This is a genomic window from Pseudomonas sp. Soil_N_39 (genome assembly GCF_057655955.1).
The window spans coordinates 1-53,639 of the sequence record NZ_JBDGLI010000006.1 but is presented as its reverse complement, the minus strand read 5'-3'; the positions used below and the strand labels follow the sequence as shown (position 1 = coordinate 53,639).

58 protein-coding genes, 1 tRNA gene, 2 pseudogenes and 1 riboswitch (1 of these 62 running past the window's edge) are annotated in these 53,639 nt (G+C 60.5%); of the genes and pseudogenes, 35 read left to right on the top strand and 26 right to left on the bottom strand.

Features of this window, described 5'->3' with window-relative positions; translation table 11 throughout:
• A protein-coding gene (locus tag AC3A5O_RS11005) for a putative urea ABC transporter substrate-binding protein (protein ID WP_305470115.1) crosses the window boundary here: on the bottom strand, nt 1-162 show its 5' portion. Its footprint begins 906 nt before the window's first position; the window shows 162 of its 1,068 coding nt (coding positions 1-162); it begins with the start codon at nt 160-162; its stop codon lies off the left edge, out of view.
• Nucleotides 163-222: 60 nt separating this feature from the next.
• A riboswitch (guanidine-I (ykkC/yxkD leader) is annotated at nt 223-324 on the bottom strand.
• Nucleotides 325-628: 304 nt separating this feature from the next.
• Between AC3A5O_RS11005 and AC3A5O_RS11000 the strand changes: the two genes are divergently transcribed.
• Nucleotides 629-1,039: a hypothetical protein gene (locus AC3A5O_RS11000; RefSeq protein ID WP_122566061.1), complete on the top strand. Its 411-nt coding sequence runs from the start codon at nt 629-631 to the stop codon at nt 1,037-1,039.
• A 196-nt stretch (nt 1,040-1,235) separates the two neighbouring features.
• Here the strand turns inward: AC3A5O_RS11000 and AC3A5O_RS10995 are convergent, their stop codons facing one another.
• A complete protein-coding gene (locus AC3A5O_RS10995; protein WP_305470117.1) occupies nt 1,236-2,348 on the bottom strand; it encodes an enoyl-CoA hydratase/isomerase family protein in 1,113 nt (370 codons plus the stop codon).
• A gap of 131 nt (nt 2,349-2,479) precedes the next feature.
• On the opposite strand from AC3A5O_RS10995, the gene ung reads away from it, so the two are divergent.
• A complete protein-coding gene (gene ung, locus AC3A5O_RS10990) occupies nt 2,480-3,172 on the top strand; it encodes a uracil-DNA glycosylase (RefSeq protein ID WP_305482946.1) in 693 nt (230 codons plus the stop codon).
• 260 nt (nt 3,173-3,432) lie between these two features.
• Here ung and AC3A5O_RS10985 read toward each other — a convergent pair whose 3' ends face one another.
• The 4 genes from AC3A5O_RS10985 to AC3A5O_RS10970 are packed head-to-tail and all read right to left on the bottom strand — an operon-like array spanning nt 3,433 to nt 7,491.
• On the bottom strand, nt 3,433-4,473 hold the full coding sequence (locus AC3A5O_RS10985; RefSeq protein ID WP_122566063.1) for an AbrB family transcriptional regulator: 1,041 nt from the start codon (nt 4,471-4,473) through the stop codon (nt 3,433-3,435).
• Nucleotides 4,466-5,980 carry a tripartite tricarboxylate transporter permease gene (locus AC3A5O_RS10980; protein ID WP_305470119.1) on the bottom strand — a complete coding sequence of 505 codons (1,515 nt, stop codon included), beginning with the start codon at nt 5,978-5,980 and terminating at the stop codon, nt 4,466-4,468. Before AC3A5O_RS10980 ends, AC3A5O_RS10985 begins: the two co-directional genes overlap by 8 nt.
• 1 nt (nt 5,981) lies before the next feature.
• Nucleotides 5,982-6,443: a tripartite tricarboxylate transporter TctB family protein gene (locus AC3A5O_RS10975; RefSeq protein ID WP_122566065.1), complete on the bottom strand. Its 462-nt coding sequence runs from the start codon at nt 6,441-6,443 to the stop codon at nt 5,982-5,984.
• 55 nt (nt 6,444-6,498) lie between these two features.
• Nucleotides 6,499-7,491: a Bug family tripartite tricarboxylate transporter substrate binding protein gene (locus AC3A5O_RS10970; protein ID WP_122566066.1), complete on the bottom strand. Its 993-nt coding sequence runs from the start codon at nt 7,489-7,491 to the stop codon at nt 6,499-6,501.
• Between the two features lie 426 nt (nt 7,492-7,917).
• Between AC3A5O_RS10970 and AC3A5O_RS10965 the strand changes: the two genes are divergently transcribed.
• The gene (locus AC3A5O_RS10965; protein ID WP_003198779.1) at nt 7,918-8,589 is read left to right on the top strand and encodes a response regulator; all 672 of its coding nucleotides are present in this window, start codon (nt 7,918-7,920) and stop codon (nt 8,587-8,589) included.
• A complete protein-coding gene (locus AC3A5O_RS10960; protein WP_122566067.1) occupies nt 8,582-9,973 on the top strand; it encodes a sensor histidine kinase in 1,392 nt (463 codons plus the stop codon). Before AC3A5O_RS10965 ends, AC3A5O_RS10960 begins: the two co-directional genes overlap by 8 nt.
• A gap of 148 nt (nt 9,974-10,121) precedes the next feature.
• On the opposite strand, the gene AC3A5O_RS10955 is transcribed toward AC3A5O_RS10960, so the two are convergent.
• Both AC3A5O_RS10955 and ygfZ read right to left on the bottom strand, forming a co-directional pair.
• Complete coding sequence (locus tag AC3A5O_RS10955) at nt 10,122-10,943, bottom strand: HDOD domain-containing protein (RefSeq protein WP_487753179.1); 822 nt, start codon at nt 10,941-10,943, stop codon at nt 10,122-10,124.
• Between the two features lie 35 nt (nt 10,944-10,978).
• Nucleotides 10,979-11,920: a CAF17-like 4Fe-4S cluster assembly/insertion protein YgfZ gene (gene ygfZ / locus AC3A5O_RS10950; RefSeq protein ID WP_487753178.1), complete on the bottom strand. Its 942-nt coding sequence runs from the start codon at nt 11,918-11,920 to the stop codon at nt 10,979-10,981.
• Nucleotides 11,921-12,069: 149 nt separating this feature from the next.
• On the opposite strand from ygfZ, the gene AC3A5O_RS10945 reads away from it, so the two are divergent.
• Both AC3A5O_RS10945 and AC3A5O_RS10940 read left to right on the top strand, forming a co-directional pair.
• Complete coding sequence (locus AC3A5O_RS10945; RefSeq protein ID WP_003184348.1) at nt 12,070-12,324, top strand: FAD assembly factor SdhE; 255 nt, start codon at nt 12,070-12,072, stop codon at nt 12,322-12,324.
• Nucleotides 12,308-12,760 (top strand): protein YgfX, encoded by a 453-nt coding sequence (locus AC3A5O_RS10940; protein ID WP_487753177.1) that lies wholly within the window; start codon nt 12,308-12,310, stop codon nt 12,758-12,760. The genes AC3A5O_RS10945 and AC3A5O_RS10940 overlap by 17 nt, the downstream gene beginning before the upstream one ends.
• Here the strand turns inward: AC3A5O_RS10940 and nadB are convergent.
• On the bottom strand, nt 12,729-14,345 hold the full coding sequence (gene nadB / locus AC3A5O_RS10935) for an L-aspartate oxidase (protein ID WP_487753176.1): 1,617 nt from the start codon (nt 14,343-14,345) through the stop codon (nt 12,729-12,731). The genes AC3A5O_RS10940 and nadB overlap by 32 nt on opposite strands.
• 559 nt (nt 14,346-14,904) lie before the next feature.
• Between nadB and rpoE the strand changes: the two genes are divergently transcribed.
• From rpoE to AC3A5O_RS10915, 4 genes are all read left to right on the top strand, one after another.
• Complete coding sequence (gene rpoE / locus AC3A5O_RS10930) at nt 14,905-15,486, top strand: RNA polymerase sigma factor RpoE/AlgU (protein ID WP_003172477.1); 582 nt, start codon at nt 14,905-14,907, stop codon at nt 15,484-15,486.
• A gap of 31 nt (nt 15,487-15,517) precedes the next feature.
• Entirely contained in the window at nt 15,518-16,105 is a 588-nt protein-coding gene (locus AC3A5O_RS10925) for a sigma-E factor negative regulatory protein (protein WP_122566072.1), read from the top strand.
• 12 nt (nt 16,106-16,117) lie between these two features.
• On the top strand, nt 16,118-17,065 hold the full coding sequence (locus tag AC3A5O_RS10920; RefSeq protein ID WP_122566073.1) for a MucB/RseB C-terminal domain-containing protein: 948 nt from the start codon (nt 16,118-16,120) through the stop codon (nt 17,063-17,065).
• 235 nt (nt 17,066-17,300) lie between these two features.
• Nucleotides 17,301-18,731, top strand: a complete 1,431-nt coding sequence (locus tag AC3A5O_RS10915; RefSeq protein WP_305470127.1) for a DegQ family serine endoprotease — start codon at nt 17,301-17,303, stop codon at nt 18,729-18,731.
• 62 nt (nt 18,732-18,793) lie between these two features.
• Here AC3A5O_RS10915 and AC3A5O_RS10910 read toward each other — a convergent pair whose 3' ends face one another.
• On the bottom strand, nt 18,794-20,227 hold the full coding sequence (locus tag AC3A5O_RS10910; protein ID WP_122566076.1) for a M48 family metalloprotease: 1,434 nt from the start codon (nt 20,225-20,227) through the stop codon (nt 18,794-18,796).
• Nucleotides 20,228-20,325: 98 nt separating this feature from the next.
• Between AC3A5O_RS10910 and AC3A5O_RS10905 the strand changes: the two genes are divergently transcribed.
• Entirely contained in the window at nt 20,326-20,565 is a 240-nt protein-coding gene (locus AC3A5O_RS10905; protein WP_053120054.1) for a sulfurtransferase TusA family protein, read from the top strand.
• A gap of 31 nt (nt 20,566-20,596) precedes the next feature.
• Nucleotides 20,597-21,667 carry an AI-2E family transporter gene (locus AC3A5O_RS10900; RefSeq protein ID WP_122566077.1) on the top strand — a complete coding sequence of 357 codons (1,071 nt, stop codon included), beginning with the start codon at nt 20,597-20,599 and terminating at the stop codon, nt 21,665-21,667.
• Nucleotides 21,668-21,799: 132 nt separating this feature from the next.
• Here AC3A5O_RS10900 and AC3A5O_RS10895 read toward each other — a convergent pair whose 3' ends face one another.
• Nucleotides 21,800-22,273 (bottom strand): peroxiredoxin, encoded by a 474-nt coding sequence (locus tag AC3A5O_RS10895; protein ID WP_122566078.1) that lies wholly within the window; start codon nt 22,271-22,273, stop codon nt 21,800-21,802.
• Nucleotides 22,274-22,283: 10 nt separating this feature from the next.
• Nucleotides 22,284-22,844 carry a glycine cleavage system transcriptional repressor gene (locus AC3A5O_RS10890; protein WP_003184325.1) on the bottom strand — a complete coding sequence of 187 codons (561 nt, stop codon included), beginning with the start codon at nt 22,842-22,844 and terminating at the stop codon, nt 22,284-22,286.
• A gap of 316 nt (nt 22,845-23,160) precedes the next feature.
• Here AC3A5O_RS10890 and dapA point away from each other — a divergent pair, with 316 nt between their 5' ends.
• The 5 genes from dapA to AC3A5O_RS10865 all read left to right on the top strand — a co-directional run bounded on the left by dapA (nt 23,161) and on the right by AC3A5O_RS10865 (nt 26,849).
• A complete protein-coding gene (gene dapA / locus AC3A5O_RS10885) occupies nt 23,161-24,039 on the top strand; it encodes a 4-hydroxy-tetrahydrodipicolinate synthase (protein WP_122566079.1) in 879 nt (292 codons plus the stop codon).
• Nucleotides 24,040-24,056: 17 nt separating this feature from the next.
• A complete protein-coding gene (bamC, locus tag AC3A5O_RS10880) occupies nt 24,057-25,172 on the top strand; it encodes an NlpB/DapX family lipoprotein (protein WP_122566080.1) in 1,116 nt (371 codons plus the stop codon).
• A gap of 4 nt (nt 25,173-25,176) precedes the next feature.
• Nucleotides 25,177-25,935: an MBL fold metallo-hydrolase gene (locus AC3A5O_RS10875; protein WP_122566081.1), complete on the top strand. Its 759-nt coding sequence runs from the start codon at nt 25,177-25,179 to the stop codon at nt 25,933-25,935.
• 27 nt (nt 25,936-25,962) lie between these two features.
• A complete protein-coding gene (gene purC / locus AC3A5O_RS10870) occupies nt 25,963-26,676 on the top strand; it encodes a phosphoribosylaminoimidazolesuccinocarboxamide synthase (protein WP_025212375.1) in 714 nt (237 codons plus the stop codon).
• An 83-nt stretch (nt 26,677-26,759) separates the two neighbouring features.
• Nucleotides 26,760-26,849 (top strand) — tRNA-Ser (locus AC3A5O_RS10865).
• A 74-nt stretch (nt 26,850-26,923) separates the two neighbouring features.
• Here AC3A5O_RS10865 and AC3A5O_RS10860 read toward each other — a convergent pair.
• A complete protein-coding gene (locus tag AC3A5O_RS10860) occupies nt 26,924-27,616 on the bottom strand; it encodes a hypothetical protein (RefSeq protein ID WP_305470136.1) in 693 nt (230 codons plus the stop codon).
• Nucleotides 27,617-27,803: 187 nt separating this feature from the next.
• On the opposite strand from AC3A5O_RS10860, the gene AC3A5O_RS10855 reads away from it, so the two are divergent.
• Nucleotides 27,804-28,358 (top strand): hypothetical protein, encoded by a 555-nt coding sequence (locus AC3A5O_RS10855; protein WP_487753175.1) that lies wholly within the window; start codon nt 27,804-27,806, stop codon nt 28,356-28,358.
• A gap of 244 nt (nt 28,359-28,602) precedes the next feature.
• Here the strand turns inward: AC3A5O_RS10855 and AC3A5O_RS10850 are convergent, their stop codons facing one another.
• Entirely contained in the window at nt 28,603-29,019 is a 417-nt protein-coding gene (locus AC3A5O_RS10850) for a type II toxin-antitoxin system YafO family toxin (RefSeq protein ID WP_305470140.1), read from the bottom strand.
• A gap of 287 nt (nt 29,020-29,306) precedes the next feature.
• Nucleotides 29,307-29,573 carry a hypothetical protein gene (locus AC3A5O_RS10845; protein WP_041475780.1) on the bottom strand — a complete coding sequence of 89 codons (267 nt, stop codon included), beginning with the start codon at nt 29,571-29,573 and terminating at the stop codon, nt 29,307-29,309.
• A 494-nt stretch (nt 29,574-30,067) separates the two neighbouring features.
• Between AC3A5O_RS10845 and AC3A5O_RS10840 the strand changes: the two are divergent.
• From AC3A5O_RS10840 to AC3A5O_RS10830, 3 genes and pseudogenes are all read left to right on the top strand, one after another.
• Nucleotides 30,068-30,844: pseudogene (locus AC3A5O_RS10840) on the top strand (MCP four helix bundle domain-containing protein); the annotation flags it as partial.
• 69 nt (nt 30,845-30,913) lie between these two features.
• Nucleotides 30,914-31,702: a methyl-accepting chemotaxis protein gene (locus AC3A5O_RS10835; protein ID WP_436278737.1), complete on the top strand. Its 789-nt coding sequence runs from the start codon at nt 30,914-30,916 to the stop codon at nt 31,700-31,702.
• A gap of 96 nt (nt 31,703-31,798) precedes the next feature.
• Nucleotides 31,799-31,960 (top strand): annotated as a pseudogene (locus tag AC3A5O_RS10830) (phytanoyl-CoA dioxygenase family protein); the annotation flags it as partial.
• Nucleotides 31,961-31,971: 11 nt separating this feature from the next.
• Here AC3A5O_RS10830 and AC3A5O_RS10825 read toward each other — a convergent pair.
• From AC3A5O_RS10825 to AC3A5O_RS10815, 3 genes are all read right to left on the bottom strand, one after another.
• Entirely contained in the window at nt 31,972-32,340 is a 369-nt protein-coding gene (locus AC3A5O_RS10825) for a cupin domain-containing protein (protein WP_305470144.1), read from the bottom strand.
• A gap of 101 nt (nt 32,341-32,441) precedes the next feature.
• Entirely contained in the window at nt 32,442-33,248 is an 807-nt protein-coding gene (locus tag AC3A5O_RS10820) for an AraC family transcriptional regulator (protein ID WP_122566094.1), read from the bottom strand.
• Between the two features lie 200 nt (nt 33,249-33,448).
• Nucleotides 33,449-33,640, bottom strand: coding sequence for a YegP family protein (locus AC3A5O_RS10815; RefSeq protein ID WP_063322516.1), 192 nt, complete (start codon nt 33,638-33,640; stop codon nt 33,449-33,451).
• A gap of 344 nt (nt 33,641-33,984) precedes the next feature.
• Between AC3A5O_RS10815 and AC3A5O_RS10810 the strand changes: the two genes are divergently transcribed.
• Nucleotides 33,985-34,908 carry a LysR family transcriptional regulator gene (locus AC3A5O_RS10810; protein ID WP_122566095.1) on the top strand — a complete coding sequence of 308 codons (924 nt, stop codon included), beginning with the start codon at nt 33,985-33,987 and terminating at the stop codon, nt 34,906-34,908.
• A 103-nt stretch (nt 34,909-35,011) separates the two neighbouring features.
• A complete protein-coding gene (locus AC3A5O_RS10805) occupies nt 35,012-35,377 on the top strand; it encodes a 5-carboxymethyl-2-hydroxymuconate Delta-isomerase (protein WP_122566096.1) in 366 nt (121 codons plus the stop codon).
• On the opposite strand, the gene AC3A5O_RS10800 is transcribed toward AC3A5O_RS10805, so the two are convergent.
• Nucleotides 35,371-36,312 (bottom strand): LysR family transcriptional regulator, encoded by a 942-nt coding sequence (locus AC3A5O_RS10800; RefSeq protein WP_122566097.1) that lies wholly within the window; start codon nt 36,310-36,312, stop codon nt 35,371-35,373. The two genes, AC3A5O_RS10805 and AC3A5O_RS10800, sit on opposite strands and share 7 nt — an antisense overlap.
• 521 nt (nt 36,313-36,833) lie before the next feature.
• Between AC3A5O_RS10800 and AC3A5O_RS10795 the strand changes: the two genes are divergently transcribed.
• The 6 genes from AC3A5O_RS10795 to AC3A5O_RS10770 all read left to right on the top strand — a co-directional run bounded on the left by AC3A5O_RS10795 (nt 36,834) and on the right by AC3A5O_RS10770 (nt 43,373).
• Nucleotides 36,834-38,216: a glutamine synthetase family protein gene (locus AC3A5O_RS10795; protein WP_487753174.1), complete on the top strand. Its 1,383-nt coding sequence runs from the start codon at nt 36,834-36,836 to the stop codon at nt 38,214-38,216.
• A gap of 195 nt (nt 38,217-38,411) precedes the next feature.
• The gene (locus AC3A5O_RS10790) at nt 38,412-40,061 is read left to right on the top strand and encodes a phosphoethanolamine transferase (protein ID WP_305470148.1); all 1,650 of its coding nucleotides are present in this window, start codon (nt 38,412-38,414) and stop codon (nt 40,059-40,061) included.
• Nucleotides 40,062-40,129: 68 nt separating this feature from the next.
• A complete protein-coding gene (locus AC3A5O_RS10785) occupies nt 40,130-40,771 on the top strand; it encodes a class I SAM-dependent methyltransferase (RefSeq protein WP_122566100.1) in 642 nt (213 codons plus the stop codon).
• Nucleotides 40,772-40,892: 121 nt separating this feature from the next.
• The gene (gene rnd / locus AC3A5O_RS10780; protein WP_122566101.1) at nt 40,893-42,026 is read left to right on the top strand and encodes a ribonuclease D; all 1,134 of its coding nucleotides are present in this window, start codon (nt 40,893-40,895) and stop codon (nt 42,024-42,026) included.
• Nucleotides 42,023-42,316, top strand: a complete 294-nt coding sequence (locus tag AC3A5O_RS10775) for a YcgL domain-containing protein (protein WP_122566102.1) — start codon at nt 42,023-42,025, stop codon at nt 42,314-42,316. The genes rnd and AC3A5O_RS10775 overlap by 4 nt, the downstream gene beginning before the upstream one ends.
• A 124-nt stretch (nt 42,317-42,440) precedes the next feature.
• Complete coding sequence (locus AC3A5O_RS10770) at nt 42,441-43,373, top strand: D-2-hydroxyacid dehydrogenase (RefSeq protein WP_305470152.1); 933 nt, start codon at nt 42,441-42,443, stop codon at nt 43,371-43,373.
• A gap of 141 nt (nt 43,374-43,514) precedes the next feature.
• Here AC3A5O_RS10770 and AC3A5O_RS10765 read toward each other — a convergent pair whose 3' ends face one another.
• Nucleotides 43,515-44,108, bottom strand: coding sequence for a nitroreductase family protein (locus AC3A5O_RS10765; RefSeq protein WP_305482976.1), 594 nt, complete (start codon nt 44,106-44,108; stop codon nt 43,515-43,517).
• Between the two features lie 159 nt (nt 44,109-44,267).
• On the opposite strand from AC3A5O_RS10765, the gene AC3A5O_RS10760 reads away from it, so the two are divergent.
• On the top strand, nt 44,268-44,717 hold the full coding sequence (locus tag AC3A5O_RS10760) for a YcgN family cysteine cluster protein (RefSeq protein WP_122566105.1): 450 nt from the start codon (nt 44,268-44,270) through the stop codon (nt 44,715-44,717).
• 31 nt (nt 44,718-44,748) lie between these two features.
• Nucleotides 44,749-45,978: a hypothetical protein gene (locus AC3A5O_RS10755; protein WP_487753173.1), complete on the top strand. Its 1,230-nt coding sequence runs from the start codon at nt 44,749-44,751 to the stop codon at nt 45,976-45,978.
• Between the two features lie 124 nt (nt 45,979-46,102).
• Here the strand turns inward: AC3A5O_RS10755 and AC3A5O_RS10750 are convergent, their stop codons facing one another.
• From AC3A5O_RS10750 to AC3A5O_RS10735, 4 genes are all read right to left on the bottom strand, one after another.
• Nucleotides 46,103-46,480 (bottom strand): YgaP family membrane protein, encoded by a 378-nt coding sequence (locus AC3A5O_RS10750; protein WP_305491865.1) that lies wholly within the window; start codon nt 46,478-46,480, stop codon nt 46,103-46,105.
• Between the two features lie 77 nt (nt 46,481-46,557).
• The gene (locus tag AC3A5O_RS10745; RefSeq protein WP_003198862.1) at nt 46,558-47,028 is read right to left on the bottom strand and encodes an RNA methyltransferase; all 471 of its coding nucleotides are present in this window, start codon (nt 47,026-47,028) and stop codon (nt 46,558-46,560) included.
• Between the two features lie 201 nt (nt 47,029-47,229).
• On the bottom strand, nt 47,230-47,604 hold the full coding sequence (locus AC3A5O_RS10740; RefSeq protein ID WP_003184246.1) for a YajD family HNH nuclease: 375 nt from the start codon (nt 47,602-47,604) through the stop codon (nt 47,230-47,232).
• 48 nt (nt 47,605-47,652) lie between these two features.
• Nucleotides 47,653-48,339: a spermidine synthase gene (locus AC3A5O_RS10735; RefSeq protein ID WP_072409852.1), complete on the bottom strand. Its 687-nt coding sequence runs from the start codon at nt 48,337-48,339 to the stop codon at nt 47,653-47,655.
• A 72-nt stretch (nt 48,340-48,411) separates the two neighbouring features.
• Between AC3A5O_RS10735 and AC3A5O_RS10730 the strand changes: the two genes are divergently transcribed.
• The gene (locus AC3A5O_RS10730) at nt 48,412-48,699 is read left to right on the top strand and encodes a hypothetical protein (RefSeq protein ID WP_072341345.1); all 288 of its coding nucleotides are present in this window, start codon (nt 48,412-48,414) and stop codon (nt 48,697-48,699) included.
• A gap of 59 nt (nt 48,700-48,758) precedes the next feature.
• On the opposite strand, the gene AC3A5O_RS10725 is transcribed toward AC3A5O_RS10730, so the two are convergent.
• Together AC3A5O_RS10725 and AC3A5O_RS10720 are read right to left on the bottom strand one after the other, a co-directional pair.
• Nucleotides 48,759-49,232 carry a cyclic nucleotide-binding domain-containing protein gene (locus AC3A5O_RS10725; RefSeq protein WP_014337065.1) on the bottom strand — a complete coding sequence of 158 codons (474 nt, stop codon included), beginning with the start codon at nt 49,230-49,232 and terminating at the stop codon, nt 48,759-48,761.
• 247 nt (nt 49,233-49,479) lie between these two features.
• Nucleotides 49,480-51,534: a S9 family peptidase gene (locus AC3A5O_RS10720; protein WP_487753172.1), complete on the bottom strand. Its 2,055-nt coding sequence runs from the start codon at nt 51,532-51,534 to the stop codon at nt 49,480-49,482.
• A 135-nt stretch (nt 51,535-51,669) separates the two neighbouring features.
• On the opposite strand from AC3A5O_RS10720, the gene AC3A5O_RS10715 reads away from it, so the two are divergent.
• Genes AC3A5O_RS10715 through AC3A5O_RS10705 form a run of 3 tightly spaced genes read left to right on the top strand, consistent with a single transcriptional unit; the run spans nt 51,670 to nt 53,531 of the window.
• Nucleotides 51,670-52,167 carry an MFS transporter gene (locus AC3A5O_RS10715; protein ID WP_460083176.1) on the top strand — a complete coding sequence of 166 codons (498 nt, stop codon included), beginning with the start codon at nt 51,670-51,672 and terminating at the stop codon, nt 52,165-52,167.
• A 32-nt stretch (nt 52,168-52,199) separates the two neighbouring features.
• The gene (locus AC3A5O_RS10710) at nt 52,200-52,976 is read left to right on the top strand and encodes a class II glutamine amidotransferase (protein WP_053120116.1); all 777 of its coding nucleotides are present in this window, start codon (nt 52,200-52,202) and stop codon (nt 52,974-52,976) included.
• 12 nt (nt 52,977-52,988) lie between these two features.
• The gene (locus AC3A5O_RS10705; RefSeq protein WP_305470159.1) at nt 52,989-53,531 is read left to right on the top strand and encodes a DUF2937 family protein; all 543 of its coding nucleotides are present in this window, start codon (nt 52,989-52,991) and stop codon (nt 53,529-53,531) included.
• The last annotated feature ends 108 nt before the right edge of the window (nt 53,532-53,639 follow it).

The window sequence follows — 53,639 nt, the reverse complement described above, 5'->3', positions numbered from 1 at the left end:
TTTGTCGACGATGCCTTGGCTACCGGCGTATTCCCAGGGCATCCAGCCGGCGTAAATGGTCCAGCAGACGCTGAAGTGGTCTTTTTGTGCGGCGGCGGATGAGAAGCTCGCGAGGGCCGAGAGTGCGGCGAGGAGCAGGGCAGACAGACGAAGCTTGAACATGGTGGTTCTCCAGTTGATCAAGGGCGGACAGGAGCAACGCGGCACCGCGAACGGTGGCTTGTCTCCCGGGCTTTTGTCCCGCCGTGTAACCTCAACTGGAGGTCGCCAACTCTCGGACCAGCCACTCGCCAGAAGCGAGCCGGAACCCTAGTCAGCCATTGCAAATTGTGGTGCCGCGAACCTGTGATGACTCCTGCACGGAGTTTGTTAAAGCGAGAGCCGTGCCAATTCCGGCAAAGGCCCGGGCCAGAGGGGGCAAGTGTTGGAAAGGGAGGACTAAGGGCGGATTTGTGCTTATTTGTGGTGCCCTCGCGCACCGGAAGAGGGCGACGAGGGACATGTTTCTAGTTGTTGCCAGGTCGCACCAGATTCCGATTTGGCTGTCTGAGTAGTTGTCAGTCACACAACGTTGACTGCCGCCCATCAGCGTCGCTGATGTGGCCCATCCGCGGTCCAGGAGGCCGCCATGTATCGACGACTGCTGCTCATTGCGTTTCTCGGTTTGACTCTTTCGGCCTGCGTGCCTTATTACGACGGAGATTCGAGCTACTACCGTTCCGAGGTCTACACCTCACCGGCACCGGTCTATTACGGTGGTGGGAGTTATTATTCGGCACCGCGTGGTTATTACGCCCCGCGGTACTACCAATCGGCGCCCCGCTATTACTCGGCACCGCGTTACTACCAGCAAGGCCCACGCTATTACTCGCCACCGCGAGCGGCGTATCGACCTTACCCACACCGGGGCGGCTGGGACGGCCATAACCGGGGCGGCTGGAACGACGACCGACGTGGTCGAGGCGGGCGTGATCATCGGGGACGCGGCGATCATGACCGTGGACGCGGCAATCACGATGGACGGGGCCACCACCGCTGATCTCTGGGCAGAAAAAAAGCGGCGCATTGAGCGCCGTTTTTTTATGCCTGTAATAAACCCGATAGGACAACGCTTGTGGGAGCAAAGCTTGCTCGCGATAGCGGTATGCCAGTCACCGGGAGGCTGACTGATACCCTGTCATCGCGAGCAAGCTTTGCTCCCACAGATGGCACTCTCCAGAATGTCACCCAGATCTTTACTCGTTGGACAGATCCGCCAATGGATGCCGGCCTTCCCAGGCCTTGTGAAAGTGCGCCTCGACCGCCGCTTCAGGCACATGGTTGATGTCCGGCCAATGCCAGTGCGGCTTGTGGTCCTTGTCGATCAATCGCGCCCGCACACCTTCGCTGAACTCCGGATGACGGCAGCAGTTGAGGCTCAGGGTGTATTCCATCCGGAACACACCGGCCAAAGACAAATGTCGGGCCCGGGCGATCTGTTCCCAGACCAGATGAGCGGTCAACGGTGAGCCTTCGGTCATGGTCTTGGCGGCGCGGGCGATCAGTGGATCAGGGTGATCCACCAGCAGGCTGAGGGCTTTCCAGGCGCAGCGCACATCGCTGACATCCAACCACTCATCGATTTTCGGCCGCCGCGGCAGCCATTGGGCTTCGGGCAGTTGGGCGATGGCTTCCTGCTGCAGAGCCTTGAGCAAGCTGTTGAGCTGCATCTCGGTCTGCTCCTGCCAGTTGAGCTGCAGCAGGCCTTCGATCAGGTCGTCTTGTTGTTCATCCAGCAAAAAACGGTCGGCCAGGCCCAGGTCGATGGCGTCCCGGGCATTCATATGGGCACCGGTCAGGCCGAGAAACAGCCCGAGCTTGCCGGGCAGGCGTGACAAGAACCAACTGGCGCCGACATCCGGGTACAGGCCGATGCTGATTTCCGGCATGGCCAGGCGGCTGCTGGGCGTGACGATGCGGGTACTGGCGCCTTGCAGCAGCCCCATGCCACCGCCCAGTACATAACCGTGGCCCCAGCACAGCAAGGGCTTGGGGTAGGTGTGCAGGTTAAAGTCCAAGCGGTATTCGGCCGCGAAGAATTGTGCCGCCAACGGCGGTACCTCGCCGGGATGAGCGCGGCAGGCCTCCACCAGGCTGCGCACTTCACCGCCGGCGCAGAAGGCCTTGGCGCCATTGCCGCGCAACAGCACACAAACGACCTGCGGCTCCCTGGCCCAGGCATCGAGGCGATCACGCAAGGCGTTGATCATGGGCAGGGAAAGAGCGTTCAGGGATTTTTCGGCGTCCAGGGTGGCGATGCCGATACGGGCACCGTCGATGCCGGTGAGTTCTTCGAAGTGCAGATTCATCGTGACCTCGATCAGAAATTTGAATGTTCAGTATGACCGCTGCGTAGGAAAGTGCCGGTTCTGCGTCAGATCAATTGACAAGCCCTGTAGGCTTTCCTAGGGTGCGCCCATTGTTTTTACCGGATGCAACCATGACTGCTGACGACCGTATCAAACTCGAACCGAGCTGGAAGCAGGCACTGCGTGCCGAGTTCGACCAGCCCTACATGGCGGAGTTGCGTGAGTTCCTGCGCAGTGAATACGCCGCCGGCAAGGAGATCTATCCGCCGGCTCCACTGATTTTCAACGCCCTCAATTCCACGCCGCTGGATAAGGTCAAGGTGGTGATTCTCGGCCAAGACCCGTACCACGGTCCAGGCCAGGCCCATGGCTTGTGCTTCTCGGTACAGCCGGGCGTGCCGACACCGCCGTCCCTGGTCAACATCTACAAGGAATTGAAGCGCGATTTGAACATCGATATCCCGAATCACGGCTACCTGCAGAGCTGGGCCGACCAGGGCGTATTGCTGCTCAACACGACCCTGACCGTGGAGCGCGCCAATGCCAACGCCCATGCCAAAAAAGGTTGGCAGCATTTTACTGACAGGATCATTGAAGTCGTCAGCGAACACCAGCCGCACTTGGTGTTCCTGTTGTGGGGCGCCCATGCCCAGAGCAAGCAGAAGCTGATCGATGCGACCAAGCATTTGGTGCTGACTTCGGTCCACCCGTCACCGCTGTCGGCCCACCGAGGTTTCATCGGCTGCGGGCATTTCAGCCGGACCAACAAGTTTCTCCAGCAGCAGGGCGAGACGCCGATCGAGTGGCGGTTGCCGCCGGTTTGATGCGCTAGTCGGGCTGGCCCCATCGCGAGCAAGCTCGCTCCCACATTGATCTTCAGTGGTTACCCGATTTTTGTACGCCGCAAATCCCCTGTGGGAGCGGGCTTGCTCGCGAAAGCGGTGGACCAGCGGCGGTGATGTTGAATGTGCCGGTGCCTTCGCGAGCAAGCTCGCTCCCACATTGATCTTCAGTGGCCACCCGATTTTTGTACGCCGCAAATCCCCTGTGGGAGCGAGCTTGCTCGCGATGAAGGCAACTCGGTTTAAGCGTTTGAACCCGGCCTGCGCGTCCAATACCTGAACAACGGCTCCGCCAGAAACAGCACGAACAGCAACCGCATCACCTGCAACGCCGTCACCAACGGCACCGACAGTTGCAGCGTCTCCGCCGTCAGGCTCATTTCCGCGATGCCGCCGGGCATCATGCCCAGCGTCAACGAACGCAGATCCAGATGGGTCAAGGTGCTCAAGCCTAGGGCTGCAAGCGTGGCAATCAGCATCGTCAACACCGTGCCAACCAACGTGCGGCCCATGAACGACGGTGCCCGACGAAAGAACTGCCGGTTGAAATGACAACCCAACCCGCTGCCGATCAGCCATTGGCCGATCTGGCTGGCGCCGTTCGGCAGGCCAATGTGCAGGTCCCAACCGATGCTGACCGCCGCACTCACCAGCAACGGCCCGAACAACCAGGGATTGGGTTGGCGCAAGCGCTCCCAGACCCAGGCGAGCAGGGCGCCCGCCGGAAACAGGAGCGCCAGCCACAGCCAGTCCACCGTCGTGGCGTGTTGCACCGGCGCACCTTCGCCCAACAGATACTTGAACGCCGCCGGCACGCACAGCACCACCACCAGCACCCGCAGGCTCTGACCCGCCGCGACACGGCTGAGGTCCGCGCCGTTGCGGGCACCGAGGTTGACCATTTCGCCGGAACCGCCCGGCATGCTCGAGAAAAACGCGGTAGCGCGGTCCTCGCCGGTGCGACGCATCAGCCAGACACTCACTACGCTGGACACGCTGGTGATCAGCGCGCCGAAGAAAATCAGGCCGAAGTGGCTCAGGACCTGCTCCATCACCACGGGGGTGAAGTGCAGGCCGATGCCGATGCCCACCACCCATTGGCCGCATTTACGGCCGCCGGGGATTTCCATCAGTTGCCACGGCGTAAGACAGCGCACCAGGATGATCGCCAGCAACGAGCCGACCATCCAGGGCAAAGGCCAGCCGATCAGGCTGGCCAGGTAACCGCCGGCCAGGCCGACCAGCGGTGTTCCCCACCAATGTCTGAAGGTCGCCTCAGACATTGGCCAGGGCACGACGCTGAGCACTGCGACGACGCCAGATGCGCAGCAGAGGAAGGAGCAACATGATCGCCGTCAGGATCCAGCAGCCGAAGGTGATCGGGCTCGACCAGAGGATCTCCAGCGCACCGTTGGAGATCGACAGCGCACGCCGTAGGTTCTGCTCCATCAGCCCACCGAGGATGAAGCCCAGCAGCACAGGCGACAGCGGGAAGTCCAACTTGCGCAGGATGTAGCCGAAGATACCGATGCCGATCATCAGGAACAGGTCGAAGGTGGTGGCATGCACCGCATAGACACCGATCCCGGTGATGATCGCGATGACTGGCACCAATGCCCAGTTCGGCACCGCCAGGATGCGGGTGAAGACACGGATCATCGGAATGTTGAGGATCACCAGCATGATGTTGGCGACGAACAACGATGCGATCAGGCCCCAGACGATGTCCGGCTGTTGCTGGAACAGCAAGGGACCCGGGGTGATGTTGTACAGCGACAGCGCGCCGATCATCACCGCTGTGGTGCCCGAGCCGGGAACGCCGAGGGTCAGCATCGGCACGAGTGCGCCGCAGGCTGCGCCGCCGATGGCGGTTTCCGGCGCCGCTAGACCACGCTTGTCGCCCTGGCCGAACGTGCCACTGGTGCCGGCGATGCGTTTTTCAGTCATGTAGGCCACGGCACTGGCCAGGGTTGCGCCCGCGCCAGGCAATACGCCCATGATGAAACCGAGCACGCCACAGCGGATGTTCACCCAGAACACCGAGGCCGCTTCCTTGATGTTGAACATCATCCGCCCGGTGGCTTCCACCGCTTCCTGGCCGCGATGGGTTTTCTCCAGCAGCAACAGGATTTCACTGATGGAGAACAAGCCCAGCACCAGCACGACGAACTGAATCCCGTCGGTCAGGTGGATGTTGTCACCGGTAAAGCGGTAGACGCCGCTGTTGGCATCGATCCCGACACTGGACAGGAACAGGCCGATCAGCGCCGCGATGAACGTCTTGAGCGGTCGGTCGCCGGCCATGCCGCCGAGACAGACAATGGCGAACACCATCAGGACGAAGTATTCCGCCGGCCCGAACGCAATCGCCCATTTGGCCAGCAGCGGTGCGAACAACACCATGCCGCAGGTGGCGATGAACGCGCCGATGAACGAACTCCACGCTGACAGCGACAACGCCACCCCGGCCAGGCCCTGACGGGCCATCGGGTAGCCGTCGAGGGTGGTCATCACGGTGGAGGCTTCACCGGGGATGTTGAGCAGGATCGAGCTGATGCGTCCGCCGTATTCGCAACCCAGGTACACCGCCGCCAGCAGAATCAGCGCCGATTCCGGCGGCAGCCCCAGCGCGAAGGCGATCGGGATCAGCAGCGCCACGCCGTTGATCGGGCCCAGGCCCGGCAGCAGGCCGACCACGGTGCCGATCAGGGTGCCGGTCAGTGCCGTGACGAGGTTGTAGGGGGTCAGTGCAACGCCAAAACCCTGGCCGAGATAATTCAGGGTATCCATATCAATTCTCCAGGACGTCGAGCAGGCCCAGGGGCAGCGGCACGTCCATCAGCTTGTCGAACAACAGATAAAGACCGATGGCCATCAGGCTGATGATCACCACGCTCGGTACCCAGCGACCGCCATACAGGCGCGCCATCGGCACACCGATCAGGATGCTGGCGACGATGAAGCCCAGGGGTTCGAAGGTCCCGGCGAAGACCAGCAACAGCACCACGCAAATGCCGATCTTCTGCAGGGTTTCGCGGTCCAGTTGCGGGTCGTCGTCGCTGTGCACGACGGGCGTAGGGCGAAACAGCATGTACAGCAGCGCCAGGCCCATCAGTCCCAGGATCAATAATGGAAAGGCGCGCGGGCCGACCGGTTCATAGGAAAAGGCGGCCTGATACGGCCAGGCCATCAGCGCCAGGCCGATACAAACCAGCAGCAGCACCGCGGCAAAAATACGTTGGATGGTGAGCATGACTAACTCCTGGGCGGCGCTGACAGTACCAGCGCCGCCGCGAGAACAGAGACGGTTACTGGATCAGGCCGAACTCTTTGGCCAGCACCTTGTAATCAGCCACTTGCTTCTTCACGTAGGTGTCCAGTTCCGGGCCGGTCATGGCGAACGGGAACAGCTCGCGCTGGTCACGCAGCTTGGCGAACTCTTCGGAAGCCAGCAGTTTGTCGAAGGCGTCTTTCCACCAGGCGTAGTCTTCATCGCTGACCTTCGGCCCGAGATAGAAGCCGCGAACCACCGGCCAGAGGATGTCGTAGCCTTGTTCACGGGCCGTCGGAATGTCTTTCATTTCCGGCTCGTCCAGGCGTTTATCGGAGAACACCGCCAACAGGCGCATGTCACCACTCTGGATGTGCGGCATGGAGTCGGAGATGTCGGTACTGCCCACTTGGATATGGCCACCGAGCAGGGCCGTGGCGATTTCACCGCCGCCTTCAAGCGCCACGTAGCGCAGTTTGCGCGGATCGATGCCTGCAGCCTTGGCGATCAACGCGGTTTGCATCCAGTCCTGGCTGCCCACGGTGCCACCGGAACCGATTACCACGGAGCCCGGATCTTTCTTCAGGGCCTGTACCAGGTCATCGAGATTCTTGTAGGGCGAGTCGCTCTTCACTGCAATGGCACCATAGCTGGTGCCAACGGCGGCCAGCCAGCGCACGGCGTTTTCATCGAAGCGGCCGAACTTGCCTTGGGCCAGGTTCAACAACGAACCGCTGGACCAGGCCACCAGAGTGCCGGCATCGGCCGGGCGCTGTGCAACCACTGCGTTGTAGGCCACCGCGCCGACGCCGCCAGGCATGTACGTCACGCGCATGGGTTTGGTCAGCAGCTTCTGGTTGACCAGTGCGCTTTGCACCAGTTTGCATGTCAGGTCGAAACCGCCGCCCGGGGCGGCCGGGGCGATGCATTCGGGACGCTTGGGTTCTTTGGATGGATCAGCGGCGAGCAACTGCCCGGCGAACATCAGGCATCCGGCTGCCAAGGCTACTTTACGCAGTGATAGATTCATTGTCGTCTCCACAGGAGTTGTTGTTGTGTGTGGTGAAATTTGTCGTTGACGGATTCCCGCCCCCGGTCATCGCTGATGATCGGCGCAGGTCGTTATCGGAATTGAATGCGTGGTGGCACCGCTCAGGGCGGTCTGATTGAAGCGAGAAGGGCGAGCAGGCGCTGGGGCCTGGAGCTGCATGGACGGCATGGTGAATACTCCGCTTTTATTTTTCTTATAGGGCGAAAACGCTTCGAGGCATTTTTCGTTCGCGATGGGGCGTCGCGGCGGGCAGTCGAAACTATCCGTAAAGGGACTCTAATGGCCCAACCTTTCGCTAACCTTTCAAAAGCTTTCAAAATGTTTTTTGCCTCCACAGCGACGGATGCGGCTGTAAACTCCGCGCCAAAGAATGGCGTCGACCATCCCTGAATCGAGGAATAACCCATGCGTGTTCTGCTCGTCGAAGACCATCTGCAGCTCGCCGAAAGCGTTGCCCAAGCGCTCAAGAGCACCGGTTTGACCGTGGACGTGCTGCACGACGGTGTCGCGGCCGACCTGGCCTTGAGCAGCGAGGAATACGCTGTGGCGGTGCTCGATGTCGGGCTGCCGCGCATGGACGGTTTCGAGGTGCTGGCGCGCCTGCGGGCGCGCGGCAAGACCTTGCCAGTACTGATGTTGACCGCCCGCAGCGACGTCAAGGACCGCGTCCATGGCCTCAACCTCGGTGCCGACGATTACCTGGCCAAGCCATTCGAGCTCACTGAACTGGAGGCCCGGGTAAAGGCCCTATTGCGCCGTAGCGTACTGGGCGGCGAGCGCCAGCAGCGATGTGGTGGACTGGTCTATGACCTGGACACCCGCCGCTTCACCCTCGACGATGAATTGCTGACCCTGACATCCCGCGAGCAAGCCGTGCTGGAAGCGTTGATTGCCCGACCCGGACGGGTGATGAGCAAGGAACAACTGGCGGCCCAGGTGTTCGGCCTGGACGAAGAAGCCAGCCCCGACGCCATCGAAATCTACGTCCACCGCCTGCGCAAGAAACTCGACGGCCATGCGGTGGCGATCGTGACGTTCCGCGGCTTGGGCTACCTGCTGGAAAACCGCAATGCATAAGCCCGACAGCCTGCGCTGGCGGCTGCTTCGGAACTTGGCACTGCTGCTGGTGGTATTGATGCTTGCAAGCGGTTTGAGCGCCTATTGGAACGGTCGCGAGGCTGCCGACACTGCCTACGATCGGACCCTGCTGGCCTCGGCCCGGACCATTGCCGCGGGCTTGTCCCAGCGCGACGGTAGCCTCAGCGCGGATGTGCCCTACGTGGCCCTGGACACCTTTGCCTACGACAGCGCCGGACGCATTTATTACCAAGTCAATGACATCGACAAGAAGTTGATTTCCGGTTACGAAAACCTCCCCGGTCCGCCCCCGGGAACGCCACGCACGGATGATTACCCCGCCCTGGCGCGCTTCTACAACGCCCAATATCAGGGGCAGAACGTGCGGGTGGTAAGCCTGCTCAAGGCGGTCAGCGAGCCGAACATGAACGGCATGGCGGAAATTCGCGTGGCAGAGACCGAAGAGGCGCGGGTCAGCATGGCCCGCGGGCTGATGGCCGACACGCTGTTGCGCCTGGGCATGCTGGCCGTGGGCGCGCTGCTGTTGGTGTGGTTTGCGGTCAGTGCGGCGTTGCGCCCGTTGGAGCGCTTGCGCACGGCGGTGGAGGAGCGCCAGCCGGACGATCTGCGGCCGCTGCCGTTGGTGGAGGTGCAACACGAATTATGGCCGTTGGTGCGGGCCCTCAACCATTTCACCGAGCGCCTGCGCGGGCAGTTCGAACGCCAGGCGCAGTTCATTGCCGATGCCGCCCATGAACTGCGCACGCCCTTGGCCGCGCTCAAGGCGCGCCTGGAGCTGGGCTTGCGTGCCAGCGAGCCGGCGACCTGGCGTGAAACCCTGGAAACCGCGGCCCAGGGGACCGATCGATTGACTCACCTGGCCAACCAGTTGCTGTCCCTGGCGCGAGTGGAAAATGGTGCCCGGGCGATTGCCGAAGGCGGCGCGCAGTTGCTTGACCTCAGTCAGTTGGCCCGAGAGTTGGGCATGGCCATGGCCCCGCTGGCCCATGCCCGAGGCGTGGCGCTGGCCCTGGAAGCCGACGAGCCGGTATGGCTGCGGGGCGAGCCGACCTTGTTGAACGAGCTGTTGAGCAATCTGGTGGACAACGCCCTGGCCCATACCCCATCGGGCGGCAATGTGATCCTGCGGGTGTCTGCACCGGCCGTGCTGGAGGTCGAGGACGATGGGCCCGGCATTCCCTTGCATGAACGCGACCGGGTGTTCGAGCGGTTCTATCGACGCAACCAGCAAGTGGCCGGTTCGGGACTGGGGTTGGCGATCGTCGGCGAAATCTGCCGCGCTCATCTGGCGCAGATCACTTTGCACGACGGGGAGGTGCGCGGGTTGAAGGTGCGGGTGAGTTTTATTCCAGGCGCAGACTGATTCTGTGGGAGCAAGGCTTGCCCGCGATGATGGCGACACGGTCTTTATACGAGGCGCCTGTTTCGCGAGCAAGCTTTGCTCCCACAAATCCTGTTGCCACAGGTCGCAGATTCAGGCCTGACTACGAGTTCGTAGGTGTCCGACCTGCTTAATAGAACATCGCCCGCGCTTCTTCAATATCCGCGCAGCGGGCCTTGTTCTCCGGGTCGATGCCCAGTTTCTTGAAGGCCGGGACGCCGAATACGTCAATCTTGCTCAGAGGATGGTCGGTGTCCTTGTAGCAATACAGCGCCGCGACCTGCACCAGGTCGACATAATCGATTTGCTTGGAGTCGCGGTCGAAATCCAGATACAACCCCGGCAGCTTCACCAACCGCTCCGGAAACTCCCAGACACTGAGTAACTTGTCCCCCAGTATCGGGTGAATCGTCTCGATGACGTGATTGAGGCTGACCGGGTCCGACAGCAACTCATTGTTGTCCTGTGCATACGTGAGGATCGGCAGTACGCCGATCTGATGCACCAACCCACCCAATGCGGCCTGGTCGGGCTTGAGTTGGGTGTAACCACGACACAATGCATAGCTGACGCCGGCGATCTCCAGGCTTTTGCGCCAGACTTCGCGCATCTTCAGTTCCACCACTTCGGAGCGGGCGTGGAAAATCTGCTCCATCACCAGACCAATGGCCAGATTGCTGCTGTAGTTGACGCCCAGCCGAGTGATGGCCGTGTGCAGGTCAGTGACTTCCTGGGTGGCGCGCAGCAGTGGGCTGTTGACCACTTTTATCAGGCGTGCCGAGAGGGCCGTATCGCGGCCGATCACTTTGCTCAGGTTACTGACACTGATTTCCGGGTCTTCGGCGGCCCGGCGAATCTGCATGGCCACTTCCGGTAATGTTGGCAGAACCAAGTCATCGTTATCGATGGCCTGCACCAAATCCCGTTGGACCTTATCCGCCAAATCGCTCATTTCGGTTCTCTAGGGTGTTGCGACAAATGCTGCGATCAGCGCTGGATTTCGCGGTCGCGGTCCAGTTCGTAAGGCAGGTCCAACAATTGAAGGCGAGGGCCTTCCAAGGCACCGAGGTGCAAATTGTCGTCTTCTGCTGCTTCGGCCTGCAATACCGCCAGCAGTTCAATGTTTCCCTCGCCACGAGCGGCAATCACCACTTCGCCGATGGAACTGCCGTGCGTGGGGGAGAACAGCGCCGTGCCGGGTTCCGGCAGTTCGCTGGCGTCCAGTTGCAGGCGATACAGGCGACGCTTGAGCTTGCCCAAGTATTGCATGCGGGCAACGATTTCCTGCCCGGTGTAGCAGCCTTTCTTGAAACTGACGCCGCCGACGGCTTGCAGGTTGAGCATCTGTGGAATGAACAGTTCGCGGGTGGCCGGCATGACCTGGCCGATCCCGGCACGGATCTGGCCCAGCAGCCAGGGGTTCAGGTCTGCCTCGGCCAGTTCTGCGCCCAGGCGGGTCCGCAGTGCCTGTGCCTGTTCGGCGGGTGCCCACAACTCGGCGCGGTCGGGAGACACACGGATGGCGATCAAGGCTTCATGGCGCGCCACGCTGTCGGTGTCGCTCGGCAGTTCGAGGCCCAGGCCGGCCAAGGTCTTGTCGGCGTTTTCCAGGCCGAAGCGAACCCAGGCTGCGCTTTCGTCGGTGAGCTTGGATTTGGAGAACACAGCATATTTTTTCAGGTCCGCCAGTTGCGGTTCGAGCAGTTCGGTGGCCATGGACATCAATACACCATCGCCTTGGAGCAGGATGCGGAAACTCGATTGCATCCGGCCTTTCTGCGTGCAGCGGGCGCCGAGGCTGGCTCGGCTGTCGTTCAGGTACTCGAGGTTGCAAGTCAATTGGCCTTGCAGGAATTTGCTGGCATCCACGCCGCGGACCGCGAGGACGCCTTCGTGGGACAGGGTGCAGAAAAAAGCGAAATCAGCCATGGGTCATCGCAGGGTAAAAAGTCTGGTAGACATCATAAGGGGACGCCCTTGAAATGGGTAGTTCACAAAGGATCTGTGGTGCCTGACCAAAGCGGTCTGTTGCGCTGTGGCGAGGCCTGTATACTTGCGCTCTATTTGAGGAGCGCTCCATGGTCGAAGATGTTGAACTGAATCGCCTCTACTGGCACAGCCGCCGCGGCATGCTTGAGCTGGACGTATTGCTGGTGCCGTTCGTGAAAGAGGTCTATCCCCATCTCAATGAAGTGGACCGTGCGTGCTATGTCCGCCTGCTCGAATGTGAGGATCAGGACATGTTCGGCTGGTTCATGGAGCGCAGCGAATCCGAAGACCCTGAGTTGCAGCGCATGGTCCGGATGATCCTGGACCGTGTCCAACCCAAGTAATCGCTTCGAATGCCGCTGGCAGGCCTCCGGGCAGTTGCTGGCGGCCTACCTGCTGGCTCAGGTGTTCGCCCTGGGTTCGTTGTTCCTGTTGTCGGTACCGTCCTGGTGCGCAGCGCTGGGTGTCATCCTGTGCCTGGCCCATGGCGCCTGGGTAATCCCCCGACAGGTAGTGCTGACCCATCGCCGGGCCTTTTGCGGGTTGCGTCGCAATGCCGCTGGCTGGCAGCTCTGGAGCCGGGCCGATGGCTGGCAGGCTGTGCAGCTACGCCCTGATAGCCTGGCGTTGCCGCTGATCATCGTGTTGCGTTTTCGCTTGCAGGGCGAGCGGCGGGTCCGCTCGCTGTGCGTGCCCCTCGACGCGCTGGCGCCGGATGTCCACCGGCGCCTGCGGGTGCGGCTCAGGTTCAGTCGCCGTAGGTGGGCGGCACCAGGATAGTGTCCAGTGCCTCGGGCAGCAGGTTCGGGTAGTCGAGGGTGTAATGCAGCCCCCGGCTTTCCTTGCGCTCCATGGCCGAGCGAATCATCAGTTCGGCCACCTGGGCCAGGTTGCGCAGCTCGATCAGGTCGCGGCTGACTTTATAGTTGCTGTAGAACTCATCGATCTCATCCAGCAGCAAGCGCACCCGGTGTTGTGCCCGTTGCAGGCGCTTGTTGGTGCGCACGATGCCCACGTAGTCCCACATGAAGCGCCGCAGTTCGTCCCAGTTGTGGGCGATGATCACGTCTTCGTCCGAGTCGGTGACCTGGCTGGCGTCCCACGAGGGCAGGGCGGTCGGAATGGCGATCTGTGGCAATTGCTCAAGGATGTCTGCCGCCGCCGAGCGGGCGTAGACGAAACATTCCAGCAGCGAGTTGCTGGCCATGCGGTTGGCGCCGTGCAGGCCGGTGAAGCTGGTTTCGCCGATGGCATACAGGCCCGGCACGTCGGTGCGGCCCTGTTGGTCGACCATTACGCCACCGCAGGTGTAGTGCGCCGCCGGCACCACCGGGATCGGTTGCTTGGTGATGTCGATGGAAAATTCCAGGCAGCGCTCGTACACCGTCGGGAAGTGGCTCTTGATGAACGCTTCGGGCTTGTGGCTGATGTCCAGGTAGACGCAATCGATACCCAGGCGCTTCATTTCATGGTCGATGGCCCGGGCGACGATGTCACGCGGCGCCAGTTCGGCGCGCGGATCGAAGCGCTGCATGAAACGTTCGCCGTTGGGGAGCTTCAAGTGAGCCCCTTCGCCACGCAGGGCCTCGGTCACCAGGAAGCTCTTGGCCAGCGGGTGATAGAGGCAGGTGGGGTGGAACTGGTTGAACTCCAGGTTCGCCACCCGGCAACCCGAACGCCAGGCCATGGCAATGCCGTCGCCGCAGGCGCCGTCGGGGTTGCTGGTATACAGATAGACTTTCGCCGCGCCACCGGAAGCCAGGACGACGAAGCGCGCACCATAGGTGTCGACTTCGCCGGTACCACGATTGAGCACGTAGGCGCCGAGGCAGCGATCACCGTCCAGGCCCAGGCGTTTTTCGGTGATCAGGTCGACCGCGACGCGTTGTTCCAGCAATTCGATGTTCGGCCGTAGTCGCGCTTGGGCGAGCAGGGTCTTGAAGATTGCCGCACCTGTGGCGTCGGCCGCGTGGATGATGCGCCGATGGCTGTGGCCGCCTTCGCGGGTCAGGTGGAACTCGAAACCACCGTCTTCGGTGCCCGATTGTTCGTCACGGGTAAACGGCACGCCCTGGTCGATCAGCCACTGGATGGCTTCCTTGCTGTGTTCGACGGTGAAGCGCACCGCTTGCGGATTGCAAAGGCCTCCGCCGGCGTTGAGTGTATCGTCGACGTGGGATTCAATGGTGTCGGTATCGTCCAGCACAGCGGCGACGCCGCCCTGGGCCCAGAAGGTCGAGCCGTTGGCCAGGTCGCCCTTGCTCAGTACTGCGATGCGCAAATGCGCAGGCAAGGTTAGCGCCAGGCTCAATCCGGCGGCTCCGCTGCCGATTACCAGAACATCGTGTTGAAACTGTTGGCTCATTCGAATGGTTTCCGCTCAAGGCGACCCGGGTCGGGGTTGGCGCCAGACACCGCTTCAACGGGTCGGGCAGCCACGCAGCCCACTAGTATATAGAGGGGGGGATCGGCACAATAGCCGGGCATTCATGGCAATGTGAAACCAGCGTGACAGAAAAGCGACACACTTCGTCGGATCGCCGGTTTGGCTTTGAGTCGACAAAGACGGCCGTTTCGAGGACAGAGCGCTGTTTATCACGTCATGGTTGCCCATTATTCTATCTACAGCGCTATAAATAGCGGGAACTTTTGCCAAGCGCCTACGTTCAATAGACGGTTGTCTGCAAAAGGGAGCAGCGTCGGGTTGGTGCAAGATTTCGATTGAAATCTCTGCCGACAGACCCGATGACAGATTATTCGCGCAGCCGGGGAATCTCCTGCTGCGTTTTTCGTGCGTGCCGAGATCAGAGCACGCCGGAAACTTGCTTGGAAGGGGGAGAACTTTTGCGAAAAGCCCGAGTCTATGTTTGCAAGCCCGGTCATTTAGTAATGCAAGCCTCCTTCGAGCTTATCGAGGAGTGTTCATGCTAACCCAGGAAGAGGATCAGCAGCTGGTCGAGCGCGTCCAACGCGGCGACAAGCGAGCTTTCGATCTGCTAGTGCTGAAATACCAGCACAAAATTCTCGGGTTGATCGTGCGTTTCGTGCACGACACCCATGAAGCGCAGGATGTCGCTCAGGAAGCCTTCATCAAGGCCTACCGCGCACTTGGTAATTTCCGCGGGGACAGCGCGTTTTATACGTGGCTTTACCGCATCGCCATTAACACGGCGAAAAACTATCTGGTTTCACGCGGCCGCCGGCCGCCGGATAGCGATGTAAGTTCTGAAGATGCCGAGTTCTACGATGGCGATCATGGCCTCAAGGATCTCGAATCACCGGAACGTGCGTTGCTGCGGGATGAGATCGAAGGCACCGTCCATCGAACCATCCAGCAACTGCCTGAAGATTTGCGTACGGCTTTAACTTTACGTGAGTTCGACGGTCTGAGTTACGAAGACATTGCGAGCGTCATGCAATGTCCTGTGGGCACCGTGCGCTCCCGGATTTTCCGCGCTCGGGAGGCCATCGATAAAGCCCTGCAGCCTTTGTTGCAGGAAAACTAGAGACAGCGGCGACAGCCAAGAGAGGAACGCCATGAGTCGTGAAGCCCTGCAGGAATCGCTGTCCGCAGTTATGGACAACGAAGCGGACGAACTTGAATTGCGTCGGGTATTGAATGCCTTCGACGATGTTGAAACACGTGAGACCTGGGCTCGTTACCAGATCGCCCGGGCTGTCATGCACAAGGACTTGCTGCTTCCACGCCTGGACATCGCCGCGGCCGTTTCTGCTGCATTGGCTGACGAAGCCGTACCGGCTAAAGCTTCACGCGGACCATGGCGCAGCCTGGGCCGTCTGGCGGTAGCCGCGTCGGTCACCGTTGCCGTACTGGCCGGTGTACGCCTGTATAACCAGGATGAGATTGCCGGCGTGCAAATGGCGCAGCAGTCCAACCAGCCTGGCTTGGTTGCTCCACAGGTCAAGGGCCCAGCGGTATTGGCCGGTTACAGCGAAGGTTCGGAAGCCGCAGGCCCGATGGTCAACGGTGTTCTGCAAGGCCAGCCTGGCTGGCATGATCAGCGTCTGCCCAACTACCTGCGTCAGCATGCCCAGCAAGCTGCCCTGAAAGGTACCGAAAGCGCGCTGCCTTACGCCCGTGCCGCCAGCCTGGAAAACCGTTAATAAGGAAAGCCATTGCGCGCCATACCTCTATTCACGCTTCTGCTTGGTGGCTGGTGTGCGATGCCAGCCCATGCCGATGAGGCTCAGGACTGGTTGAACCGCCTGAGTCAAGCCGAGCAACAGCAGAGCTTCCAGGGCACTTTCGTTTACGAGCGCAACGGTAGCTTTTCTACCCATAACATCTGGCATCGCGTCCAGGATGGCAAGGTCCGCGAGCGGTTACTCCAGCTCGACGGCTCGGCACAGGAAGTCCTGCGCATTGATGGGCATACTCAATGCGTCAGCGGCTCCTTGATCGCGGGGCTGGGCAATACGCCGGACAGCACTTCACGTGCGCTCGATCCGCAAAAACTCAAGAATTGGTATGACCTTGCCGTCATTGGCAAGTCGCGTGTGGCTGGGCGTCAAGCGGTCATCGTGGCATTGACGCCCAAGGATCAGCATCGCTATGGCTTTGAACTGCACCTGGATAAAGAGACCGGCCTGCCGCTCAAGTCTTTGTTGCTCAATGACAAGGGCCAATTGCTCGAACGCTTCCAGTTCACTCGCTTGAACGTCACCGCTCCCACGGATAGTGACCTTCAGGCCAGTGCCGAATGCAAGGCTGTCGCGCAGGATCCCGGAAAGGCCGTCGCGGCGAAAACCGCCTGGCACTCGGACTGGTTGCCACCCGGCTTTGAACTGACCAGCAGTGCCGCGCGCAAGGACCCAGACACCCAGGTCCAGGTCAACAGCTTGATGTATGACGATGGTCTGGCGCGCTTCTCGGTGTTCCTGGAGCCGTTGAACGGTGCCAACGCCGCCGATACCCGTACTCAGCTTGGCCCGACGGCTGCCGTCTCCCGCAGGCTCACGACGCCCCAGGGCGAAATGATGGTCACGGTGGTCGGTGAGATTCCTATCGGTACGGCGGAACGGATCGCGCTTTCCATGCGCTCCGACGTCACCGCGACTCAATAGTCGGCTGACAGCACGGGTGGTTCGATTGCGCGAGAGGCTGATGACGCCAGGGCTTGATCGAAATGCCGAAACTTCCTGTCAGCATTTTCATTTGCAAAAACCCAGCTTTTTTTCTATAGGTCAGAGCCGCTCGGCCCTGGCCTTGTCTGTTCCCGGAACAAAAATACCGGCGTATCTTTCCCCTGGTATTCCTTGCTCCATATCGCTTAACCATGCTCGTCGTAACGGGAGCCGTATGTCGATACCACGCTTGAAAACCTATCTCTCCATTTTTGCCACCGTGCTTGTGCTCGGCCAGGCCGTTCCTGCTCTGGCGGTCGAATTGCCTGATTTCACGCAACTGGTCGAGCAGGCTTCACCCGCCGTGGTGAACATCAGCACGACCCAGAAGCTGCCGGATCGCCGTGTATCAGACCAGCAGATGCCGGATCTGGAAGGCCTGCCGCCGATGCTGCGGGAGTTCTTCGAGCGTGGCATGCCACAACAGCCTCGTTCGCCCGGCGGTGGCCGCCAGCGCGAAGCGCAATCCTTGGGGTCGGGCTTCATCATTTCGCCTGATGGCTACATCCTGACCAACAACCATGTGATCGCCGATGCCGACGAAATCCTGGTACGCCTGGCCGACCGCAGCGAGCTCAAGGCCAAGCTGGTCGGCACCGACCCACGTTCCGACGTGGCGCTGTTGAAAATCGAGGGCAAGGACCTGCCAGTGCTCAAGCTGGGCAAATCCCAGGACCTGAAGGCCGGCCAATGGGTCGTGGCCATCGGTTCGCCGTTCGGCTTCGACCATACCGTGACCCAGGGCATCGTCAGCGCCATCGGTCGCAGCCTGCCGAACGAAAACTACGTGCCGTTCATCCAGACCGACGTGCCGATCAACCCGGGTAACTCCGGTGGCCCGCTGTTCAACCTCGACGGTGAAGTGGTGGGCATCAACTCCCAGATCTATACCCGTTCGGGCGGCTTCATGGGCGTGTCCTTCGCGATTCCGATCGACGTTGCCATGGACGTGTCCAACCAACTGAAAAGCGAAGGCAAGGTCAGCCGTGGCTGGTTGGGCGTAGTGATCCAGGAAGTGAACAAGGACCTGGCCGAGTCGTTCGGGCTGGAAAAACCCGCCGGTGCGCTGGTGGCACAGATCCAGGAAGGTGGCCCGGCTGCCAAGGGCGGCCTGCAAGTGGGTGACGTGATTCTGAGCATGAATGGCCAGCCGATTGTCATGTCCGCCGACCTGCCGCACCTGGTGGGTGCCCTCAAGGCTGGTGCGAAGGCCAATCTGGAAGTGATCCGCGAAGGCAAGCGCAAGAACGTCGAGCTGACTGTCGGCGCCATTCCTGAAGAGGGCAAGGAGCTGGATTCGCTGCCCAAGTCCGGTGTCGAGCGCAGCAGTAACCGTCTGGGCGTGGCCGTGGCCGAACTGACCGAAGAGCAGAAGCGTACCCTGGAGCTCCAGGGCGGTGTGGTGATCAAGGAAGTGCAGGACGGTCCTGCCGCGCTGATCGGTCTCCAGCCGGGCGACATCATCACGCACCTGAACAACCAGGCTATCGGTTCGGCCAAGGAGTTCACCGACATTGCCAAGGCATTGCCGAAGAATCGTTCGGTGTCGATGCGGGTCCTGCGTCAGGGGCGTGCGAGCTTCATCACCTTCAAGCTGGCCGAATGATCGGTTAGCCGCTGAAAAAAAACCGCCTCGAAAGAGGCGGTTTTTTTATGCCTGGCGAATGCTCAGCCCATCATGTCCTTGACCATGCGTTCCTGCTCCATGAGCTCCCGTTGGCGGGCATCGATGCGCGACGACAGGGGGAAGTTGGTGCCGGCGCGCCGTTTGGCGAAGTCCAGTTGCTGAATGGCCTGACGGTAGTCGCCCACCAGGGCGAAGTACTCGGCACGGGCTTGGTGCAGGCCAATGATATTGCCTGACAGGCCACGGGTCTCGGCCACCATGTACCAGACGTCCGGGTCGTCCGGGCGCGACTTGAGCAAAGTTTCCAGGGCCTTCTCGGCATCGGCGGGGCGGTTCTGCTTGAGCAGCAGGTCGACGCGTACCTGGTTGAGCGGATAGTTGCCCGGGTACTGGCTCAGCATCCGGTCGACGCGCGATTGCGCGTCGGCCAGTTTGTTGCTGGTGATGTCCAGGTCCACCTGGGCCAGGTTGTAGATGATTTCGTTGGGCGATTTGGCCAGCAACGGCTTGAGGTTCTCCCGTGCTTCATTCAACTGACCGCCCTTGATCTGTGCGATCGCCAGGCCATAGCGGGCCACGTCGTTCTTCGGGTTCTCATCCAGCTGTGCCCGGAAGCGCTTGGCGCCCAGGCCCGGGGTTTCTTCGTAGGTCAACTGGACCCGCGCGCGAATCAGTTGATAGCGCACGCTGTCCTCGATGCCGCCCGGCTTGGCCTGTTCGGCGCGGTTGCGGGTGTCGGCGATCCGGGATTCGGTCACCGGGTGCGTCAGCAGAAATTCCGGGGGCTTGGCGTCGAATCGATACTGGCGCATCAGGCGCTCGAACATGGTTGGCATGGACCGTGGGTCGTAGCCGGCCTTTTCCAGGTTCTGAATGCCGATGCGGTCGGCTTCCTGTTCATTCTGGCGCGAGAAGCGCCGTTGCTCCTGGATGGCGGCGGCCTGGGTCCCGGCGATGGCCGCGATCCCGGCGTCACCGCCACCGGCGGCGGCAATCACGATGCCAGCCAGTAGCGCGGCCATCATCGGCACTTGCATGCGCTGCTGGGCCTCGACGCCGCGGGCGAAGTGGCGTTGTGACAAGTGCGCCAGTTCGTGGGCCATGACCGAGGCATATTCGCCTTCGGTCTGAGCGTTGAGGAACAGGCCGCCGTTGACCCCGACAATGCCGCCCGGTGCGGCGAAGGCGTTGAGTTGCGGGCTATTGATCAGGATGAATTCCAGACGCCGGTCATTGACCTGGCTGGTCTCCACCAACTTGTAGACACTGGTCTCGACGTAGTCTTTGAGCTGTGGATCGTTGAGCTGTGAAACCTGGCTGCGCAGCAGGGCCAGCCAGGCGCGACCCAGTTGGTGCTCCTGTTCTGGCGAGACGATGGCAGAACTGGCATCGCCAAGTGACGGCAAGTCGTCGGCGAAGCCCGGTGAGGCAAGCAGGCAAGCGAGCGTCAGCAGGGTGGGGCGCAGAAATGTCATGCACGAGGCCTTAGTTGACAAAGACCCTACTGTAGCCGGACACCGGGCCCGGGACCAGATATTCTAGGCCGCTCAACGACCTGCTGCGGAGCGAACCCATGACTGATGCTGTAGCCCACGATGCCGAACTGGACGCCAGCGGCCTGAACTGTCCGTTGCCGTTGCTCAAGGCCAAGCTGGAACTCAACCGCCTGGCCAGCGGCAGTGTGCTCAAGGTGATCGCCACGGATGCGGGCTCGCAACGGGACTTTCGCACCTTCGCCCGATTGGCCGGTCATACGCTGCTGCGTGAAGAAGACGAAAACGGCGTCTACCGTTACTGGCTGAAAAAGGCCTGAAAAAACCGACAGCGTCTCTTAAGGATTTTTAATGTTCAAAGTGTTACGCGACTGGATTCAGCGCTACTTCTCCGATGAAGAGGCGGTGGTCCTGGCAGTGCTGCTGTTCCTGGCCTTTACCGCCGTGCTTACCTTGGGCGGCATGCTGGCGCCGGTGCTGGCGGGAATGGTGCTGGCGTACCTGATGCAGGGGCTGGTCACGACGCTGGAGCGTCTGCGGCTGCCCGGCACCGCGGCAGTGGGGCTGGTGTTCGCCCTGTTCATGGGGGTGCTGGTGGTGTTCATCGTGGTGATTGTGCCGCTGCTCTGGCACCAGTTGGTGACCTTGTTCAACGAATTGCCAGGGATGCTCGCCAAATGGCAGTCCCTGCTATTGCTGCTGCCTGAGCGTTATCCGCACTTGGTCTCCGATGAGCAGGTGTTGCAGACCATCGAAGTGGTGCGCGGCGAGATTGGCAAGTTCGGCCAATGGGCGCTGACGTTTTCGCTGTCCAGCCTGCCGCTGCTGGTCAACATCATGATCTACCTGGTGCTGGTGCCGATCCTGGTGTTCTTCTTCCTCAAGGATCGGGAAATGATCGGACGTTGGGTGCGTGGCTACCTGCCGCGTGAGCGGGCGCTGATCACCCGGGTGGCCCAGGAGATGAATCGGCAGATCGCCAATTACATTCGCGGAAAAGTCATCGAGATTTTCATCTGCGGCGCCGTGACCTATATCGGTTTCGTGACCATGGGGCTCAATTACGCGGCCCTGCTGGCGCTGCTGGTGGGCATTTCGGTGGTGGTGCCTTACGTCGGCACCGTGGTGGTGACCGTGCCGGTGGCCTTGATTGCGCTGTTCCAGTGGGGCTGGAGCGATCAGTTCATCTACCTGATGGCGGTCTACGGGATCATCCAGACCCTGGACGGCAACGTGCTGGTCCCGCTGCTGTTCTCCGAGGCGGTGAACCTGCACCCGGTGGCGATCATCTGCGCGGTGCTGCTGTTTGGCGGGTTGTGGGGATTCTGGGGCGTGTTCTTCGCGATTCCCCTGGCGACGCTGTTCAAGGCCGTGCTGGATGCGTGGCCGAGCAAGGAGCCGGTTGTAGCGCCGTTGTTGTAGCGTGAGTAATGGGGTGAGGCTTATGGCCCCATCGCGAGCAAGCTCGGCTCCCACAGGGGATTTATTAACGCCACAAATCCAGTGTGGGAGCCGAGCTTGCTCGCGATAGCGCCAGTACAGGCCGCGAAAATTTCAGCCCTTGTTCAGCGCCTGAGCCGCCGCCAACACCGCATCCACATGCCCCGGCACCTTCACGCCACGCCATTCCTGGCGCAGCACACCGTCCTTGTCGATCAGGAACGTGCTGCGATCAACGCCCAGGTATTCCTTGCCATAGAGCTTCTTCAGCTTGATCACGTCGAACAGCTGGCAGACCGCCTCGTCTTTGTCGCTGATCAGTTCGAACGGGAATTCCTGCTTGCACTTGAAGTTCTCGTGGGACTTGAGGCTGTCCCGGGAGACGCCGAACACTTCAGTGTTGGCGGCCTGGAATTGTGTGTACTGGTCGCGGAAACCCTGGCCTTCGGTGGTGCAGCCGGGGGTACTGTCCTTGGGGTAGAAGTAGATCACCACCTGCTTGCCCTTGAGGGCGGCGAGGCTGATGGTCTGCCCGCTGGTGGCGGGCGCTTGGAAATCGGTAACCGGCTGGTCGACGGCAACGGCCATGAACGCTTCCTTACATTGGGTTTTGTGGGCGCCACGGTTCGATCAGCGCATCCAGGTTCATCGCATCGGCGAAGTCCAGGAACTGATCGCGCAGCCAACTGATCTGGGTGCCGGCGGGCAGGGTCACGGTGAACGTGGCGTTGAGCATGGTGCCGCCGGTCTGCGGAGCCTGGTAGGTGTCGCAGGTCAGGTTTTCCAGCTCGACGTGGTGGTCCATGAAGAACTGGCACAGCTCGTTGATGATGTCCGGACGGTAGGCTGAGCTCACATAGGCCACATAGGGCAGGGCCTGGGGACGGTTCTCCAGGGCTGCGCTGCGTACCACGTTGACGGTAAAGGCATGCTTCTTGGCCAGCACCGGCAGGCTGCCTTCCAAGCGTGCCAGGGCGTCCCAGCTGCCGGAGATCTCGAGCACGAGTGCACTGCATTCGCCATGACGGGTCAGGCGTGAGGTCACGACGGCGCAGCGATTCTCATGGCTGGCGCGGCACAGGACGTTAGTCAGCTCCATGGGGTTGGCGCCAAGGGCACTGATAACAAGGAATTGTTCGCGGACTGTGGGGGTGGACATGCAGCATTCCTAAAGCGATGAGCGGTCGGTACCTTTGCCGCTCGACACAGCGCCAGGCCCGGAAAAAACCAACGGCTCAAGCCTTGTACCCGGGGTTGCGCTGCATTCCGCGACAGCAGGAATGCACCAGGATAAACCCGGGATCGGGGCTTGTGGCGTCGAAAACGGAGGCTGGAAACCGGCGTATGAGCTTGTCGGTACCGATCAAAGCCTGAAGGGTAGCGAAAACCATCGCCCAGGGGAATGGTAGTTCGCTTGTACAAGCATCTTGGCGCCAGTACCATTACCGCTCTCTTTTTCCGGCAGGAGCGGTTTCATGATTGCGGGCAGTATGGTGGCACTGGTCACACCCATGGATGCACAAGGGCATCTTGACTGGGCCAGCCTCAGCAAACTCGTGGACTTCCACCTTGAGAACGGCACCCATGCCATTGTCGCCGTCGGTACCACCGGCGAGTCGGCAACCCTCGACGTCAATGAGCACATCGAAGTCATCCGTGCCGTGGTCAAGCAGGTCAACGGTCGCATCCCCGTCATCGCCGGTACTGGCGCCAACTCGACCCGCGAAGCCGTCGAGCTGACCCGCAACGCCAAGGAAGCCGGTGCCGACGCCTGCCTGCTGGTCGTCCCGTACTACAACAAGCCAACTCAGGAAGGCTTGTACCAGCACTTCAAACACATTGCCGAAGCCGTCGACATCCCGCAGATTCTTTATAACGTTCCCGGCCGTACCTCCTGCGACATGCAGGCCGAGACCGTGATCCGCCTGTCCACCGTGCCGAATATCATCGGCATCAAGGAAGCCACCGGCGACATGAAGCGCGCCAAGGCCATCCTCGATGGCGTGAGCAAGGACTTCATCGTGCTGTCCGGCGATGATCCGACAGCGGTCGAGCTGATCCTCCTGGGTGGCAAGGGCAACATCTCCGTCACTGCCAACGTCGCCCCGCGCGAAATGGCCGACCTTTGCGAGGCTGCGCTCAAGGGCGACGCCGAGACTGCACGGGCCATCAACGAAAAACTGATGCCGTTGCACAAGGATCTGTTCATCGAGGCCAACCCGATTCCGGTGAAGTGGGCCTTGGTTGAAATGGGCCTGATGCACGAAGGCATCCGCTTGCCACTGACCTGGCTGAGCACCTCCTGTCACGAACCGCTGCGGCAGGCCCTGCGCCAGTCCGGCGTCCTGGTTTAATTGAGGAAGTACAACGCATGAAGCGAATGGCCGGACTTTCCGCACTTGCCTTGATTATCTCCAGCACCAGCGGCTGTGGATGGATCTGGGGGCCGGAAGGTTACTTCCGCGATCGTGGTAGCGATTACCTGCAAGCGCAACAGACTGCACCGATGCAACTGCCGCAAGACGTCAACGTCGCCAAGCGCCTGGATCCGCTGCTGCCGATCCCGCGCAACGTAGCCGACGACAGCGTCAAGGGCGAATACGTCGTTCCACGTCCGCAGCCGCTGTCGGCCGTGGCCGATGCCAGCGACTACACCCTGCAGAAGAGTGGCGATTCCAGCTGGGTCATGGGCCAGCATCCACCGGCCGAAGTCTGGCCCGTGGCGATCCAGTTCTTCCAGGACAACGGTTTTCGCCTGGATGAACAGCGTCCGCAAACCGGCGAGTTCACCACCACCTGGCAGCGTTCCGATGAACTGTCCGCCGCCATGGCCAAGCGCCTGAGCGCCGCCGGTGTCGCAGCCGACAGCGAAACCCGCGTGCGGGTGCGCATCGAGCCGGGCGTGCAGCGCAACACCAGTGAAATCTACGTGGTCAGCGCCGAGCGTCCCGCCGGCAGCACCGCCGATGTGGCCTTCACCAACCGTTCGGTCAATACCGGCCTCGACGCTGCGCTGGTGGACGACATGCTTGCCAGCATGAGTCGTAACGCGGAGCAGGGCGGTTCGGTGTCGATGCTGGCTACCCGTGACTACGACACCCCGAGTCGCGTCAGCCTGAACGAAGACGGCAGCGGCAACCCGGTGCTCAACGTCGGCTCCGACCTGGACCGCGCCTGGTCGAGCGTTGGCCGTGCGCTGGAGCAGGGTGAGTGGCGCGTTGAAGACATCAACCGCAGCCTGGGCCTGTACTACATCAACCTCGCCGAGAAGGCCGAGAAGAAGGACGAGAAACCTGGCTTCTTCAGTGGCCTGTTCGGCAGCAAGCCGGACAAGGAAGAAGTCGAAGCCCGCGCCGAGCGTTATCAGGTTCGCCTGAGCAAGGTCGGCGACAACGTCCAGGTCACCGTCGAGAAGAACATCAACACCGTGGCGCCGGCCGATGTGGCCCGCAAGGTGTTGAGCGTGATTCAGGATAACCTGGGCTGATCCGATGCGTTTTGCCGTTCTCGGCAGCGGTAGCCAGGGCAACGGCACGCTGGTCGCCAGCGCTGGCACGTACGTGTTGGTCGATTGTGGTTTCTCCCTGCGGGAAACCGAGAAACGCCTGTTGCGCCTGGGTGTGCACCCGGCGCAACTGAGCGCGATACTCGTGACCCACGAACATGCCGACCACGTGCATGGCGTGGGTTTGCTGTCTCGGCGCTACAATCTGCCGGTGTACCTGAGCCATGGCACACTGCAAGGCCTGCGCAAGCCCATCGAGCCGGCCGGTTTCGTGGCCGGTGGCGAGCAACTGCGCATCGGTGACCTGGACATCAGCGTGGTCAGCGTGGCGCACGATGCCCGGGAACCGACGCAGTATGTGTTCAGCGATGGCGAGCGGCGCTTCGGGTTGCTCACCGACCTGGGGTCGTATTGCGACAGGGTGATGGACAGTTACCGGGACCTCGATGCGTTGATGATCGAGTCCAACCACTGCCGTGACATGCTGGCCCGTGGTTACTACCCGTACTTCCTCAAGCAGCGGGTAGGCGGGGAGCACGGACATTTGAACAACCACCAGGCCGCGTTCCTGGTGGCCGAGTTGGGCTGGCAAGGCCTGCAACACCTGGTCCTGGCCCATCTGAGCAGCAAGAACAACCTGCCGCAGCTGGCCCGGCAATGTTTCGTCGACACCCTCGGGTGCGACCCGGACTGGCTGCAACTGGCCGATCAAGATTCAGGGCTCGACTGGCGACATATCGCCTAGCCCACTACTTAGCAAGCGGAGCCCATCATGGAAAAACGTGAAGAACTCTACCGCGGCAAAGCCAAGTCGGTTTACAAGACCGACGACGCTGACCGCTTGATCCTGCTGTTTCGCAACGACACCTCGGCGTTCGACGGCAAGCGCATCGAACAGCTGGACCGCAAGGGCATGGTGAACAACAAGTTCAACGCCTTCATCATGCAAAAACTCGAAGCCGCCGGTGTGCCGACCCAGTTCGACAAGCTGCTGGGCGACAACGAATGCCTGGTCAAGAAGCTGGACATGATCCCGGTCGAATGCGTCGTGCGTAACTACGCTGCCGGCAGCCTGGTCAAGCGCCTGGGCGTGGAAGAGGGCATGAAGCTCAACCCTTACACCTTCGAGCTGTTCCTGAAGGACGACGCCAAGGGCGACCCGTTCATCAACGAATCCCACGTCGTGGCCTTCGGTTGGGGCACCGCCGAACAACTGGCGCGCATGAAGGAGTTGTCCCTCAAGGTCAACGAAGTACTGACCAAGCTGTTCGACGACGCCGGCCTGCTGCTGGTGGACTTCAAGCTTGAATTCGGCGTGTTCAGCGACGGCTCCATCGTCCTGGGCGACGAGTTCAGCCCGGACGGCTGCCGCCTGTGGGACAAGGACACCAAGAAGAAGATGGACAAGGACCGCTTCCGCCAAGGCCTCGGTGACGTCATCGAAGCCTACGAAGAAGTCGCCCAGCGTCTGGGTGTGCCGCTGTAATCGACGCAAGCATCTGATAGCACGGAAAAAATTTCGCTCGGGGGTTCGCTTCCGGCGAATGTGCTGGTATGATGCGCGCCACTGGAGAGATGCCGGAGTGGCCGAACGGGACGGATTCGAAATCCGTTGTACTGGCGACAGTACCTAGGGTTCAAATCCCTATCTCTCCGCCATATTCAGAAAACCCCTGTAATTCAATGAGTTGCAGGGGTTTTTCTTTTTTGGTTGCACTACTCAGTTGTACTACTCATCTTGGCAGGTCTTGCGAGATTTTCCCCAAGTACATGCGATTCAGCAGTACACCGCACGCCCGTAGCGAATTCTGAAGCTCCACGGTTCCCTCCAGCGCCTCTCGAACCCAGCACGCTGGGTAGTCTTTCTCCCTGTGCCTGAAGCCTTCGACCTTGCCTCCCCTGTTCTCATCTATGAATGAAATGGACGGATTGTGAACGATCAGTTGATGATGTTTGACCATGTTCATGAAGGCGTGCGTATACCCAAACCACTCTGAAGTGAGAGCGCCGCTCAGGCGATCTTTGAGTTCTCCAGTGGGAAGGGCGGCTTCCACATCTTGGATATAGAAATTGCGTTTCAGCGGCACTGGCACCACAAGGCCATTCAGCAACTGCCCAAAGCTGTCGTATGAATTGCGGGTGATTGCAATGCAGGCAATCAGGTTGGCCTCGCTGACTAGGCCAGCTTCATGAACTGTACTGTCCTCGTCATCGCATCCAAGTATTCGTTGGGCAAACTTTATTCCGTGAGGATCGTTTTCAGCGTTGAATGCGGTGAAGGCATCGCGAGCGAGGCACTTGTGGTATGTGAAGATATCGCGTGAGCGACCTAGGGAATTGATGATCTGAACAAGCCTTTTGCTTGTCTCTGGTTGGCGAATCTTAACCTGTGCCCTCAACGCTTCCAGGTTCCATGCTTCACTCATATTCACTTCCTTTTGCGTGGTAGTGATCCAGTTTAGCCTGAGTCGCTGCCCGGCAGACGTCTGTAATACGCTCGCTACGTTCCTGTCTGTCTTGGCTCTGCCGCTGTCTAAGGACTGGTACTCCGGCAATGATGGCGGGTTGCAATGCTTACGGCTAACCTGTGTGAACCACACAGGGACGTTCGCTATGAACACTCAGATCATGATTGCAGTGCTCATATTTAGCGTCGGGGGCGCCATCATGTCCTCGGCTCAAGCCTTAACGCAGGAGGAGGCTGATCGTGCTGTCAAGGCTATGAGCGAAAGGGATGCTCGCCAAGCGAGGGGGCAATCGACTCAACTTGAAGACTGCAAGCCCTACTCCTCAGCACGCACCAGTCTTTCAAAAGAATTCCTCGATTGTGTTTTTCGAAACAAGTCAATACTGAACGCGGAGCAGGCAGAGAAGCAAAGGGTGGAGACCGAGCAGGCGTTACAGGCAATGCGTCGGAACAGCCCTTCGCACTCCGGCTGGTCTTACCAACGGTGCGTTATAAAGAATGTACCGGACGGACAGAACGATTTTTCCGCTCGAACGATAGATCAGGACTGCCAGCAATATCCCTACTATGCAAAAAAGTTGGAGACCGATTTTTTCGGGTACAAAACCGCAGATGAATGCACGCTCGATGCTGGAAAAAAGACGGCCAGCCGAATTGCTTACATCCTGATCAAGCGTGCATGTGACGGTTTGTATCCGTAAGGTGCTTTTTGCACGGGGACGCGGGACAGACCATGATTATGAAGTGGGGCGATTACCAGTGAACTCAAAATCTTAGCCTGTCTCTCGTGGCCTGTTGCAGCGAATTCAAGTTATTCGAAACCAGGCAGACGCCAATCGTCGTCGCGAACTCCAAGAAGACTAAGCGTGACTGAAAGGTACAATTAGTATCGAAACAGGTCTTTAAAGCGGAGAGCATGAGTATTTTGCTTGGAGTTAGATAGCGTCAGTCATCTAGCTCAGGAAAAATGATTTTTCCTACAATCCAAGGCTGCACAATGTCGTTATGAGTTGTACGTAAAAACGATCCCCATTCTTTACGGTTGTGAGCGTCTGGTCCAATGATCGTCAGCAGTAGGTATGCATCTTTGAAATCATCATAGGCATAGATAAGCCAGAAGTCGTTGTCAGGGTCTTCCGTTAGGGCTGTGCGGTAGTACTGGCGGTCGATTTGGGCCCAGCGAGCTTGTGTCTCCGCAGTGCTCGCCAAATGAATGTGATATATATCGCTCAAATCGAGCTTTTCATCTCTGCCAAAGATGGTCGGAAGCTCGCCGCACACTTTGTAGTTATAAAAGTGTGCGGCAATATTTTTCCAGTTCTGTGTTTCTTCAAAAAGTGCGGAAATTTTAACGGCTGGCATCCAGGCCTACTTTGTAATAGGAAGCTTGCCAGTGATTACAAATTTATCGAACACTTTCTGACCATCACGTGCAGCTTGTCGAACGTCAAGAAATGTCAGCTCTTCGTGAGTGACTTTTCTGCGCGCTTTCTCGACTTTTTTTGTGGTAGCCATCGGAGCCTCCGAGGTGTGTGTATTCATGCTGATCAGCTTATGTGATTAATCGAGTCCGGGCAAACCGGAGGGTTTCGGTGTCATCGAACCATGCCGTTTCGACGAAATGGGCCCCGTGAGAGAGGCCCTTTGAGCTACGCCGGTTCTGCATCCAACCGCCGGGCTATGACGTCGAGTACGTCGCAGCCATCCCTCAAGGAGATGCAGCATAGTTGTGCAAAGTCCTGAAGGACCACTGAATCACTTGGAATGTCCCCTCGCATGGCGAGGTTCTCTAAAAGCTGGGTGACCGCGCGGATTCTATAGCCCGCCGTGTCGAGCAGGATGTGCAAAGGTGCGGAGGTATCGACGAAGAGAGGTTGATCGTCGGCATTGCTGGTAAGAGCCATGTATCTATTCATTTTTTAAATTCCATTTGATTGAGGACCTTCTTAGTCGTCGCCAAACGAATAAGGTGGTAGCTGTACGCGGGTTGGCGAACCGGACAAATAGAAAAACCGGCAGATCCGAAGATCTCCCACGCACAGCTACCGAAAAGCAGCATATTGCGCACGGTAGCGTTCCGCAATCCGTGAGAGGTTCCTGCATATTTGTCATGGGTCGCCAAACCCAAGCCGCTCTTACGAACGACACTTGGACTATAGAGCCCTTCTGGAGAAATCATCAATCAACTGATGAGTCAGAAAACTCTCTAAATTATGTGGGCGGGAAATGTCAGAAAATTCCCCGCAGCTATTGCCTCCCCGCCTTTTTTATCCCGCCCAACCCCTCCGCGACCTGCATAACCCCGGTGTCTGCCAGACCGAAAGCTTTGTAACAATTAGACTAATGGTCTATAGCTCAAGACATGGCTGCCGATAGGTCAGTCAATCCCCCATGAAAGGAGTGACACCCCATGCCACGGTTTTTTGCCGATCTGGGCTTTCGTTGGAAAATCACTCTCCCGATTACATTCCTGGCTGTGCTGCTGGTGCTGATGGGATGGACGGGCATGCGCGGCATCGGTCAGGTGACTGAATCGAGCACGCAGTTGACCAAACGTTATCTGCCGGCCATCAGCCTGTTGCTCAATGCCGATCGCGATCTTTATCAGGCTTTCGTCGCCGAGCGCAGCCTGCTTGACGGTCATGCGGATGAGCATATTCAAGCGTTGGGCGCCAGTCATGGCGAGAATGCGAAGCAGGCGTATGACCGCGTGCAGCAATATGCCGCGATGCAGCCCGGTGCCGAGGCGCAGGCGTTGGTCAGCCAATTCAATGACAGCTTTGGGAAATGGATGCAGGTTTCGCGGCGGGTCCTCGAACAGTCTGTAGGCGATCCGCAGGGCGCCAGCGCCTTGAGCTTTGGTGACAGTGAGCGTCTGTTCGAAACCATGCGCGACTCCATCGACAAGCTGGGTGAGCTGGAAGACGCGGCGTCACATCGCGAAGGCGATGCGGCGATTGAAAACGGCGAGGCAGTCGGCGTGCAACAGGGCGCAATTCTGCTGGTTGGGCTGCTCGGTTGTATCCTGGTGCTTGTTGTTCTGCCGCTCGTGGTGCTGAGTCCTATGCGTCGACTGCTGCACCGCGTCGAGCAGATTGCCGAGGGAGGGGGCGATCTGAAAGGGCGTCTCGAGGTACGCTCGGCCGACGAGTTGGGCCAGCTCGGCAGTGCCTTCAATCGTTTTCTCGACAAGCTGCAGCCTTTGATCGCCGAGGTTGGACGGGTGACCGGGGAGGTCGACTCCGCGGCGCGCGCCATGGCCGACATGGCCACGACGAATGACCGGTTGATCAGCAGCGAGCATGCGGCGCTCGATCAGGTCAGTACCGCCGCCACTCAGATGAGCGCGGCGGTGCATGAAGTTGCACATAACGCGGCGAACGCCTCGGGTGCCGCGCAACAGGCGAGCAGCCAGTCTCGTGACGGCGCCGAGGTGGTCAGCAGTACCATCGAATCGATCCGCCAGTTGGCCCAGGAAGTGGAGAGCGCTTCGGGCACGATCGAGGCATTGGCCCAGGAAACTTCCAGTATCGGTGCCGTGCTCGAGGTGATTCGTGGTATCGCCGAACAAACCAACCTGCTTGCGCTGAACGCCGCCATCGAAGCCGCGAGGGCCGGTGAGCAGGGCCGTGGTTTTGCCGTGGTGGCCGATGAAGTCAGGGCGCTCGCGGCCCGCACCCAGGATTCGACCAAGGACATTCAGGTTCGCATCGAGCGGTTGCAGAGCGGTGTCGCCAAGGCTGTGCAAGCCATGCATGTGGGCAGCAGCAAGGCCCGGGACAGCGTCGAACGTGCGGCGGGTGTCGATCAGGTGCTCAGCGGTACTGGCGGTTCGATCCAGCGGATCAACGACATGGCCGCACAGATCGCCAGCGCTTGCGAGGAGCAGAGCAGCGTCACCGAAGAAATTGCCCGCAACATCTCCGACATCCGCGACTTGTCCAACGAAGCAGCCGCCAATTCCGCCCAGAGCATGCACGCCAGCCGACAGCTTTCCACGCTGTCGCAAAACCTGGCAGGGCTGGTCGGTCGCTTCCGCACCTGAAACCGGTGGTGTCGCGTCTACTGACGACCACCTGCGAGCCCTGCATAGCAGGGCTTTGTCCTGCTGCCCGGTGTGTTGAATGCCGGGCAGATCGTCGACCGCACGCGCTACCTGCTCCAGGTGCACTACGGTCGGCGGATGGTCGCGCAGAAGTTCTCACCTTATCTGCACTGGCAGTTCAATCCTGAGGTCCTGGCCGCCGCGACACCTCGTCAACGGCGGTTGCTGGGGGGCCATCAGGACGCTGAATACGATTGAGCCTGGCTCAGTCAGATCCACACATCGTTGACCGCCGTTCGCTCATTGGTTTCTTCGCCGGTATTGAGGACGCCGCGTGGCTCGATCAGCAGCAATTTCACTTCCTCTGCGGCGCTGGGCTTATGCTCGACGCCTTTTTTGACCACGAACATCTCGCCCGGGCCAATTGTCACTGCGTCGTCGCGAAAGTCGATACGCAGCTCGCCCTCCAGCACGATGAAGGTTTCATCCGTATCGGCGTGGGCGTGCCAGACGAAGTCGCCTTCGAGCCGGGCGATCTTGAATTGGTAATCGTTCATTTCGGCCACGACTTTCGGTGCCCATTGTTCTTGGAACAGGGTGTATTTCTGAGCGAAGTTGATGGGGGCATAACGGGTCATCGAGGCATGCTCCTTGGTGGGGTGGTGCGTCCTACTTTATGGTTCGAGCCTGCGTGCGTATTGGATGATCGTGCAGCTTTTTGCGGCGCGCAGTCGCTGTCTTAGCGCAACATGTTCAGCCAGCGTGCCGGTGAAATACCGAAGGCCTGGGTATGCAGCCGGGTCATGTGGCTCTGATCGAAAAAACCACAGGCCAGGGCCGCTTCGCTCAATGGCGTGCCGTGGAAGGCCAGGCGCCGGGCTTCATTCAAGCGACGCTGGGTGATGTAGCGATAGGGGCTGGTGCCGTACAGCGCCCGGAAATCCCGGGACAGGCTCCATCGATCCCTGCCGCTGGCCTGCACCAGATCGTCCAGGGTGATCGTCTGGTCGAGGGCATCGTGGATGAACAGACGGGCACGCTCTGCCGCCGGGTAGTCGATCAGCCGCCGTCCACGCCTGTTGCCCGCCGCGGTGTCCAGTGCCTGGGCTACATCGTAGATGGCGTCTTCTTCTTCCAGCGGGTCGAGGGGATGATCCAGGCTGTTCAATAATCGACGGGTCGCGATGTTGAGGCGAGGATCGCTGGACAATCCTCCTTCGATGAAGGGCAATGCCTTGCCCCCCAACACGTGCTGGATCACCGACGGTTCTATGTAGAACATCCGGTAGCGAAACCCCTCGCTCGTCCCGGCTTCACCATCGTGCACCTCGTCCGGATGCAGGACAATGGTGCCGCCGGGTTGGCTGTGGCGTTTAGTGTGGCGATAGTTGAAGCTCTGCACGCCGGAAAGTGTGATGCCGATGGCGTAGGTGTCATGGCGATGGGTGGTGTAGCCATGCCCGCTGAAATAGGCCTCGATGCGTTCCATTTTCCTCGATTCAGGCGCTCGCACCAGCCAGTCGCGGTTGTGGATGGATCGAGTCATTGCACCGGCCTCCTGCTTTTGTCCGTATACCCTACCTGCCGGGTGACCTTCGTCACAGCAAAAAAGCTCAGGCTGCAGCACTGTTTACTTGAGGCGAATAAACCTGTGGCGAGGGAGCTTGCTCCCGCTCGATTGCGCAGCGACCGCAAAATCATAGGGCCGCTTCGCAGGCCAGCGGGAGCAAGCTCCCTCGCCACAGTTCAGATCTCTTTTACCGGCGTCTCACCCTGGACATTCTTGATCAGCCGGATAACGTGAAGGCAGTCACTCTTGTTCACATAGGATTCGCCACTGGCGATCGTTTCGTGGTTGCCGGCCCTCAAGCGCCAGCGCCACTGGCCTTTTCCGGTGCTCGGGGTGCCTCGGGTCTGTCGATAGATCTCAAAATACATCGGTTCGCTCCCTGCGATTCATTCACTCAAGACATGCATTGAACATGTGGCTGCAAGCCTAGCGAAGTGGGTGGTTTTGGCTATGGGAAATTCGTTTCCATTGGTTATCAAATATTGCTGGGCATGGCCCGGACCGGGTATTCGACCCTTTCAGGAAAAAAGTCATGTCGCGAACATGAGGTCGGCATTTCTGTTCAATCCCTGAAATAGGCTTTTCACTGTGGCGAGGGTGCCTCTTCCAAGTTCTTTGACGGTATTACATAGGCGCTTCGCCTTTTCGCGCATAGACGCACAACCCCCGGCGTTTCTACACTGCATCCCATCAAGGAATCGGGGGGCAGTGGATGAACCGCAACGAATTGCGCAAGGCCGACATCAACCTCATGGTGGTTTTCGAAACGCTGATGCTTGAGCGCAACGTGACGCGAGTGGCGGAAAAACTGTTCCTGGGCCAGCCGACCATCAGCTCGGCCCTCAATCGTTTGCGCAAAATGTTCAATGACCCGCTGTTCATTCGCGTCGGCCACCGCATGGAGCCGACGGCCCGGGCCGAGGAAATCATCCGGCATCTCTCGCCGGCGCTCGATTCGCTGTCGGTGGCTTTGAGCCTGACCCACGATTTCGATCCCGCCAACAGCACCATGACGTTTCGCATCGGCCTGTCGGACGACGTCGAGTTCGGCTTGTTGCCGCCGCTGTTGAGCAGCTTGCGGCAAGAGGCGCCGCAAATCGTGTTCGTGGTCCAGCATGTCGATTACTGGCGCATTCCCGATTTGCTGGCATCGGGCGATATCACTGTGGGTATCAGCCAGACGCGCGGCTTGCCGGCCAACGCCAAGCGCAAGCTGTTGCGCCACATCCAGCCTCGCGTGTTGCGCGCCGATGCGTCGGACACGCCGCTGACCCTGGACGAGTACTGCTCGCGGCCTCATGTGCTGGTCTCCCATACCGCGAACGTTGCCGGGTTCGCTGACGAATGGCTGGCCGAGATCGGACGCACGCGCCAGGTCGTGCTGTCGGTGCCGCAATACAGCGCATTGCCGGCGTTGCTGGCCGGCACCGACCTGATCGCCAGCCTGCCGGACTATACCGCTGCTGCCATGGCCGCTTCGGGGCACCTGTTCAACGAACCTTTTCCCTTCAAGACCCCGACCCTGGATTTGTCCATGGTCTGGCTGAGCCATGTCGACAGTGACCCGGCCGAGCGCTGGTTGCGGTCGCGGCTGGAGGCGTTCATGGGCGAACGCGTGCCGCTGGAACAGTCCTGACCCCGGCCCGCACCGAAACAAAACCTGCCTGAACGAATCAAGTCGAGGTAAGGTTGTGCCGGCTGAAACCCCCTCGTCATCTTTTCGAATCGGAGTCGAACACATGCCTCACCTGCACATGGAATACACCGCCAACCTGCCCCAGCTGAATGCCGAGGTCGCACTGATGCGCCTGAACAATGCACTGGTGCTCTCCGGTCAATTCGGCGCCGAGTTGGACGTCAAGAGCCGGGCCGTGAAGCTCGAGACTTTTCGAGTGGGTACAGGGATAGGCGAACGGGGTTTCGTGCACGTGAAGCTGGCCTTGCTCAGCGGCCGCTCGGTGGAAATCAAGAAACAACTGTCCGCTAGCCTACTGGCGGTGATCCAGGACCTGGGGCCATGGCCGGCCGAGGTCAGCGTGCAGCTGTGCGTGGAGATTCTCGACATCGACCGAGAGCCTTATGCCAAGGCCTTGATCGGTCAATGACGATCAGGTGCTACGTGGGCGCAGGCTTTGATGATCTGTTCGCGTAGCCAGGCGTTGGCACTGTCCTGATCGAGGGCCGGGCTCCACTGCATGTTCAAGGTAAACCCCGGTAGGCCCTTGGGCGCTTCGTGGTGATTGAAAATCGCCTCGTTGGCCAGCAGCTTCTGGATGCGGCGGGGCAGGGTCAGGATAAAGTCGGTGCCGGTGATCATTTTCAGTGCGGCACTGTAGCTGTTGGCGCGCGCGGCGATTTGCCGTTGATGCGCCTGCTGCGACAGCCAACCATCCACCCTGTTGGTCGCTGACGCCCAGGGCGTCGGAAACACGTGTCGGCGCTGTACGAAAGATTGAAGGCTCAGCTGTGGTTCAAGTGGCGTCGCCCGTTTGTCCACGACGCAAACCAGGTCCTCCTCCAACAACTGCCGGAATTTGAAGTCGGCATGGTTGCGGTGCACGTTCGGGCCGAAGCAGATCGCCAGGTCCAGGCTGCCGTCGCGCAACTCCTCTGCGGGATTGTCGGCTTCAAGCTTGTGCACGTTCACCACCACCGGCAGCTTGGCGTAATCGAAGCCATGCAGCAGCTGCGGCAGGATCAGGTGTTCGAAATATTCCGGTGCGCCAATATTGAAGGTAATGGCTTGCCGTGTCGGATCAAAGGTTGGCGGACCGGCATGGCACAGGTTGATGCTCTGCAAAATGCCGCGCACATGATCGTACATGCCCTCGGCCTTACAAGTGGGGCGCATGCCGGTGCGGGTGTTGATAAACAACTCGTCCTCGAAACAGGTTCGCAGTTTCTTGAGGCAATAACTGACGGTTGACTGGCTGACGCACAATGCCTCGGACACGCCGGTGACACTGCTTTGCTCGTACACGGCGCTAAACACCATGAGGTCCTGCATGTCGAGCTTTCTGAGGGCGTTACTGTTCAGCATCCGTTCTGTCTCTCGCTGTGCTCCTTGCGCGGATCTTGCGCAAACCAGGCTGATGATCCTAACGGAACGATGGTACCAAGAGAATGCCAGGCAGGCGTTTTCATGGTCGGGAACGGGACAGATAGTGTAGGGAGCACGACGTCTTGATCAACGACTGATGCGTTTGCTTATGTTTAGTTAGCGGCAATCCAAGCTCCATCAAATCCAGGTTTAACCGCCCAAGGTGCCGTGGGACGCTTGCCCGATGTGTCTCCTGTGATGCGCTCATGGACGGTTGGCCCCTGGCATTCAGATCTCCTTCACCCACCGCCGTCGATCCGGTCGGCAGGTTCCTGCCTGCCATGGCCCCAGCCCTCAGCGCGCTCCCCTCCGAATTGGCCTTTTGGGCGCTCTGGCATTGCCGTCATGCGCGTCCTCCAGATACTCGTATTGCCTGTTGATCATTCACCGTGTTCGCTCAATGGCGAGCACAGACTGACGGTGCCTTGTCGCCCGTCCGACATGGAAATACGAGCCTTCTCATGAGCCTTTCCAAGCTTTCTTTCGCACCCGTGCAACACGCCCAGGCGTTCCTTGCGCAAAACCCGGATATCGAGCTGTTCGAGTTGTTCATTCTCGATAGCAACGGCGTGCCCCGGGGCAAGTTGTTGCATAGGGACGAGCTGTTGGCGGTCTACGAAAGTGGCCGGCCATTGCCCAGTACGATTCTCGGGCTGACCCTTAATGGCGATGATGTGGAAAACTCCGGGTTGGTGTGGGACGTCGGTGACATCGATTGCCGCGCCTATCCCATCAGCGGCAGCCTGCAGCGCATGCCGTGGCGGTTGATGCCTACGGCCGCGGTGCAGGTCAGCATGCATCCCCAGGAAGGCCTGCCGGCGACCATCGCCGATCCGCGTCATCTGCTCAGCCAGGTGATCGAGCGCTTGCAGGCCGACGGTTATTACCCGGTGATGGCGGCGGAGCTGGAGTTTTATCTGCTGGACGCCCAACGCGACAGCCAAGGTCGGCCGCAGCCGGCGCGGGACGCTGACGGTGGTCGACCGCGGGCCACCCAGGTCTATGGTTTGCGTGAGCTGGAGCAGATCGAGCCGTTCCTGGCCGACCTGTACGCCGCGTGCAAGCTGCAAGGCATTCCGGCCCGGACCGCGATTTCCGAATACGCTCCGGGGCAAGTGGAGATCACCCTCGAACACCGCAGCGATGCCTTGCAAGCCATGGATGAAGCGGTGCGCTACAAACGGCTGGTCAAGGGCGTGGCCCACAAGCACGGCATGCAGGCGTGTTTCATGGCCAAGCCGTTCGAGCACTTGGCGGGCTCGGGCATGCACCTGCATGTCAGCCTGGCGGACCGTGACGGCCACAACCTGTTTGCCAGCGAAGCCGCTGACGGCACGCCGCTGCTGCGCCATGCCGTGGGCGGGATGCTCGACACCTTGCTCGACTCGTTGTTGATGTTTTGTCCGAACGCCAATTCCTACCGACGTTTCCAAAGCAACAGCTACGCACCTCTGGCCGCCACTTGGGGCGTGGACAATCGCACCGTGAGCCTGAGGGTGCCGGGCGGCCCGGCGTTCTCACGGCACATCGAGCATCGTATCTGTGGCGCCGATGCCAACCCTTATCTGGCAGCGGCGGCGATATTGGCCGGCATTCATCGCGGTATACGTGAACAGTGTGATCCCGGTAAACCTGTCGAAGGCAACGGCTACGCCCAGGCGACCGAATTGCTGCCCACCGACTGGCTCACCACGCTGCGCGCCCTCGAGGCTTCGACTTGGGCGCGAGAAGCGTTTGGTGATGAATTCCTCGGTGTCTATCTGGCGGTCAAGCGCGCCGAGTACCGTCAGTTCATGGGGGAAGTCGGGGAGCAGGATTGGCGTTGGTATATGAATCAGGCTTGAGGGCAGCTTCAAGCTTCAAGCAGATCAGGCTTGCCGCTTATGGCTTGCTGCTTAAATAATTATTTAATAGCAACTTTTTCACGAAAAATTGATGGTGCGCTACCTAAAGTTTGTGTTGCCGTAGGAAATGAATTTTTCACATTTCCTGCGGCAAATTCTTTTTAAAAGAGCAACTTCAGGAAACCGTCAACCATCATGCTGACTATTAAAGCCGTGCGCCCCGAGTGGGTGACGCTGGCCGCCAGTGCCTTTTTGTTAGTGGGCTTCAATATCGTGCTCTGGCAACACTTGCTGGCGATCACCACGGCTGACGCCCGGGGCCTGCTGATGTGCGTGGCGTTTGGGCTGATGATCTTCTGCGCGTTCAACCTGGTGTTGACGCTCGTGGCCTTCCGTCCGCTGCTCAAGCCCGTGCTGATGTTGCTGTTCCTGATCAGTGCTGGCGTGGCGTATTTCATGGCCCAATATGGCGTACTGATCGATGCCGGCATGTTGCGCAACTTCGCTGAAACCAATGCCACGGAAGTCCGTGATCTGTTGTCGCTGAAGTTGTTTGTCTATATCGGCTTATTGGGTGTCTTGCCGTGCTGGTTGTTGTTAAAGACTCCGATCAACTACCGCAGTTGGCCCAAAGCATTATTAAGTAAGTTGCTGGTCGGCGTGGTCTCGGCCGCGGTGATCGGCCTGGTCGCCTTGGCCAACTACCAAGGCCTGTCTTCATTGTTTCGTAACCACCACGAATTGCGCTTGATGGTCGTGCCGAGCAACTACATCGGTGCTTCGCTCGGGTACTTGCGTGAACAGGTCGCATCGGCCAAGCAGCCGTTCATCACCTTGGGCGAAGACGCGAGCCGCAACCCGGCCTGGCAAACCCACGGCCGCAAATCCCTGACCGTCCTGGTGGTGGGCGAGAGTGCCCGGGCCGAGAACTTCGGCATCCTCGGTTATAACCGCGACACCACGCCGACACTGGACAAAGAGGCCGGCCTGATCGCCTTCACCGACGTGCATTCCTGCGGCACCGAAACCGCCGTGTCGGTGCCTTGCATGTTTTCCAACATGGGGCGCAAGAACTACGACGCCAGCGTCGCCAAGAATGAAGAGGGCTTGCTGGATGTACTCAAGCGCGCTGGGCTGGAGGTGATCTGGCGGGACAACCAGTCCGGCTGCAAGGGCACCTGCGACCGGGTCACGCTGCAGGATGTCAGCAATCTCAAGGACCCGGCCCTGTGCGCCAACAGTGAGTGCCGCGACGAGATCCTGCTCCAGGGCCTGCAGCATTTCATCGACACGCTTGATAAGGACACGGTGCTGGTGCTGCACCAGATGGGCAGTCACGGGCCTGAGTACTTCAAGCGCTACCCCAAGGAGTACGAGCATTTCACCCCGGTGTGCGAAAGCAACGCGCTGAACAATTGCAGCCGCGAGAGCATCGTCAATGGCTACGACAACACGCTGGTGTACACCGATCACGTGCTGTCGACCTTGATCGATCTGCTGCGGGCCAACCAGGACAAGGTCGACACGGCCATGCTGTACCTGTCGGACCATGGCGAGTCCCTGGGTGAATACAACCTGTTTCTCCATGGCACGCCCTACATGCTCGCCCCGGAGCAACAGAAACACGTGGCGATGCTGGCCTGGTTTTCCGACAGCTATCAGAAATCCTTTTCGGTCGACACCCATTGCTTGCAACTGAGCCGGGAAAAACCCTTGAGCCAGGACAACCTGTTCCACTCGATGCTCGGGCTGCTGGAAGTCAACAGCCAGGTCTACAACCGCGACCTGGACCTGTTCGCCAACTGTCGCGGTGCGGTGATTGACGGTGTCCTGGCGCGGGAGTGAGCGCCTGGACCTTTTTTTCACGCAAGGTTGGTTAACCTGTCATCCAATCTATTCCAAGAGTCGTTTGTATGTCCGGGTTACCCCCATCCACCGTCGAACTTGAGTTCGCCCGGCAGCATGACCAGGAACATGCGCAGGTCTGCCATCGGCTGGCACCGCGCCGCTTGCGCCTGGCGTTCTGGCGCGACGAGCACATGGTGCGCAACGCTCTGAAGATGGCGGGTGAGCCGGGGCTGGTGCTGGATGTGGCCTGTGGGGCGGGGCGGTTCTGGCCGGTATTGGCCGAGCATGCCAACCGGGTGATCCTGGCGACGGACCCGTCGCCGGACATGCTCGAGCACGCGCTCACCCACCATGGCGGCGCGTTGCTCCAGCGGGTCAAGACCTTTCCGAGTTCGGCGTTCACCATCGGGCTGTCGGCCAACGCGGTGGATTGTATTTTCTGTTTGCAACTGTTTCGCCACGTCAGTGCCAGCGAGCATCGCCTGGCGCTGTTGCGCGAGTTTCATCGGGTCAGTCGCGACACGGTGATCGTTTCGGTGCAAATCGAAGGACGCCTCAAGATCGGCCAGGCGCCGCAACGGAACCTGGCCGACAAGGCCGGTGTAGAAGCCGAGTTCTGCCAGGCCGGTTTCAGCGTGCTGTGGTACCAGGATTTCCTGCCCGGTTTTGCGCTGACGCGTGTTTATGTGTTGCGTAAGACCGGTTAAGTCTTGATGTAGGACTATTCTTGCTTTTTCGCAGGCGATTTCTCTTAAGGGGCTGCTCTATGGATGCTCGCAATCGCCAGCGGCGATATATACTGCGCGCCATTCTTCAAGGGAGAGCCGTGTGGCCATCGATATTCACTGGATTCGCGACAACGATAGCCTCGGTCAGTTTTGCGCCGAGTGGCAACAGCTGCCATTCGTCGCCCTCGACACCGAATTCATGCGGGTCGACACTTTTTATCCCATTGCCGGTTTATTGCAGATCGGCGACGGCAAGCGTGCCTACCTGATCGACCCCTTGACCATCGACAATTGGCAACCCTTGGCCGCCCTGCTGGAAAACCCGGCAGTGCTCAAGGTGTTGCACGCCTGCAGCGAAGACCTTGAAGTGCTGCTGCGCCTGACCGGTAGCCTGCCCGCGCCGCTGTTCGATACCCAATTGGCCGCTGCCTACCTGAACCTGGGTTTCTCCATGGGCTATTCGCGGCTGGTGCAGGAAGTGCTGGGCATCGAGCTGCCCAAGGGCGAGACCCGTTCCGATTGGTTGCAACGACCTCTGTCCGAGACGCAGATCAGCTACGCGGCAGAAGATGCCGTGCATCTGGCGGAAGTTTTCGTAGAACTGCGCCCGAAGCTTTCCGACGAAAAATACCGCTGGGTCCTGGAGGATGGCGCCGAACTGGTGGCCAACCTGCGTCGCGAAGTCGACCCGTACGAGGTTTACCGCGAGGCCAAGCTGGCCTGGAAACTGTCCCGCGCCCAATTGGCCGTGCTGCGCGAGTTGTGCGCCTGGCGCGAACGCGAGGCGCGGGCCCGTGACCTGCCGCGCAACCGCATCATCCGCGAGCACTCGCTGTGGCCCCTGGCCCGCACCCAGCCGGATAATCTCGGCGCACTGGCGAAGATTGAAGACATGCACCCGCGTACCGTGCGCCAGGACGGCCAGTTTCTGCTGGACCTGATCCAGCGCGCCGCCAGCATTGCGCCCGAGCAATGGCCGCCGGCCGTGGCCGAGCCATTGCCCATCGAGGCTGCGGCCCTGGTCAAGCGCCTGCGGGCGCTGGGGCAGGCTGAAGCCGAGCGCCTGGAGATCGCCCCGGAGCTGATGCTGCGCAAGAAAACCCTCGAAGCGCTGATCAAGAGCGGCTTCCCCGAGGGGCCTTACCAATTGCCCGATTCGTTGCGTGGCTGGCGCCGCGAATTGATGGGCCAGGCGCTGCTCGACAGCCTGGCCACTGCCGGAGAACAGCCTTGAAACGTATCTGCTCCATCTACCGCAGCTCGAAGAAAAACGAGATGTACCTGTATGTGCTCAAGAGCGATGCCTTGAAGCGTGTGCCCGAGCCCTTGATGACCGCCTTTGGCAAGGCGATCCATGCCTTCGACCTGGTGCTGAGCCCCGAGCGGGAGCTGTCCCGGGAAGACATCAACAAAGTGCTGGAAAACCTCGACACCCAGGGTTATCACTTGCAGATGCCGCCGGCCGAAGACGAGTACATCGAGCATTTGCCCGAAGAGTTGCTGCGCCGCAACGACCCGGTCTGACGGTAATGGGGGCACCTGTCCTGGGTGCCTTTTGTAACACTGGAATGATTTATTGACGACGATCGCAGGGATGGAGCGACACTCTGCCGGCGGTCGTCTGCACTGTTTTTGAAAGGTTTGATTCATGCGCGTTCTGATTGCCGAACACGATCACGCGGTGTACGCCCAGCTTCTGCGTCAGGCTGCACCCGATATTGAAGTCCTGACCAGCGGCGATTCCGCCGAACTGTCGCGGCTGGCCACCGATTGTCCGGTCTGGCTCGGCCAGCCTGATCTGCTGGCCACCCTGTTGCGTCAAGGCCACCAGCCCCGTTGGCTGCAATCGACCTGGGCGGGCATCACGCCGCTGCTGGCCGATGGCTTGAGCCGCGATTACCGCCTGACCCGTGCGGTGGGCATTTTTGGCCAGGTGATGGCTGAGTACGTGCTCACCTACATGCTCGGCCATGAGCGTGAGGTGCTGGCCCGGTTGGTCAGCCAGGTCGAGCGCAAGTGGGACAATCGCCAGGGCCAAGGCCTGGCTGGGCGCAAGGTGTTGATCGTCGGGACGGGGGACATCGGCCAGCGTGTGGCGCAGTTCCTGATGCCGTTCGGTGTGCAGCTGTATGGCATCGCCAGCGAAGCCAGGGCGTTGGCACCGTTTATCGAAGTCGGGGCGTTGAAGGACTTGCCCCGTCTGGTGGGCGAAATGGATTACGTGATCAATTTGCTGCCCAATACGCCGGATACCCATGACATCTACGACGCGGCGCTGTTCAAGCAATTCAAGCCGAGCGGGTTGTTCATCAACGTCGGCCGCGGCGTGGCGGTGGTGGATGCGGACCTGGTGCAAGCCCTGAAGGACGGGCACCTGGCCGGTGCGGTGATCGACGTCTGCCGCCAGGAGCCATTGCCACAGCGCCATCCGTTCTGGACCGCCTGGGGCTTGCTGCTGACCGGCCACAGCTCGGCACCGACCTCGCCACCGATGATGGTGCAATTGTTCCTGGAAAACCTGCGGGCCTACCAGGCGGGCGAAGCACTGCGCGGGGAAGTGGATTTCAGCCGGGGTTACTGACCCCCGGATTCAGCATGATCCAGTGTGGGAGCGAGCTTGCTCGCGATAGCGGTGGGTCAGTCGACATCAAAGTGGCTGATCTGACGCCATCGCGAGCAAGCTCGCTCCCACAGGGGAGTCTTCAGCGGTCACAAAATGGGGTTACAGGCTGAAGTCGCCTTCCGCCACCAGTTCGCTCAACGGCCGGCGCGGGCTTGGGACTTCGCGGGCCTGGAGGTACTCGGCCAGGGTCGATTTGTCTCCCAGCTTGCCAATCGCCACGGCGGCGTGCAGGGCGTAGCCTTCCGGGATCTTCAGTTCCTTGCGGGTCAGTTCCTGGTCGAAACCGGCCATGCCATGGGTATGCCAGCCGCTGAGGCTGGCTTGCAGTGCCAGGTGGCCCCAGGCCGCGCCGGTGTCGAAGGTGTGGGACTGCGCCGGGGTTTCCTCGGTGGCACCGGGCACCGCGAAGGTGGTTTTCGAGACGATGATCACCAACGCCGAAGCGTGTTGGGCCCAGCCGCGGTTGAACTCGTTGAGCAAACCCAGGAAGCGCTCCCAATTCGGCGTGTCGCGCCGTGCGTACAGGAAGCGCCATGGTTGTGAGTTGTAGGCCGAAGGGGCCCAGCGCGCGGCTTCGAAGAAGCTCAGCAAGGTTTCTTCGGCAATGCTTTCGCCGGTAAACGCACGGGGCGACCAGCGTTCGATGAACTGAGGGTGAATCGCGTAATCGGCAATGCGGGAATTGGCGCTCATGGGCTTACCTGGCTCGAGTTTGGAAAGACAATCAGAAACCTACGTCCCGCCGCCCGGCCTGACAAGCCCCTGCCTACCGACAGTCGCCAATGCTTGGCCTGACGAGGTCCCGGCACTAGACTGTCGGCCTTTTCACCACCTGATGTTGATGCTCGAGCCATGGCCGCCAAAGTCGAACCGTTCTGGATACGCAAAACCCTCGATCAGCTCGATCCGCAGGAGTGGGAATCGCTGTGCGACGGCTGTGGCCTGTGCTGCCTGCAAAAGCTCGAAGACGAAGACGACAACAGCGTCTACTACACACGTATCGCCTGCAAACTGCTGGACCTGAAAACCTGCCAGTGCACCGACTACCCCAACCGCCGTGATTTCGTGCCCGATTGCATCCAGCTCACGCCGGGCAAGGCCGATGAATTCAAATGGTTGCCGCCGACCTGCGGTTATCGGCTGGTCAGCGAGGGCAAGGACTTGCCGTTGTGGCACCACCTGGTCTGCGGCGATCGCGATGCCGTGCACCACGAACGCATTTCCCAGTCCGGGCGCATGCTGGCCGAAGGCAGCGTGCCGGAAGACGATTGGGAAGATCATCTGATTTTCCGCGCTGGCTGAACCACCGGCGGCGCACCACCAGGGAGAACCCATGGCTGCAGGATTGAAACGGATGCTGGCGGCCGGGCTGCTGGCGGTGTGCGGGCCGTTGTGGGCGGCGCAGAAAGTCGACCTGGATTATCACGTACATTTATTGCCACAGAGCGATCAGGCCGAGGTACGCCTGACCCTGGCCCGGGGTTCTGCGGTGCGCAGCCTGGATTTCGACCTCGGCGACGGCAGCCGCTACAGCGATTTCAAAGCCGACGGTCAATGGCAGCTCACTCCCGGCAAGGAGGCGCGTGGCGTCTGGCGTCCGGCCGCCGACAAGGCCAGCCTGAGCTACCGTGTGCGCATCAGCCATGTCCGCAAGAACGCCACCTTCGAAACCCGCATGACCCCGACGTGGGCGTTGCTGCGTGGCGACGATCTGGTGCCGTCGGCCAAGCTCGACCAGCAGGATGGCGTCGAACTGGTGGCCCGTCTTGAGGTGGAATTGCCCGACGGCTGGAAAAGCATCGAGACTCCCTGGCCGCGCATCGGCAAGCAACGTTTTCGCATCGACAATCCCTCGCGGTTGTTCGACCGTCCCACTGGCTGGATGCTCGCCGGCAAACTCGGCAGCCGCCGCACACGCCTGGGCGAAACCGAGGTGACGGTGGCCTCGCCCCAGGGCCAGGGCACGCGCCGGATGGATGTGCTGACGCTGCTGACGTTCGTCTGGCCGCAGGTGCAAGCGCTGGTACCGCGCTATCCGGGCAAGCTGCTGATTGTCGGCGCTGGCGATCCGCTGTGGCGTGGCGCTCAGGCCGGCCACGACTCGATTTACCTGCACAGCCGACCGCCGCTGGTCAGCGAGCGGGGCAGCAGCCCGTTGTTGCGGGAGTTGGTGCAGGCGCTGGCCCGGGTCAATGATCAGGACCGTAGCGACTGGATCAGTGAGGGGCTGACCGAGTACTACGCCATCGAACTGCTCCGCCGCGCCGGCGGCCTGAGTGATGAGCGCTACCAGACCTTGAACGAACGACTCGCCCGCGAGAGCAAGGGTGTCACCACCTTGCGCGGCGAGCAGATCAGCCCGGCGGCGGTGGCCAAGGCGGTGTTGCTGTTGCAGGAACTGGACCGCGAGATTCGCCTGAAGACCCGCAACAAGCGTTCGCTGGATGATGTGTTGCAGGGGGCGATGCGCTTGGAAACTGTCGATACCCAGGAGTTTGTGCAGCTCAGTGAAAGTGTCCTGGGTGGGAACTCTGCAGTGCTGGATACCCAGTTACTTCAGTAATATCGCTATCGCGGGCAAGCCTTGCTCCCACACTGAATCTTCGCCGGATGAACTATAGGGTACGACTCGATCCTGTGGGAGCAAGGCTTGCCCGCGATGAGGCCATCAGCTCCACCGCAAAAAATCAGAGCCCAACTTTGGGCGAATTCAACGAATCATTCCCCGTCACCGTAGCCGTGCTCGTCGCCGCCTCGGCATTGGCCTTCAGGCGACTCAGCTCCTCACCGGCCTGCTCGATCCGGGTGCGCGCGCTGTGCAGATTCTGGCGATTCTTTTCCAGCAGGCTCTTGGCCGAGCAATGTCCGGTGATCCCCCGCGCCAGGGCCAGGCCGCCGATCGCCAGTTGAGCCAGGCCGATCACCCCGCCACGACGCAAGCCCTTGCCCATCATCAGCACACCGCCGGCCAGTGAGCCAACGCGTTCCCAGCCGTGCACGTTTTGTGGCGGATGGGATTGGAAAGGGGTGCTCTCAATCGGCTCGAACGGATTGTTATCGCTCATGATCTGTCTCCAGTGTGGGGATTGGTATAAAACTGACTGCCTGAGCGATTGCCTCGTTCAATCGAATATCGCACCGATCAGCGGAATTGCGGCCCTGAGCGGGTGTTGTTGCCTTTGGCCATGCGGTCATACAGCACGACGTTGACCGTGGCGGCCAGGTTCATGCAGCCGGTGGTGGGGATGTACACCACGTCCTCGCACCAGTCGCGGATGTCCTTGTCCAGCGAACCGTCCTCCGGGCCGAAGATGTACAGCGCCCGGTCCGGGTGGGTGTATTCGGGCAGCGGACGTGCGCCTTCCACCAGCTCCACGGCCACTGGCACACAGCCCAGGGGCAGGATTTTCTTCAGGTCGTCGATGCCGATCAGCGGGATGTCGTAATGGACTTTCTTGGTGTCGGTGACGAAGTCGGCGGCGCGCTCATAGCGCTTGCCGGTGTAGAACACCGACGCCACGCCGTAGCAACCGGCGGCACGCATGACCGAACCGACATTTTCCGGTGACTTGGGGTTGAACAGACCGATGCAGCTATAGCGTTTGTTGGCCACGGGCGGGGTGCCTTTGGGGAAAAGGCGCGATTATACGGGGAATGGGGGAGGGTGGTCAGGTTCGAGATGTGTGGTGTTTGTTTGATCGCCATCGCGAGCAAGCTCGCTCCCACAGGGGGCGTGAACGCTGGAGATCCACTGTGGGAGCGAGCTTGCTCGCGATGGCGGCCTGACAGACTGTAATTTCTTTGGTGGTACCAGTTACTCGTCTTTCTTCATCAACCCAGCCAAAGCGGCAAAGGGGTTGTGGGTCGCCTTGGCGATTTTCGGGGTGCTCAGGGAGCCGTCGCCGAAGTATTGCTGGTCGGTGTAGCGCGAGTGCTCGTTATCGTGGCAGTACAGGCACAACAATTCCCAGTTGGAACCGTCCTGGGGGTTGTTGTCGTGGTTGTGGTCGCGATGGTGAACGGTCAGTTCGCTCAAGCGCTTGCCGGAAAACTCACGGGCGCAGCGGCCACAGACATGGGGGTACATTTTCAGGGCTTTGTCGCGGTAGCCCATCTCCCGATCGCGCTGGGCATCGGCGAGGATACGGTCCAGCTTGGCGGTGTTGGACGGTGGCGTTGACGAACTCATGGGTTCACCTTTGTAAAAAAGACTGATGACGGTTGGGCACAGTTTAGCTCAGCCCTTGAGTTTCTCGGCAATCCAGATGGTGTGGCGGGTGCCTTTGTTGCCATGGGCGAACACTTGCACCTCTTCGGCCTTGAAGCCGGCTTTCTTCAGTTTGTCGGAAAACTGCCGGTCGGCGCTGGCCGACCATACCGCCAGCACGCCCTTGGGCCGCAGGGCCTTGGCGCAGGCGGCCAGGCCTCCGGCCGAGTACAGCCAACTGTTGGCTTTCTGGGTCAGGCCTTCCGGGCCGTTGTCGACATCGAGCATGATCGCGTCGAACCCCTGGGGTTCGGCTTGCAGCACCTTGGCCACGTCTTCCAGGCGGATCACCGTGCGCGGGTCCGCCAGCGGCCGCCCGGCTTTTTCACCCAAGGGGCCACGGTTCCACTCCACCACGCCGGGCACCAGCTCAGCCACCACCACTTCGGCAGTCTTGCCCAGGTGCTTGAGGGCCGAAGCGAGGGTGAAGCCCATGCCGAGGCCGCCGATCAGCACGCGTGAGCCAGGACGACCGGCGACCTTGCGGCAAGGAATCTCCGCCAGGGCGTCTTCGGACCCGTGCATGCGGGTGTTCATCAACTGCCCGCCGTCACCGCCCTGGATCTTGATGACGAAGTCTTCGCCGTACTCGAACAGGCACAGGGCACCGCCGTTATCAGGGATGGGCGTGGTGTCGAGCAGAACGAAACGTTTCATGGAAATCTCATAGGAGGGCAAACCGCGCGGTAACGACTAGCCTTAAAGCAGACAATAGCCACGGAGCCATTGATGAAGTGCATCATTCTAACGGCCATTGCCCTGGCGGCGCTCTCAATAAGTTGCGCCCAGGCTCAACAACCGACGATTCCGGTCAACCCGCCCAGCATCCCAGGGTCGCCGGGCACTGCTACCCCGATGCCGTATCCGCCGGTCACACCCAACGGTGTGCCCAAGGCTGGCCCGGGAAGCGGTGGACCGCCCTTGCTGCCGCCCATTGAAATGCCCAAGCCGCCCAAGGACCAGCCGATACCGGGCATGGAGCCGAAGCCGGTGAAGGCCAAGTCGCCGGGGGGGTAAATCCTCGACACGACGCAATAACCTGTGGGAGCGAGCTCCTGCAGGTTTAATGGTTGCTGTCAGACCTGCTGCGACAACAACTGCCCATCGGCCATGCGCAGGCGCTTGGACAGGGAGACGGCGAGGGCGCGGATGATCTTGGCGGCGATCTTGGGGGCGTCGTTGAGCATTTTTTCCAGGGAGTCCTTGCCCAGGTTCAGCAACTGGCAATCACTGGCGGCGATGCAACTGGCCGAGCGCCGTTCGCCGTCGAGCACGGCCATTTCGCCGAAGGCCCGACCGCTGCGCAGGGTAGCGATGGTCACGGGTTGGCCGTCGGGGCCGGTTTTCTGCACGGCCACCTGGCCGGTGTGGATGATGCACATGAAGCTGCCGGCATCGCCCTCGCGGAAAATCGCTTCGCCCTCGGCGATGGCGCTGATGCTGAAATAGCCCGACGCCGCGGCGAAGTCGACGGGCAGCAACTGGTCGAACAGACCGCAGTCCATCAGCCAGTCGCGGATTTCTTTGTTCAGTAAGGTCGGTTCTGACATGTCGTCACGGTCTTTTTCTTGTGTTTGTTACGGGTTCAGGTTGGCCCGGGTGTAAGCAGATCTTTGGGACAGACTCTTGTGGGAGCAAGGCTTGCCCGCGATGGCATCAGCTTGATCTGACAGACAGAACTGAGTCGCCTGTATCGCGGGCAAGCCTTGCTCCCACAAAGGCTCGCTCCCACATTGGATTTTAGTTGTCTCAGAGCCTTGCGCATGGAGCTAAGACCCAGCGATCCGATGGAGTTCCTCAGACCAACCCCAAAACCTTCAAGACAAATGCATATTCGAGCGCTACGTCACGCAATCCCTGGTAACGCCCGCTCATTCCACCGTGGCCGGCGCCCAGTTCGGTCTTGAGCAGCAGGGGGTTGTCGTCGGTCTTGGTGGCGCGCAATTTCGCCACCCACTTGGCCGCTTCCCAGTACTGCACGCGGCTGTCGTTGTAACCGGCGATCACCAACAGCGCCGGGTACGCCTGGGCGCGGACGTTTTCGTACGGGGCGTAGGCCCGGATCCGATCATAAACGTCCGGCTCCTCTGGATTGCCCCATTCGTCGTATTCGGTGACGGTCAGCGGCAGGTCGGGGTCGAGCATGGTGTTGAGCACATCGACGAACGGCACTTCGGCAATCGCCACCTTGAACAGCTCCGGACGTTGATTGAGCACCGCGCCGATCAGCAGGCCGCCGGCGCTGCCGCCACTGATCGCCAGTTGGTCAGCGGTGGTGAAACCGTTGGCGATCAAATGTTCGGCGCAGGCGATGAAGTCGCTGAAGGTGTTGTGCTTGTGCTCCTGTTTGCCGGCGCGATACCAGGCTTCCCCCAACTCACCGCCGCCGCGCACGTGGGCAATGGCAAACGCCACACCACGGTCGAGCAGGCTCAGCCGCGCATGGGAAAACCACGGGTCGAGGCTTTCGCCATAGGCGCCATATCCGTACAAGTACAGCGGCACCGGCTGGCCAAGGGCTTCGCGCTTGACCACCAGGCTGATGGGCACCTGGGTGCCGTCCGCTGCCGTCGCCCAGAGCCGCTGGCTGACGTAGGCATCGGCGTCGAACGGCCCCAGCACCGGGGTTTGCTTGAGCACGACCTGCGCGCCGCTAGCCAGGTCCAACTGACGGATCTGCGCCGGGCGGTTCAGGGCCTCGTAGCGCAGGCGGATGCGCTCGCTGGAAAATTCCAGGCTGTTCTGCACATGCAGGCTGTAGGCCGCGTCCGGCAACTGCACCCGATACGCCGGCAAGCCCTGGGGATGCACCTCGATGATCGGCAGGCCGCCCTCGCGCAGGCTCAGGGTCATGGCCCCGGCGTTCAGGCTCAGGCCGTCGATCATCACCGTGTCGCTGTGGGGGATCAGGTTTTGCCAGTCGGCCTCGGTCGGCGTCACGCCGGTGTCGGCAGCCTGGTACAGGGCGAAGTTGATCCCGTCGCGGTTGCTGCGGATCAACCAGGTCCATTGGCCATCGAGCCGGCCGTGGTCGACGTCGTATTCGTGGTTTTCCAGGCGTGGCGCCAGGCAAGTGAAGGGCTGTTGCGGTTGCGCGGCGTCCAGCACCCAGACTTCGCTGGTGGTCTTGCTGCCCAGGGACAGGATCAACTGCTTTTCCGAGCTCGAACGATAGCAATGCAGGAAGAAGCGCCCGTCCGGCTCATGGAACACTTGCTCGGCGGCCGTACCGTCCAGGCGATAGCGCCAGAGTTTGTGAGGACGATGGGTCTCGTCCAGCTCACCAAAAAACAGCGTCAGGCTGTCGTTGGCCCAGGTCATGCTGCCGTCGCAATCGTCGAAGGACAGTTCACTGACCTTGTCGTTGGACAATTCCTTCACGAACAGGGTGTAGATCTCATCGCCCGTGGTGTCCAGGCTGTAGGCCAGGCGCTGGTGGTCGGGGCTGATGCTGAAGGCGCCCAGGGCAAAGAAACCGCCGCCGGCCAACGCGTTCGGGTCCAGCAGCAGTTGTTCGCGGCTTTCGTCCACGGTCAGGCTGTCATCGGTCGGGCGCGGGCAACGGTAATGGCGCGGGTATTCGTCGCCGGCCGTGGTGCGGGTGTAGTACAGGTACGGACCCCAGGGCGAGGGCAGGGACAGGTCGGTCTCGAGGATACGCCCCTTGATTTCCTGGAACAGGGTTTCGCGCAGTTCCGCCTGATCGGCGAGTTGCGCCTCCTGATAGCTGTTTTCCGCCTTGAGGTAGTCGAGCACGTCGTCGGTGTCGCGTTCCTGCAGCCAGGCGTACGGGTCAACGCCGGCGTCCTTGCGGGCAATCGGGGCGTTGGAAACGTGGGCAGATAGGGACATGAAAGGCTCTCGAACGTTGTACAAAAAGGGACACGCGGCCTGGACAGAAGCCACCACACAGGCCATTCGCCAGACGCCGGGGCAGCCTGACGCGTGAAAAGCCGTTACTATAAGCGTCTCTTTGCCTGCCTTGCCATGGACACCATGACCGAGAATGACTATCTGATCGCCTGGGGCCTCTACGCCTTCGCCGCCCTGGGCTGCCTACTGGTGTGGATGCGTATGACCCGCTGGATGTGGCGCTGGTTGCGCGAGCCGCTGCGCTTGTTGATGGCGGTGTTGCTGTTCAGCCCCACCGTCGTCGACCCGGTGAAGGACAAAGTTGCCCCAGCCTTGGCCATTGTCGCCCTGGACATCTTGTTCAAGGTTGGCAACAACGTCTGGCGGGCGGCGTCCGATCTGCTCATGTATGGCATGATCGCCTTCGGCCTTTACTTGGTGATCGTGCTGATCCGCTTCCCCATCGAGCGGGCCGCCAATGCGCGCAAGGAGCGGGCTGCCGCCGCAAAAGCCGCCGCCGCGACCGAAGAGCCCGAGGATGAGCCACCGTTCGGCGTGGCCGGTGATGACCGCTACGGTCGCCCGCCCGTGCCGAGCAACCCCCAGCGTTCGCGTATCGAACCGCGCCTGTAAGCAGGCCTGCCCCTTGAAGCGAGAGTTCGAGCATGTGTGAGTTACTGGGCATGAGCGCCAATGTGCCGACCGACATCGTGTTCAGCTTCACCGGGCTGATGCAGCGCGGCGGCAAGACCGGGCCGCACCGGGACGGTTGGGGCATCGCCTTCTATGAAGGCCGTGGCCTGCGCCTGTTCCAGGATCCGGCTGCCAGCAGCGAATCGGAAGTGGCGAACCTGGTACAGCGTTATCCGATCAAGAGCGAAGTGGTGATCGGGCATATTCGCCAGGCCAACGTCGGCAAGGTCTGCCTGTCCAACACCCACCCGTTCGTGCGTGAGTTGTGGGGCCGCAATTGGTGTTTTGCCCACAACGGCCAGCTCGCCGATTTCCAACCGGGCGTGAGCTTCTACCGTCCGGTGGGCGACACCGACAGCGAAGCGGCTTTCTGCGATCTGCTCAACCGCGTGCGCCAGGCCTTCCCGGAACCGGTAGAGGTGGAACAGCTGCTACCGTCGTTGATCGAGGCTTGCACCGAATACCGCAGCAAAGGCGTGTTCAACTGCCTGCTTAGCGATGGCGACTGGCTGTTCTGCTATTGCTCGACCAAACTGGCCCAGATCACCCGTCGCGCGCCGTTCGGCCCGGCGCGTCTCAAGGACGTGGATGTGATTGTCGATTTCCAGGCCGAAACCACGCCCAATGACGTGGTCACGGTGATCGCCACCGAACCCTTGACCGAAAACGAAACCTGGACCCGCTACGAACCGGGCCAATGGAGCCTGTGGCGACGCGGCGAATGCGTCAGCCACGGCCGGACCGAATAAGGACGTCACGTTATGTTGCTCAGTTATCTACGGCTGGTGTTGTTCGCGGTGGGCCTGTTGGTTGGGGTCCAGGTGCCGGGCTTCATCAATGATTACGCCAAGCGGGTCGAGGCTCACCTGATCGAGGCGCAGACCGGCCTGCAAGGTTTCCAGGGCACCGCCAACCAGTTCTTCAAAGGTGACATGCAGGCCCTGGTGGCCCATTACCGTGCCAGCGAGGACCCGATCTTTCGCAGCGATGCCGACAGCCTGAACACTTTGCTCGTGCGCCAGCAGGCCCTGGACAAGCAATTCCAGGCGATGCAGGGCCCATGGTACATCCGCCTGCTGCAAGTGGCGCTGGCCGCCGATCCGGACATCCGCAAGGAAACCTGGAACGGCTACAGTTACCAGATCCTGCTGACCCCCGAGGCCATGGTCTGGGGCATCAGCGGCGCGATGTTGCTGTCGTTTGGCCTGGAATGCCTGTTCCGCCTGATCGACTGGGTGGTGCTGGGCGGCAAGCGCCTGCGCCAGAGCCGACCGATCGAAGAGCGCAACCTGCGCGGGCTCTGATGCTCGGCTCATAGGGCTTTTTTGTGGCGAGTGTCTCGTCCTGAATAAGGTTTACACCTTCTGACCTATCCTCAGGAGGAACCAATGGATTCAGGAAGAAGGCGTAGT

What these genes read in the sequence shown, in the direction of transcription:
- AC3A5O_RS11000 (WP_122566061.1), top strand. Translation starts at nt 629, where the DNA reads ATGTATCGACGACTGCTGCTCATTGCGTTTCTCGGTTTGACTCTTTCG.
- AC3A5O_RS10995 (WP_305470117.1), bottom strand. Translation starts at nt 2,348, where the DNA reads ATGAATCTGCACTTCGAAGAACTCACCGGCATCGACGGTGCCCGTATC.
- ung (WP_305482946.1), top strand. Translation starts at nt 2,480, where the DNA reads ATGACTGCTGACGACCGTATCAAACTCGAACCGAGCTGGAAGCAGGCA.
- AC3A5O_RS10985 (WP_122566063.1), bottom strand. Translation starts at nt 4,473, where the DNA reads ATGTCTGAGGCGACCTTCAGACATTGGTGGGGAACACCGCTGGTCGGC.
- AC3A5O_RS10980 (WP_305470119.1), bottom strand. Translation starts at nt 5,980, where the DNA reads ATGGATACCCTGAATTATCTCGGCCAGGGTTTTGGCGTTGCACTGACC.
- AC3A5O_RS10975 (WP_122566065.1), bottom strand. Translation starts at nt 6,443, where the DNA reads ATGCTCACCATCCAACGTATTTTTGCCGCGGTGCTGCTGCTGGTTTGT.
- AC3A5O_RS10970 (WP_122566066.1), bottom strand. Translation starts at nt 7,491, where the DNA reads ATGAATCTATCACTGCGTAAAGTAGCCTTGGCAGCCGGATGCCTGATG.
- AC3A5O_RS10965 (WP_003198779.1), top strand. Translation starts at nt 7,918, where the DNA reads ATGCGTGTTCTGCTCGTCGAAGACCATCTGCAGCTCGCCGAAAGCGTT.
- AC3A5O_RS10960 (WP_122566067.1), top strand. Translation starts at nt 8,582, where the DNA reads ATGCATAAGCCCGACAGCCTGCGCTGGCGGCTGCTTCGGAACTTGGCA.
- AC3A5O_RS10955 (WP_487753179.1), bottom strand. Translation starts at nt 10,943, where the DNA reads ATGAGCGATTTGGCGGATAAGGTCCAACGGGATTTGGTGCAGGCCATC.
- ygfZ (WP_487753178.1), bottom strand. Translation starts at nt 11,920, where the DNA reads ATGGCTGATTTCGCTTTTTTCTGCACCCTGTCCCACGAAGGCGTCCTC.
- AC3A5O_RS10945 (WP_003184348.1), top strand. Translation starts at nt 12,070, where the DNA reads ATGGTCGAAGATGTTGAACTGAATCGCCTCTACTGGCACAGCCGCCGC.
- nadB (WP_487753176.1), bottom strand. Translation starts at nt 14,345, where the DNA reads ATGAGCCAACAGTTTCAACACGATGTTCTGGTAATCGGCAGCGGAGCC.
- rpoE (WP_003172477.1), top strand. Translation starts at nt 14,905, where the DNA reads ATGCTAACCCAGGAAGAGGATCAGCAGCTGGTCGAGCGCGTCCAACGC.
- AC3A5O_RS10925 (WP_122566072.1), top strand. Translation starts at nt 15,518, where the DNA reads ATGAGTCGTGAAGCCCTGCAGGAATCGCTGTCCGCAGTTATGGACAAC.
- AC3A5O_RS10915 (WP_305470127.1), top strand. Translation starts at nt 17,301, where the DNA reads ATGTCGATACCACGCTTGAAAACCTATCTCTCCATTTTTGCCACCGTG.
- AC3A5O_RS10910 (WP_122566076.1), bottom strand. Translation starts at nt 20,227, where the DNA reads ATGACATTTCTGCGCCCCACCCTGCTGACGCTCGCTTGCCTGCTTGCC.
- AC3A5O_RS10905 (WP_053120054.1), top strand. Translation starts at nt 20,326, where the DNA reads ATGACTGATGCTGTAGCCCACGATGCCGAACTGGACGCCAGCGGCCTG.
- AC3A5O_RS10900 (WP_122566077.1), top strand. Translation starts at nt 20,597, where the DNA reads ATGTTCAAAGTGTTACGCGACTGGATTCAGCGCTACTTCTCCGATGAA.
- AC3A5O_RS10895 (WP_122566078.1), bottom strand. Translation starts at nt 22,273, where the DNA reads ATGGCCGTTGCCGTCGACCAGCCGGTTACCGATTTCCAAGCGCCCGCC.
- AC3A5O_RS10890 (WP_003184325.1), bottom strand. Translation starts at nt 22,844, where the DNA reads ATGTCCACCCCCACAGTCCGCGAACAATTCCTTGTTATCAGTGCCCTT.
- dapA (WP_122566079.1), top strand. Translation starts at nt 23,161, where the DNA reads ATGATTGCGGGCAGTATGGTGGCACTGGTCACACCCATGGATGCACAA.
- bamC (WP_122566080.1), top strand. Translation starts at nt 24,057, where the DNA reads ATGAAGCGAATGGCCGGACTTTCCGCACTTGCCTTGATTATCTCCAGC.
- AC3A5O_RS10875 (WP_122566081.1), top strand. Translation starts at nt 25,177, where the DNA reads ATGCGTTTTGCCGTTCTCGGCAGCGGTAGCCAGGGCAACGGCACGCTG.
- purC (WP_025212375.1), top strand. Translation starts at nt 25,963, where the DNA reads ATGGAAAAACGTGAAGAACTCTACCGCGGCAAAGCCAAGTCGGTTTAC.
- AC3A5O_RS10860 (WP_305470136.1), bottom strand. Translation starts at nt 27,616, where the DNA reads ATGAGTGAAGCATGGAACCTGGAAGCGTTGAGGGCACAGGTTAAGATT.
- AC3A5O_RS10855 (WP_487753175.1), top strand. Translation starts at nt 27,804, where the DNA reads ATGAACACTCAGATCATGATTGCAGTGCTCATATTTAGCGTCGGGGGC.
- AC3A5O_RS10850 (WP_305470140.1), bottom strand. Translation starts at nt 29,019, where the DNA reads ATGCCAGCCGTTAAAATTTCCGCACTTTTTGAAGAAACACAGAACTGG.
- AC3A5O_RS10845 (WP_041475780.1), bottom strand. Translation starts at nt 29,573, where the DNA reads ATGAATAGATACATGGCTCTTACCAGCAATGCCGACGATCAACCTCTC.
- AC3A5O_RS10835 (WP_436278737.1), top strand. Translation starts at nt 30,914, where the DNA reads ATGGCCGACATGGCCACGACGAATGACCGGTTGATCAGCAGCGAGCAT.
- AC3A5O_RS10825 (WP_305470144.1), bottom strand. Translation starts at nt 32,340, where the DNA reads ATGACCCGTTATGCCCCCATCAACTTCGCTCAGAAATACACCCTGTTC.
- AC3A5O_RS10820 (WP_122566094.1), bottom strand. Translation starts at nt 33,248, where the DNA reads ATGACTCGATCCATCCACAACCGCGACTGGCTGGTGCGAGCGCCTGAA.
- AC3A5O_RS10815 (WP_063322516.1), bottom strand. Translation starts at nt 33,640, where the DNA reads ATGTATTTTGAGATCTATCGACAGACCCGAGGCACCCCGAGCACCGGA.
- AC3A5O_RS10810 (WP_122566095.1), top strand. Translation starts at nt 33,985, where the DNA reads ATGAACCGCAACGAATTGCGCAAGGCCGACATCAACCTCATGGTGGTT.
- AC3A5O_RS10805 (WP_122566096.1), top strand. Translation starts at nt 35,012, where the DNA reads ATGCCTCACCTGCACATGGAATACACCGCCAACCTGCCCCAGCTGAAT.
- AC3A5O_RS10800 (WP_122566097.1), bottom strand. Translation starts at nt 36,312, where the DNA reads ATGCTGAACAGTAACGCCCTCAGAAAGCTCGACATGCAGGACCTCATG.
- AC3A5O_RS10795 (WP_487753174.1), top strand. Translation starts at nt 36,834, where the DNA reads ATGAGCCTTTCCAAGCTTTCTTTCGCACCCGTGCAACACGCCCAGGCG.
- AC3A5O_RS10790 (WP_305470148.1), top strand. Translation starts at nt 38,412, where the DNA reads ATGCTGACTATTAAAGCCGTGCGCCCCGAGTGGGTGACGCTGGCCGCC.
- AC3A5O_RS10785 (WP_122566100.1), top strand. Translation starts at nt 40,130, where the DNA reads ATGTCCGGGTTACCCCCATCCACCGTCGAACTTGAGTTCGCCCGGCAG.
- AC3A5O_RS10770 (WP_305470152.1), top strand. Translation starts at nt 42,441, where the DNA reads ATGCGCGTTCTGATTGCCGAACACGATCACGCGGTGTACGCCCAGCTT.
- AC3A5O_RS10765 (WP_305482976.1), bottom strand. Translation starts at nt 44,108, where the DNA reads ATGAGCGCCAATTCCCGCATTGCCGATTACGCGATTCACCCTCAGTTC.
- AC3A5O_RS10760 (WP_122566105.1), top strand. Translation starts at nt 44,268, where the DNA reads ATGGCCGCCAAAGTCGAACCGTTCTGGATACGCAAAACCCTCGATCAG.
- AC3A5O_RS10755 (WP_487753173.1), top strand. Translation starts at nt 44,749, where the DNA reads ATGGCTGCAGGATTGAAACGGATGCTGGCGGCCGGGCTGCTGGCGGTG.
- AC3A5O_RS10750 (WP_305491865.1), bottom strand. Translation starts at nt 46,480, where the DNA reads ATGAGCGATAACAATCCGTTCGAGCCGATTGAGAGCACCCCTTTCCAA.
- AC3A5O_RS10740 (WP_003184246.1), bottom strand. Translation starts at nt 47,604, where the DNA reads ATGAGTTCGTCAACGCCACCGTCCAACACCGCCAAGCTGGACCGTATC.
- AC3A5O_RS10735 (WP_072409852.1), bottom strand. Translation starts at nt 48,339, where the DNA reads ATGAAACGTTTCGTTCTGCTCGACACCACGCCCATCCCTGATAACGGC.
- AC3A5O_RS10730 (WP_072341345.1), top strand. Translation starts at nt 48,412, where the DNA reads ATGAAGTGCATCATTCTAACGGCCATTGCCCTGGCGGCGCTCTCAATA.
- AC3A5O_RS10725 (WP_014337065.1), bottom strand. Translation starts at nt 49,232, where the DNA reads ATGTCAGAACCGACCTTACTGAACAAAGAAATCCGCGACTGGCTGATG.
- AC3A5O_RS10720 (WP_487753172.1), bottom strand. Translation starts at nt 51,534, where the DNA reads ATGTCCCTATCTGCCCACGTTTCCAACGCCCCGATTGCCCGCAAGGAC.
- AC3A5O_RS10715 (WP_460083176.1), top strand. Translation starts at nt 51,670, where the DNA reads ATGGACACCATGACCGAGAATGACTATCTGATCGCCTGGGGCCTCTAC.
- AC3A5O_RS10710 (WP_053120116.1), top strand. Translation starts at nt 52,200, where the DNA reads ATGTGTGAGTTACTGGGCATGAGCGCCAATGTGCCGACCGACATCGTG.
- AC3A5O_RS10705 (WP_305470159.1), top strand. Translation starts at nt 52,989, where the DNA reads ATGTTGCTCAGTTATCTACGGCTGGTGTTGTTCGCGGTGGGCCTGTTG.